Annotated in this window: 54 protein-coding genes and 1 riboswitch (2 of these 55 only partly in view); of the genes, 23 read left to right on the top strand and 31 right to left on the bottom strand. The window is 73.3% G+C overall.

From position 1 onward, the window contains the following. Positions 1-940: the 3' portion of a trans-sulfuration enzyme family protein gene (locus V4Y03_RS03675; protein ID WP_332433975.1), read on the top strand. 320 nt of this gene lie to the left of the window's left edge; only the last 940 of its 1,260 coding nucleotides appear in the window; its start codon lies off the left edge, out of view; it ends in the stop codon at positions 938-940. Here the strand turns inward: V4Y03_RS03675 and V4Y03_RS03670 are convergent. The 6 genes from V4Y03_RS03670 to V4Y03_RS03645 form a co-directional block, all read right to left on the bottom strand. Then, complete coding sequence (locus V4Y03_RS03670; protein ID WP_317876165.1) at positions 873-2,333, bottom strand: GNAT family N-acetyltransferase; 1,461 nt, start codon at positions 2,331-2,333, stop codon at positions 873-875. The genes V4Y03_RS03675 and V4Y03_RS03670 overlap by 68 nt on opposite strands. Positions 2,334-2,421: 88 nt before the next feature. Next, positions 2,422-5,103: a DUF7824 domain-containing protein gene (locus V4Y03_RS03665; RefSeq protein ID WP_332433974.1), complete on the bottom strand. Its 2,682-nt coding sequence runs from the start codon at positions 5,101-5,103 to the stop codon at positions 2,422-2,424. A gap of 86 nt (positions 5,104-5,189) precedes the next feature. Further along, entirely contained in the window at positions 5,190-6,611 is a 1,422-nt protein-coding gene (locus V4Y03_RS03660; RefSeq protein ID WP_332433973.1) for an SWIM zinc finger family protein, read from the bottom strand. A 69-nt stretch (positions 6,612-6,680) separates the two neighbouring features. Beyond that, positions 6,681-8,315, bottom strand: coding sequence for an alkaline phosphatase D family protein (locus V4Y03_RS03655; protein ID WP_332433972.1), 1,635 nt, complete (start codon positions 8,313-8,315; stop codon positions 6,681-6,683). Between the two features lie 233 nt (positions 8,316-8,548). Then, positions 8,549-10,051, bottom strand: a complete 1,503-nt coding sequence (gene pdxR / locus V4Y03_RS03650; RefSeq protein ID WP_332433971.1) for a MocR-like pyridoxine biosynthesis transcription factor PdxR — start codon at positions 10,049-10,051, stop codon at positions 8,549-8,551. A gap of 198 nt (positions 10,052-10,249) precedes the next feature. After that, positions 10,250-11,281: a saccharopine dehydrogenase family protein gene (locus tag V4Y03_RS03645; protein WP_317874413.1), complete on the bottom strand. Its 1,032-nt coding sequence runs from the start codon at positions 11,279-11,281 to the stop codon at positions 10,250-10,252. Positions 11,282-11,392: 111 nt separating this feature from the next. Here V4Y03_RS03645 and V4Y03_RS03640 point away from each other — a divergent pair, with 111 nt between their 5' ends. Further along, positions 11,393-12,397 (top strand): helix-turn-helix domain-containing protein, encoded by a 1,005-nt coding sequence (locus V4Y03_RS03640; RefSeq protein WP_332433970.1) that lies wholly within the window; start codon positions 11,393-11,395, stop codon positions 12,395-12,397. Between the two features lie 927 nt (positions 12,398-13,324). Here the strand turns inward: V4Y03_RS03640 and V4Y03_RS03630 are convergent. Then, positions 13,325-14,158: an alpha/beta fold hydrolase gene (locus V4Y03_RS03630; protein ID WP_332433969.1), complete on the bottom strand. Its 834-nt coding sequence runs from the start codon at positions 14,156-14,158 to the stop codon at positions 13,325-13,327. 148 nt (positions 14,159-14,306) lie between these two features. Between V4Y03_RS03630 and V4Y03_RS03625 the strand changes: the two genes are divergently transcribed. After that, positions 14,307-15,218 (top strand): RNA polymerase sigma-70 factor, encoded by a 912-nt coding sequence (locus V4Y03_RS03625; RefSeq protein ID WP_317874429.1) that lies wholly within the window; start codon positions 14,307-14,309, stop codon positions 15,216-15,218. Positions 15,219-15,506: 288 nt separating this feature from the next. Then, positions 15,507-16,247, top strand: coding sequence for a GntR family transcriptional regulator (locus tag V4Y03_RS03620; protein ID WP_317874416.1), 741 nt, complete (start codon positions 15,507-15,509; stop codon positions 16,245-16,247). A gap of 256 nt (positions 16,248-16,503) precedes the next feature. Here V4Y03_RS03620 and V4Y03_RS03615 read toward each other — a convergent pair whose 3' ends face one another. Next, on the bottom strand, positions 16,504-17,661 hold the full coding sequence (locus V4Y03_RS03615) for an ROK family transcriptional regulator (RefSeq protein ID WP_317874417.1): 1,158 nt from the start codon (positions 17,659-17,661) through the stop codon (positions 16,504-16,506). 152 nt (positions 17,662-17,813) lie between these two features. Between V4Y03_RS03615 and V4Y03_RS03610 the strand changes: the two genes are divergently transcribed. Continuing rightward, a complete protein-coding gene (locus tag V4Y03_RS03610; RefSeq protein WP_332433968.1) occupies positions 17,814-18,221 on the top strand; it encodes a hypothetical protein in 408 nt (135 codons plus the stop codon). Positions 18,222-18,294: 73 nt separating this feature from the next. Here the strand turns inward: V4Y03_RS03610 and mug are convergent, their stop codons facing one another. The 3 genes from mug to V4Y03_RS03595 form a co-directional block, all read right to left on the bottom strand. Then, positions 18,295-18,786 (bottom strand): G/U mismatch-specific DNA glycosylase, encoded by a 492-nt coding sequence (gene mug, locus V4Y03_RS03605; RefSeq protein ID WP_332433967.1) that lies wholly within the window; start codon positions 18,784-18,786, stop codon positions 18,295-18,297. 62 nt (positions 18,787-18,848) lie between these two features. Next, positions 18,849-20,291: an adenylosuccinate lyase gene (gene purB, locus V4Y03_RS03600; RefSeq protein ID WP_317876784.1), complete on the bottom strand. Its 1,443-nt coding sequence runs from the start codon at positions 20,289-20,291 to the stop codon at positions 18,849-18,851. Between the two features lie 96 nt (positions 20,292-20,387). Further along, complete coding sequence (locus V4Y03_RS03595) at positions 20,388-21,170, bottom strand: SGNH/GDSL hydrolase family protein (protein ID WP_332433966.1); 783 nt, start codon at positions 21,168-21,170, stop codon at positions 20,388-20,390. A 64-nt stretch (positions 21,171-21,234) separates the two neighbouring features. On the opposite strand from V4Y03_RS03595, the gene V4Y03_RS03590 reads away from it, so the two are divergent. Then, on the top strand, positions 21,235-22,359 hold the full coding sequence (locus V4Y03_RS03590; RefSeq protein ID WP_332433965.1) for a maleylpyruvate isomerase N-terminal domain-containing protein: 1,125 nt from the start codon (positions 21,235-21,237) through the stop codon (positions 22,357-22,359). Positions 22,360-22,421: 62 nt separating this feature from the next. On the opposite strand, the gene V4Y03_RS03585 is transcribed toward V4Y03_RS03590, so the two are convergent. The 8 genes from V4Y03_RS03585 to bioB all read right to left on the bottom strand — a co-directional run bounded on the left by V4Y03_RS03585 (position 22,422) and on the right by bioB (position 29,979). Then, positions 22,422-23,441, bottom strand: coding sequence for a hemolysin family protein (locus tag V4Y03_RS03585; RefSeq protein ID WP_332433964.1), 1,020 nt, complete (start codon positions 23,439-23,441; stop codon positions 22,422-22,424). Then, positions 23,438-24,784: a hemolysin family protein gene (locus V4Y03_RS03580; protein ID WP_317876780.1), complete on the bottom strand. Its 1,347-nt coding sequence runs from the start codon at positions 24,782-24,784 to the stop codon at positions 23,438-23,440. Before V4Y03_RS03580 ends, V4Y03_RS03585 begins: the two co-directional genes overlap by 4 nt. A gap of 270 nt (positions 24,785-25,054) precedes the next feature. Continuing rightward, a complete protein-coding gene (locus V4Y03_RS03575) occupies positions 25,055-25,480 on the bottom strand; it encodes a GNAT family N-acetyltransferase (protein ID WP_332433963.1) in 426 nt (141 codons plus the stop codon). Between the two features lie 87 nt (positions 25,481-25,567). Then, complete coding sequence (locus V4Y03_RS03570; protein ID WP_332433962.1) at positions 25,568-26,245, bottom strand: class I SAM-dependent methyltransferase; 678 nt, start codon at positions 26,243-26,245, stop codon at positions 25,568-25,570. 10 nt (positions 26,246-26,255) lie between these two features. Further along, positions 26,256-26,600, bottom strand: coding sequence for a VOC family protein (locus V4Y03_RS03565; RefSeq protein ID WP_332433961.1), 345 nt, complete (start codon positions 26,598-26,600; stop codon positions 26,256-26,258). Between the two features lie 67 nt (positions 26,601-26,667). Further along, positions 26,668-27,387 carry a dethiobiotin synthase gene (gene bioD / locus V4Y03_RS03560; RefSeq protein ID WP_332433960.1) on the bottom strand — a complete coding sequence of 240 codons (720 nt, stop codon included), beginning with the start codon at positions 27,385-27,387 and terminating at the stop codon, positions 26,668-26,670. A gap of 20 nt (positions 27,388-27,407) precedes the next feature. Further along, on the bottom strand, positions 27,408-28,628 hold the full coding sequence (locus V4Y03_RS03555; RefSeq protein WP_332437099.1) for an adenosylmethionine--8-amino-7-oxononanoate transaminase: 1,221 nt from the start codon (positions 28,626-28,628) through the stop codon (positions 27,408-27,410). 64 nt (positions 28,629-28,692) lie between these two features. Next, a complete protein-coding gene (gene bioB / locus V4Y03_RS03550) occupies positions 28,693-29,979 on the bottom strand; it encodes a biotin synthase BioB (RefSeq protein ID WP_332433959.1) in 1,287 nt (428 codons plus the stop codon). Positions 29,980-30,122: 143 nt separating this feature from the next. Here bioB and V4Y03_RS03545 point away from each other — a divergent pair, with 143 nt between their 5' ends. Both V4Y03_RS03545 and V4Y03_RS03540 read left to right on the top strand, forming a co-directional pair. Continuing rightward, complete coding sequence (locus tag V4Y03_RS03545; RefSeq protein WP_332433958.1) at positions 30,123-31,310, top strand: 8-amino-7-oxononanoate synthase; 1,188 nt, start codon at positions 30,123-30,125, stop codon at positions 31,308-31,310. 164 nt (positions 31,311-31,474) lie between these two features. Continuing rightward, the gene (locus V4Y03_RS03540) at positions 31,475-31,912 is read left to right on the top strand and encodes an ATP-binding protein (RefSeq protein ID WP_317877965.1); all 438 of its coding nucleotides are present in this window, start codon (positions 31,475-31,477) and stop codon (positions 31,910-31,912) included. A gap of 309 nt (positions 31,913-32,221) precedes the next feature. On the opposite strand, the gene V4Y03_RS03535 is transcribed toward V4Y03_RS03540, so the two are convergent. The 3 genes from V4Y03_RS03535 to V4Y03_RS03525 all read right to left on the bottom strand — a co-directional run bounded on the left by V4Y03_RS03535 (position 32,222) and on the right by V4Y03_RS03525 (position 34,168). After that, positions 32,222-32,698, bottom strand: a complete 477-nt coding sequence (locus V4Y03_RS03535; RefSeq protein WP_317877966.1) for a C40 family peptidase — start codon at positions 32,696-32,698, stop codon at positions 32,222-32,224. Between the two features lie 3 nt (positions 32,699-32,701). Then, a riboswitch (cyclic di-AMP (ydaO/yuaA leader) is annotated at positions 32,702-32,823 on the bottom strand. A 399-nt stretch (positions 32,824-33,222) separates the two neighbouring features. Then, positions 33,223-33,528 (bottom strand): hypothetical protein, encoded by a 306-nt coding sequence (locus V4Y03_RS03530; protein WP_317877967.1) that lies wholly within the window; start codon positions 33,526-33,528, stop codon positions 33,223-33,225. 7 nt (positions 33,529-33,535) lie between these two features. Continuing rightward, a complete protein-coding gene (locus V4Y03_RS03525; RefSeq protein ID WP_443079859.1) occupies positions 33,536-34,168 on the bottom strand; it encodes an ATP-dependent Clp protease proteolytic subunit in 633 nt (210 codons plus the stop codon). Positions 34,169-34,217: 49 nt separating this feature from the next. Here V4Y03_RS03525 and V4Y03_RS03520 point away from each other — a divergent pair, with 49 nt between their 5' ends. The 8 genes from V4Y03_RS03520 to V4Y03_RS03485 all read left to right on the top strand — a co-directional run bounded on the left by V4Y03_RS03520 (position 34,218) and on the right by V4Y03_RS03485 (position 41,017). Continuing rightward, a complete protein-coding gene (locus V4Y03_RS03520; protein WP_317877969.1) occupies positions 34,218-34,496 on the top strand; it encodes a type II toxin-antitoxin system Phd/YefM family antitoxin in 279 nt (92 codons plus the stop codon). 183 nt (positions 34,497-34,679) lie between these two features. Further along, entirely contained in the window at positions 34,680-34,982 is a 303-nt protein-coding gene (locus V4Y03_RS03515; RefSeq protein WP_332433956.1) for an urease subunit gamma, read from the top strand. A 13-nt stretch (positions 34,983-34,995) separates the two neighbouring features. After that, positions 34,996-35,337, top strand: coding sequence for an urease subunit beta (locus V4Y03_RS03510; protein ID WP_317877971.1), 342 nt, complete (start codon positions 34,996-34,998; stop codon positions 35,335-35,337). Then, positions 35,330-37,051, top strand: a complete 1,722-nt coding sequence (locus V4Y03_RS03505; protein WP_332433955.1) for an urease subunit alpha — start codon at positions 35,330-35,332, stop codon at positions 37,049-37,051. The genes V4Y03_RS03510 and V4Y03_RS03505 overlap by 8 nt, the downstream gene beginning before the upstream one ends. After that, positions 37,051-37,716 (top strand): urease accessory protein UreF, encoded by a 666-nt coding sequence (locus V4Y03_RS03500; RefSeq protein ID WP_332433954.1) that lies wholly within the window; start codon positions 37,051-37,053, stop codon positions 37,714-37,716. Before V4Y03_RS03505 ends, V4Y03_RS03500 begins: the two co-directional genes overlap by 1 nt. 85 nt (positions 37,717-37,801) lie before the next feature. Further along, positions 37,802-38,479 carry an urease accessory protein UreG gene (ureG, locus tag V4Y03_RS03495; RefSeq protein WP_317879142.1) on the top strand — a complete coding sequence of 226 codons (678 nt, stop codon included), beginning with the start codon at positions 37,802-37,804 and terminating at the stop codon, positions 38,477-38,479. Continuing rightward, on the top strand, positions 38,476-39,261 hold the full coding sequence (locus V4Y03_RS03490; RefSeq protein ID WP_332433953.1) for an urease accessory protein UreD: 786 nt from the start codon (positions 38,476-38,478) through the stop codon (positions 39,259-39,261). The genes ureG and V4Y03_RS03490 overlap by 4 nt, the downstream gene beginning before the upstream one ends. Positions 39,262-39,436: 175 nt before the next feature. Next, on the top strand, positions 39,437-41,017 hold the full coding sequence (locus V4Y03_RS03485; RefSeq protein WP_317873501.1) for an alpha/beta hydrolase: 1,581 nt from the start codon (positions 39,437-39,439) through the stop codon (positions 41,015-41,017). A 65-nt stretch (positions 41,018-41,082) separates the two neighbouring features. On the opposite strand, the gene V4Y03_RS03480 is transcribed toward V4Y03_RS03485, so the two are convergent. Both V4Y03_RS03480 and V4Y03_RS03475 read right to left on the bottom strand, forming a co-directional pair. Beyond that, complete coding sequence (locus tag V4Y03_RS03480; protein WP_317873500.1) at positions 41,083-42,117, bottom strand: NAD-dependent epimerase/dehydratase family protein; 1,035 nt, start codon at positions 42,115-42,117, stop codon at positions 41,083-41,085. A gap of 64 nt (positions 42,118-42,181) precedes the next feature. Then, positions 42,182-42,901, bottom strand: a complete 720-nt coding sequence (locus V4Y03_RS03475; RefSeq protein WP_332433952.1) for a lysophospholipid acyltransferase family protein — start codon at positions 42,899-42,901, stop codon at positions 42,182-42,184. Between the two features lie 78 nt (positions 42,902-42,979). On the opposite strand from V4Y03_RS03475, the gene V4Y03_RS03470 reads away from it, so the two are divergent. Beyond that, positions 42,980-44,002, top strand: a complete 1,023-nt coding sequence (locus V4Y03_RS03470; RefSeq protein WP_332433951.1) for a DUF3048 domain-containing protein — start codon at positions 42,980-42,982, stop codon at positions 44,000-44,002. 54 nt (positions 44,003-44,056) lie between these two features. Here the strand turns inward: V4Y03_RS03470 and V4Y03_RS03465 are convergent, their stop codons facing one another. Both V4Y03_RS03465 and V4Y03_RS03460 read right to left on the bottom strand, forming a co-directional pair. Beyond that, complete coding sequence (locus tag V4Y03_RS03465) at positions 44,057-44,839, bottom strand: zf-HC2 domain-containing protein (protein ID WP_332433950.1); 783 nt, start codon at positions 44,837-44,839, stop codon at positions 44,057-44,059. After that, positions 44,836-45,405, bottom strand: coding sequence for an RNA polymerase sigma factor (locus V4Y03_RS03460; RefSeq protein ID WP_442809512.1), 570 nt, complete (start codon positions 45,403-45,405; stop codon positions 44,836-44,838). Before V4Y03_RS03460 ends, V4Y03_RS03465 begins: the two co-directional genes overlap by 4 nt. A 267-nt stretch (positions 45,406-45,672) precedes the next feature. On the opposite strand from V4Y03_RS03460, the gene V4Y03_RS03455 reads away from it, so the two are divergent. Further along, positions 45,673-46,122 (top strand): cupredoxin domain-containing protein, encoded by a 450-nt coding sequence (locus V4Y03_RS03455; RefSeq protein WP_317873495.1) that lies wholly within the window; start codon positions 45,673-45,675, stop codon positions 46,120-46,122. Continuing rightward, on the top strand, positions 46,112-46,915 hold the full coding sequence (locus tag V4Y03_RS03450) for a hypothetical protein (RefSeq protein ID WP_332437303.1): 804 nt from the start codon (positions 46,112-46,114) through the stop codon (positions 46,913-46,915). The genes V4Y03_RS03455 and V4Y03_RS03450 overlap by 11 nt, the downstream gene beginning before the upstream one ends. Here V4Y03_RS03450 and V4Y03_RS03445 read toward each other — a convergent pair. The 4 genes from V4Y03_RS03445 to V4Y03_RS03430 form a co-directional block, all read right to left on the bottom strand. Then, on the bottom strand, positions 46,882-47,832 hold the full coding sequence (locus tag V4Y03_RS03445) for a cytochrome c oxidase assembly protein (protein ID WP_332433949.1): 951 nt from the start codon (positions 47,830-47,832) through the stop codon (positions 46,882-46,884). The genes V4Y03_RS03450 and V4Y03_RS03445 overlap by 34 nt on opposite strands. 104 nt (positions 47,833-47,936) lie before the next feature. Continuing rightward, positions 47,937-48,962, bottom strand: coding sequence for a 6-phosphofructokinase (locus V4Y03_RS03440; RefSeq protein ID WP_332433948.1), 1,026 nt, complete (start codon positions 48,960-48,962; stop codon positions 47,937-47,939). A 157-nt stretch (positions 48,963-49,119) separates the two neighbouring features. Next, entirely contained in the window at positions 49,120-49,848 is a 729-nt protein-coding gene (locus tag V4Y03_RS03435; protein ID WP_317873491.1) for a type 1 glutamine amidotransferase, read from the bottom strand. A 19-nt stretch (positions 49,849-49,867) separates the two neighbouring features. Next, positions 49,868-51,115 carry a Mur ligase family protein gene (locus V4Y03_RS03430; RefSeq protein WP_317873490.1) on the bottom strand — a complete coding sequence of 416 codons (1,248 nt, stop codon included), beginning with the start codon at positions 51,113-51,115 and terminating at the stop codon, positions 49,868-49,870. Between the two features lie 126 nt (positions 51,116-51,241). Here V4Y03_RS03430 and def point away from each other — a divergent pair, with 126 nt between their 5' ends. Continuing rightward, a complete protein-coding gene (def, locus tag V4Y03_RS03425; RefSeq protein ID WP_332433947.1) occupies positions 51,242-51,802 on the top strand; it encodes a peptide deformylase in 561 nt (186 codons plus the stop codon). 70 nt (positions 51,803-51,872) lie between these two features. Here the strand turns inward: def and V4Y03_RS03420 are convergent, their stop codons facing one another. Further along, positions 51,873-52,523, bottom strand: coding sequence for a TetR family transcriptional regulator (locus V4Y03_RS03420; protein WP_317873488.1), 651 nt, complete (start codon positions 52,521-52,523; stop codon positions 51,873-51,875). 163 nt (positions 52,524-52,686) lie between these two features. Here V4Y03_RS03420 and V4Y03_RS03415 point away from each other — a divergent pair, with 163 nt between their 5' ends. From V4Y03_RS03415 to V4Y03_RS03405, 3 genes are all read left to right on the top strand, one after another. Further along, entirely contained in the window at positions 52,687-53,904 is a 1,218-nt protein-coding gene (locus V4Y03_RS03415; RefSeq protein WP_332433946.1) for an acyl-CoA dehydrogenase family protein, read from the top strand. Between the two features lie 171 nt (positions 53,905-54,075). Beyond that, positions 54,076-55,266, top strand: coding sequence for an NAD(P)/FAD-dependent oxidoreductase (locus V4Y03_RS03410; RefSeq protein ID WP_332433945.1), 1,191 nt, complete (start codon positions 54,076-54,078; stop codon positions 55,264-55,266). A gap of 10 nt (positions 55,267-55,276) precedes the next feature. Next, positions 55,277-55,463, top strand: partial view of a sigma-70 family RNA polymerase sigma factor gene (locus tag V4Y03_RS03405; RefSeq protein WP_332433944.1) — the start only. Its footprint extends 752 nt past the window's final position; 187 of the gene's 939 nt are visible here — the first part of the coding sequence; its start codon is at positions 55,277-55,279; its stop codon lies beyond the right edge, outside the window.

The following is a 55,463-nucleotide window of genomic DNA, read 5'->3' as shown; positions in this document are numbered from 1 at the left end:
CGTCCTGCTCGCACGGGCGAGCCAGGGCCTGCGCCATGTCGTCGCGGTACGCCCCCTGTACGGGTGCAGCGACCACCTGCTCGACGCCGGGCTGCTCGGCACCGAGGTGACCTGGACCGACCCGGCGGGCATCGCGGACGCGATCCGGCCCGACACCGGCCTGGTGATGGTCGAGTCGCCCGCCAACCCGACCCTCGCCGAGGCGGACATCCGCGCCCTGGCGCACTCCTGCGGCTCCGTGCCGCTCCTGGTCGACAACACCTTCGCCACCCCGGTGCTCCAGCGGCCGGTCGAGCAGGGTGCCCGGATCGTGCTGCACAGCGCGACCAAGTACCTCGGCGGGCACGGGGACGTCATGGGCGGGATCGTCGCCTGCGACGAGGAGTTCGCCCGCACCCTCCGGCAGGTCCGCTTCGCCACCGGCGGGGTGCTGCACCCGCTCGCCGGCTATCTGCTGCTGCGCGGTCTCTCGACCCTGCCGGTACGGGTCAGGGCGGCGTCGGCCACGGCGGCGGAGCTCGTACGGCGGCTCGCCACCGATCCACGGATCGCGCGGGTCCACTACCCGCGGATCGGCGGCGCGATGATCGCCTTCGAGGTGTACGGCGATCCGCACGACGTCATCGCCGGAGTCCGGCTGATCACCCCGGCGGTCAGCCTCGGCAGCGTCGACACCCTCATCCAGCACCCGGCCTCCATCAGCCACCGGATCGTGGCCGAGGGGGACCGGCGCTCGGCGGGCGTCAGCGACCGGCTGCTGCGGATGTCGGTCGGCCTGGAGGACGTCGAGGACCTGTGGCGGGACCTCACGCAGGCGCTCAGCCCTTCGCCTTCCGAGCAGCCGCTCGCCGTGGCCGCCGCTTCCGCCGCCGTTACCGGTTCCGCTGTTCCTGCCGGGGCCGGCCGGTCGGCCGAGGTGCCGGAGTCAGCCGGGCGGTGATCACCAGCGTGCCTTCCTCGATCTGGTAGTCGAGGGGCAGGCTGAGGGCGCGCATCGCGGCCACCATCCCGGTGTTGGACGACTGGGTGACGGCGTACACGCTCGCGCAGCCGGCCTCCTCGGCCATGGCCACGAGCCGGCCGAGGAGTTCGGCGCCGATGCCGCGCCGCTGCCAGTCGTCCTCCACCATCAGCGCGACCTCCGTCTCGTCGCCGTCCCACAGCAGGTGACCGAGGGCGACCAGACGGCCGGAGGTCGTCTGGACGGCGAGGGTGCGGCCGAAGCGGGGGCTGAGCAGATGGTCGAGGTACCGGTCCGCGTCGCCGACCGGGCCGTGGTAGCGCAGCCCGAGGGTGCGGGCCGAGCAGCGGTCGTGCATCGCGCGCGCGGCGCGCAGATCGCGCTGGTCGGCGCGGCGGACGGTGATCTCGTTGCCCTCGGGCAGGGTCAGCACGTCCTGGCTGCGCGGGACGCGCGGGCCGAGCCGCGCGTCGAGCTCCACGAGGGCGCGGGCGCGGGCGAACTCGGTCGGGGTGAAGGGAAGGTAGGGCCGCTCCACGATGAGCGTGCCGCCGTCGGGGTCGCGCAGCCGCATCACCGTCTCCTCCAGGACCCCTTCGACCGGGGCGGGCTCGCCGGTGGGGCGGCCCGTGAGCGAGAGGGCCGGCACCGAGTGGAGCGTGCAGCGGCCGAGGAGCTGGCGCAGCGCGAGCGGCAGTTCGGCTGCGTCGAGGGCGGTACGGGTGGCCAGGCCGAGGACCCGGGTGGGCGTGTCCACCAGGTCGTGGGCGTCGGCCCGTTCGGTCCAGGTGTTCCGCCCGCCGGCCGCCGCCGTCTCGCGGGCCAGGTCCTGGGCGGAGAGGTCGGCGGGGGCGCGCAGCAGGAACTCGTCGACCGTGCCGTCGGCGAGCGGATGCGTCTGGAGGGTGAGGATGTCCACGCGCAGTCCGGCGAGGGTCGTGCACAGCGCGGCGAGGCTGCCCGGGGTGTCCGCGACGGTGGTCCGCATCCGCCACAGCGTGGTCTCTACGGGTCCCTCGGTCTCCGCTCCTTCCCCCTCCGCCGACCCCTCCGCGGCGGGAGCGGACCCGGCGGAAGGGGACATGGCGGACGGGGAGACGGCGGAGGTGGGGGAGTGCCCGCCGGTGTGAGCGGCGGGCGGGGCATGGTCGGCATGACCGCGCCTCCGTGCCCACCAGGTGTGGAAGGCGGCGGTGGCGGCCAGCGCGATCGCCGAGAAGACCAGGAGGTAGGGGCCGTCGGGACCCTTGGCGATGGTCTTGGCGATCGTGTCGGCCACCACCACGGCGGTGAACAGGGCGGCGAGCTCGATCAGGTCGTGCCGCCAGTGGTGGGGGCGTCGGGTGCTCTTCGAAGACGTCACATCGGTCATGACCTCACTGTGACCCAGTGGTGTTGCGTGATCACGAACGCTTTGTGACTGACGGGTTAAGCGCCCATCTAGTGGCTTAAAGAGCGATTCAGACCGTTTCTGTCAGAGGGTGATCGGACCCCTGACGGAGTGCGCTCAGCAGTCGTCTGGCCTGCACCACCAGCTGCGTCGAAGCCCTTCCCGAGGCGAGCGCGTCGAGCCCGGCGACCTCGCCGCCCGCCCCGCACCGCTCCACGCAGTCGGCCGCGACCGCGAGGACCTCGCCGAGCCCCCGTACCGGCTTCGGCGCCGAGAGCAGCTCCGGAAGCATCGCCGCGAGTATCGCCCAGACCGTCCCGTAGGCCCCGGTCGCTGCCGCCGTCCGGGCCGCGTCCGCCAGCCGGTTCGGCTTGACCGACGCCTCCCCGACCAACCGGGCCAGTTCCGTGCCGAGCTGCCGGGCGTCGAGATCGCCCCGCGCCGCCAGCACGAGCACCGCGTCCACGGCGCGCAGCCGGTCGTCCGCGCCCCCGAAACCGAGGCCGAACGCCAGGAGCACATGGGCCGCTTGGCCCACCGGACCGTCGGCCTCGGCCAGCGCCGTCAGGGGTTCGGTCGCGCCCCGCGGGTCCCCGTCGACGCCGTGCGCGAGGGTCGGCAGGAGACAGGCCGCGAGCACCTCACGGTCGGCCGGCAGCACCGGGGGCCACTGGGCGCGGCCCTCCACCCAGTGGCGGCAGGGGCGGGGCGTCGCCTCCAGGGCGCCGCCCAGCCACTGGAAGGCGGGCGGGAACTCCGCCCGCACCACGGGGCTCTCGCGGAGTTCCACCACGATCCGGTCCATCAGCCAGAACCTGTGCAGGGTCTTGTCCTCGTCCCGGCTCACGAACCGTACGGTCGCCCCGACGGTCTCCCGGCACAGCCAGGCGGAGAGCCGCCGGCCGGCCGGTGTTTCGAGCGCCGCCGCCTCCTCGGCGGCCCGGACCGCCGTCGGGTGGGCCCGCAGCACCCGGACCAGGGCCTGTGCGAGATCGGCCGGAGCGGGCTCGACGCCCGCGTCCCGGTACTCCCGCAGCCGCTCCACCAGCACCAGCGGGTCGATCGCCCCGGTGTGCCCGGTCGGCGTGGCCAGCAGGAACGGCAGCGCGTCCGTGCCGACGAGGTCGGCGGCCTCCCACAGCCGGGCGTCGAGGACCCCCGAAAGGGCCTGGTGGAGACAGGGGTCCGCGCCGTGTCCCGCGGTCCGGCGGAATTCGACCAGAGCCGGGTTCAGCAGACCGAGCAGTCCGGCGAGGACGACATGGATCCCATGGGTCCCGTGCGTGAAGTAGTGGGTCTGCTGCTCCCACTGAGGCTGCGGGAATGCCTCCCGTACCGCCTCCGCCACGGCTTCCCGGTCCCGGTGCGCGAGCCGCACCAGCCCGTCGAGTGCCCGCTCGAACGCCACGGGATCATCCGAGAGCCTCTTCACCACCAGCTCGGCCGTCAGCTCCTCGACCGTCGTCGCCGGGGGCGCGAGCGGCTGCGGCTCGGGCAGGGGCGGCAGGATCTCCTCGTACGGACCCAGGTCCGGCGCCCCCAGGGCGTCCCCGAACAGCTGGGCGGCCTCCGCCCGGTGCGTGGGGCTCAGCTCACCGGCCCGCTCGGCCAGTTCACGCCGTACGGAGGGGTCGGCGGCCGGCAGATGGCGGCCCACCAGCTTCAGCGCCCGCCCCTGGAGATCGGTGTCCTCCTGCCCGAAGGCCTCCGCCACGGCGGGCAGCAGCGCGTCCGCCGCACCGGGCTCCCGGGCCAGCACCTTGCCCACCAGGGCCAACTGGGCCCGCACCAGCTTCTTCTCGGTACGGAAGAGCACCGCACTCGTCATCTCGGCCAGGGCGGAGGCGGGCAGCGCCCCGTCGGCCGCAAGCCCCGCCAGGGCCTCCTGCGCGTACCCGGCGACCGTCGACGGCGCGTCCGCCGCCATCCCCACGAGGTCCGGGACCCGCTCCAGGAACTCCGCCGGGGTCGGCGCGACCAGCCGCAGCACCTCCATGGGGAACCTCAGGTCACGGGGCCGGCCGCCCCGCAGCAGCCGGGAGACGGCGGCGTCCAGGACCGCGGCGCGGTCGAGCACTCCCTCACCGGCCAGGGCCACCACCGCCGTGGGCCAGTGCTCAGGGGAGTCGTCCGGGACCGCCCAGGTCAGCTGCTCGGGAGTCTCCAGCATCGAGAGGGCATGGACCAGGAGGACCGGCGACTGCGGGTCCCGCCTCAGCCGCTCCAGGAGCGTGGGCCCCTCGGGCCTCTCCCCGTGACGGCGAGCGGTACCGATCTCCCACGTCCAGGCGAGGACGTAGCCGTCGGTCGCGGGCGTCGGGCAGCCCGACCGCTCGACCAGGCCCCGGATCATTCCGTAGCTCTGCTCCGCCACGGCGGGGCGGGCGGCGAGCCGGCCCGCCACCTCCGCCAGCCACTCCGGAGTCCGGTCACCGACCGCCCGGAGCGCCATCGCGCTGCCCTCCGAGTGCCACGGCATCAGATCGCGGGCGCCGAGCCAGGACGCCGCCGCTGCGGCCCCCGTGTGACAGCCCGCCCCCGCCACGTACAGCGCGTGCCGGACCCGGACCGCGTCGTTGGGGCGGATCCCTTCCAGGGAACGCACACCGGTACGCAGCTCCTTCAGCCGCGCGAGGGCCACCTTGCGCTCGGCCGCGCTCAGCGGCTTCAGCAGCTCGGGCACCTCGAAGGCCTTTCCTTCACGCACGGCCTCGATCAGCTTCTCGATCCCCATGACGTCCTCCGCCCCCATGACTCTCCCTGCCCCCATGACCTCGTCCGTCCCCGGCACGTCTGCCGTGCCTGTCGTGCTTCCTGTGCCTCGCGCCCCGCGCTCCGTCATCGCGCCGCGCCCGGTATCGCTTCCGGCGTCGCTTCCCCAGCCGTGTCCGGCACCGGCCCCGCGGCCGCCGCACCCCGCCGGGCCATCCGGACCGCGAGCGCATGCTTGCACGGGCCCCGCCGCCCCTGGTGGTCCGCCCACCACTGACAGGTGCAGGCGATCACCCCGTCCGCCACCCGCACCCGGTAGCGCCGGTCACCCGAGGCCACCGTCGCCAGGTCCCCGTCCAGCTCCACCGCACCCTCCGTGACCAGCCGGCGGGCGCTCACCAGGCGCGGGTTGTGCCGCTCCGCCCGGTCCGCGTCGTACGGCAGCTCCCGGTGGAAGTACGCCGCGTCCGCCACGTCGTACCCCACCCGGCCCGCCGTACCGAGCCGGGTCAGCGCCCCGCGCACCCGGTCGACGGTGAGCCCCGCCTGCGCCGCCAGATCGGCCGTGTCGATCCTCGGCTCCCAGGCCAGGAGGACCGAGACCAGCTCGGCGTCCTGCGCCGCCTCGTCCGTCGCGAGGGCCTCCAGGACCCCGCCCTCGCCGGAGAACCCCCGCGCGGGGTCGGGTGACAGCGTGAGCGTCAGCCGCATCCCGGGCAGGGTCACCTCCCACGCGCTCGCCGTCGCGAAGGCGCCGTCCGGCACCGGGCCGTACACCCGGAGGCCCGTCGCGTGCCGCAGCACCCGCTCCAGGGCGACCAGCCGGTCCGGCCCCGGCAGACACACCGCACCCGCTCCCGGCCGGGTCGTCGGACGCAGGGTCCGGCCGGACTGCGCGATCCACAGCGGGGCGCGCCCCCGGGACCGGCCACGCGGCAGGGACCGCAGGAACCGGACGGCCTCCGCCCCGGTCAGCTCCGCCCGCAGGTCGAACCGGGCCGAGGCGACCTGCGCCTCGGCGAAGCCCCGCAGCCAGCGGTCCGGCAGCGGGACCTTCTTCTCCACGACAGAGCCGGCGAGGGTTGTCACCGCCATCTCCTCGGGGCCCACCCGCAGATGCAGCGGGTCGTCCCCGGTCATCCGCGACAGCGCGTCGCGCAGCGGGTCGTTGACGTCGACGTTGGTCGTGCCGTGCCCCGTCTCCGTACCGCCGAGTCCCTCGTCGAGCACGTCCAGGCGCGCGTACACCCCGCCGCAGCCGGAGAACGACTCGAACCGCAGCCGGTCGCCGTTCCCCGTCACCACCGGGTCCAGCGAACCCGGCCGCATCCGCTGGTCGTAGCGGGCCGCCGCCACGTCGGCCACCGCGAGCAGCCCGCGCGCGGCGATCTGCGGTGCGGCCAGGAAGCCGGAGAAGAAACGGGGGTGGGCCTCGGCCCCCCGGGGCGTGAGACCCCCCGCCGTCTCCAGACCGAGCAGCCGGCCGGAGCCTGTGGACTCCAGGGCCGACGGGCGGACGTAGGCGAGTGCCTGTACGGATCGCGTCATGGGAATCACGTTAGGCCCCGGCACTGACAATCACCCGAGCGGCATCTCCGTACCGGCTCTGACCAGGTGTTACTGCCCGACGCGGCCCGGCTGGAGCACCTTGCTGAACAGCACCGTCCCGCCCTCGGCCCGCAGACGCACGGTCAGTTCCCCGCTGTGGCCGTCGATGTCGACCTCGCCGAAGTACTGCGGGCTCTCCATCGGCGACACGTTCGCCCGCTCCGGCGCCCGGACGAACACCCGCTCCGGGCCGAAGGTCGCGTCGAGCGCGTTCGCCGGGAAGCCGCCGGCCGCCAGCGGCCCCGACACGAACTCCCAGAAGGGCGCGAAGTCCTGGAACGCCGCCCGCTCCGGCGCGTAGTGCTGCGCCGAGGTGTAGTGGACGTCGGCCGTCAGCCACAGCGTGCCGGTGATCCGCCGGTGCTTGACGAACCGCAGCAGCTCCGCGATCTGGAGTTCCCGGCCGAGCGGGGCACCGGGGTCGCCCTGCGCGACGGCCTCGAAGTTCGCCGCGCCGTCCGTCACGACCAGACCGAGCGGCATGTCCGCGGCGAGCACCTTCCACACCGCGGTGGACGCGGCCAGTTCCCGCTTCAGCCAGGCCAGCTGCTCGGCGCCGAGGATGCCGGTGGTGTCGTCGGTCTGCCGGCCGGGCGAGTTGGCGTTCCGGTACGAGCGCATGTCGAGGACGAACACGTCGAGCAGCGGCCCGTACCGCACCACCCGGTGCATCCGGCCCCCGCGCCCGTTGCCGTGCCCATCGCCGTGCCCGTCACCGCGCGCGTGGAGCGTGGAGACCGGCGTGTACTCGCCGAAGGCGCGCAGGGCACGCGAGGCGAGCACGTCCACGTCCTTCTCCGTGTAGCGCGCGTCGTCCAGGATCTGGCCCGGGTACCAGTTGTTGCGCACCTCGTGGTCGTCCCACTGCACCACCGACGGCACCTGCGCGTTGAACGCCCGGACGTTGTGGTCGAGCAGGTTGTACCGGAAGTTGCCCCGGTACTCGTCGAGCGTCTCCGCGACCTTCGACTTCTCCGGCGTCGTCACGTTCCGCCAGATCCGCCCGTCGGGCAGGGTCACGCTCGGCGGGATGACCCCGTCGGCGTAGATCGAGTCGCCGCTGCACAGGAAGAAGTCCGGGTCGAGACGGCGCATCTCCTCGTACGCGCGGAAGCCGCCGATGTCCGGGTTGATGCCCCAGCCCTGCCCCGCGATGTCCCCCGACCACAGGAAGCGGACGCCGCCCCTGCGCCGCTCGGGAGCCGTCCGGAAGGTGCCGAGGACCGGTTCGCCCGTCCGGCGCGGGTCGTCGGGGTCGACGAGCGTCACACGGTAGTGGACCTGTTCCCCGGCCGGCAGGCCACGCAGCGCGGTGGTGCCGGTGAAGTCCGTGCCCGCACCGATCAGCGGCCCGCGGTGACGGCGCACCCGCCGGAACGAGTCGGTCGCCGAGGTCTCGACGAGCATGCGCGCCGGCCGGTCCGAACGCACCCACACCAGACCCGAGGACGTCGTGACGTCGCCCGTCTGCACGCCCCACTCGGCGCGGGGCCGCCCCGACAGAGCGAACGCCGGGGCGGCGGGAAGGGCTCCGCCGAGAGCGAGCGCGGCGGAGGCGGCCAGCGAGCCGCGCAGCACGTTGCGGCGGGCGGGGGAGGGGGAGGAGAGGGGAGCGGGGGAACTGCCGGGTACGGAAAGGGACATGAAGGGGCCTCCGAGGCGGGTCCGGGCGGGGGCGGTGCGTGGCCCCATGCCTAACGCCCGGGGACGGCGCGCACACGAACCCCGCGTGAACAGATCGGCCGCGCCGGACCCCGCACGAGGGGATCAACCGCGCCGGACCGGTAGAGGGGAATGCCCGCCGCCGGACCCCGTTCCGGGGGATCGCCGACCCGGACCCGTACGGGGATCACCCGCGCCCACCCCCTGTGAGCGCCTCACCCGCCCCCGACCGCCTCCGCCACCAGCCGGATGCCCGTCTCCACCGCCGCCGGCGCCAGGTGCGCGTACCCGATGACCAGACGTACGTCCCCGTCCGTGGGCCGTGCCGTGCCGTACTCCGCCAGGGGCCGCAGCGCCACCCCGGCCTCCGCCGCCCGCGCCAGGAACCGTTCCGGAGGGCCGAAACACCCCGGTACGCGCGCGATGACGTGCAGTCCGGCCGCGATGCCACTCACCCGCGTGCCCGGCAGGTGCTCCGCCAGCGCGGCGAGGAGGGCGTCCCGCCGCTCCCGGTAGGCGCGCTGACAGCGGCGCAGCTGCCGGTCGTACCCGCCGCCCGTCACGAGCTCGGCGAGCACCGCCTGGTCGAGCACCGGGTTGCCGAGGTCCATCGTCCGCTTGCGCTCGACGACCTCACCGAGCAGCGCCTCGGGGACGAGCATCCAGCCGAGCCGCAGACCGGGCGCGAGCGACTTGCTGACCGAGCCCGCGTAGACCACCCGCTCGGGATCGAGGCCCTGGAGCGCGCCGACCGGCGCCCGGTCGTACCGGAAGTCGCCGTCGTAGTCGTCCTCCAGGACGTACCCGTCGACCTCCCGCGCCCAGTCGAGCAGCGCCGCGCGGCGCCCCGCCGACCAGCTGATCCCGGACGGGAACTGGTGCGAGGGCGTCACGACCACCGCACGCACCCCCGAGGAGGAGAGCGCGTCGGGCCGCAGGCCCTCCTCGTCCAGCGGCAGCCACACCGTCTCCAGGCCGGTCGAGGCGAACAGCCGTCCGTGCTCCGGGCTGCCCGGGTCCTCCACACCGACCGCGTCGAGCCCTCGCGCGCGCAGCACGAACCCGAGCAGCGTCGACGCCTGCGCCACGCCCGAACAGACCACCAGCCGCTCCGGGTCGGCCACCACACCCCGCCGCCTGGTCAGCATCCCGGCCAACGCCTCCCGCAGCTCGGGCAGGCCCCGGGGGTCCGGGTACCCCAGCGACGGATGGGGGAGCCGCGCCAGGACGGCGCGCTGCGCCGCCGCCCAGGCGGCCCTGGGGAAGAGCGACAGGTCGGGCGTTCCCGGCCGGAAGTCGACCCGGATGTCCGGGTCCGCGTGGGCCGTTCCGAGGGTTCCACGCGTGCGCGTACCCGGGTCCGGAGCGCATCCGCCACGCGTGCGCGTGCCGTGGGCGTTTCCAGGGCCCCGGCCCGCCTCCCCGGTCCGGACGGCGATCCGGCCCCGCGCCGCGTCACCCACCCAGGTGCCCGCGCCCCGGCCGCTGCGGAGGTACCCCTCGGCGGTGAGCTGTTCGTACGCCTCCGTGACGAGCCCGCGCGAGACGCCCAGGTCGGCCGCGAGCTCGCGGGTGGACGGCAGCCGGGTCCCGGCCGCGAGCCGCCCGGAGCGCACCGCCTCGCGCAGCGCCTCCTGGAGGGCCCTGCCACGCCGCCGCGCCGGGGCTCCCACGGCCGGCAGAAGCAGCTCCCAGGCCACCTGCCCCTGGTTCGTCATCTCGCGTGCCCCTCCCGCCCGTACCGCTCCGGGGCCGCTCGTTCCTCCCGGCCGGGGACCATGATGCCGGGCCCGGGGCACAGGGGCGGACCGTACGGGCCGCCTCCGCCGACGGCGAGCCCCGCACCGCCCGCACACACGCGCGGAGGGCCCCGCGGCAGCTCCCACGCGCGCGTGGAGCCCCGCCCCCACCCGCCCCTACGGGTTCATCTCCACCGAGATGTGGGCCGACAGCGCCCGCAGGAAGTCCCGCGCGTCGAAGATCTCGCCCGCCGAGGCGACACCGGTCGTCCTCGTCCGCCCGGTGAGGATCCGGTCGACCGCCTCCACCGCGAGCGGCGCTGTGACGGCGTAGATGTCCTGCCCGGTGGCGACGGCCCGCCGTTCCGCGTCCCCGGAACGCACCACGACGTCCACGAGGAAGGTCTGCGCGGACCGGCCGCGTCCGTCGACCGCGTCCGGCGCCGGCGCGTCCGGTGCCGACAGGTCCTGGGCCGCGTCGACGGCCATGTAGGTGCGCACCTCGGGGATCGCCAGGTGGCTGGGGACGGTCACGACGTCGGCCATGGTGAACTCCCCGATGACCGGCCGCGCGCCCATCGGCGCGGGGAAGGGCCACTCCAGGACCGAGAGCGCGTCGTCGTGGTACTCGAGCCGCCCGCCGGTGTAGCGGACGTGGCGGCCGTCGCGCCGCTCCCGGGAGACCCTGCCCGCGGCGAGGGTTCCGGCCGTGGGGTGCCAACTGCTCAGCCCGTACGCGACGTGCGCCTCGTCGGCCGACGTCCAGTCGCCCATCGCCGCGGTGGCGAGCAGGTCGCCGAGGCCGCCGTAGAAGGCCATCGCGGGGACGACCGCCGTCCCCGCCGCGCGGGCCCGTTCCCCGAACGTCGCGAACGTGTCGGCGTTGGCCTCGATCTCGGCCGCCACGTCCACGTACGGGATCCCGGCGCGCAGCGCGGCCTCGATCACGGGAGCGCCGGTCGCGGCGAAGGGCCCCGCGCAGTTGATCACGGCCGCCGCACCGGCCAGCGCGCGGTCCAGCGAGGCCGGGTCGTCGACCGAGGCCGGTCGCACGTCGAGCCCCGGACGGGCCGCCGCCAGGGTCCGGAGCCGGTCCGCGTCCCGGCCGGAGAGGACCGGGACGAACCCCCGGTCGAGCAGCTCCGCGACCACGAACCGTCCGGTGTGTCCATAGGCGCCGAACACCGTCACCGTGCGTCCCGATTCCATGACTTCTCCCTGTACTCGCGCTGTTCCCGAAACGATCCGTCGTGACCATCCTGGCTCCGGTGGCCGTCCCGTACGAGTGTCCGGAACGACCTCGTGCGTACAATTCCGGACGTGAACACCGTCGCGCTGGCCGTCACCGAGGGAATGCGTCACTTCGAACTGTCCGTGGCGTACGAGGTCTTCGGCACCGCCCCGGCCGGGGTACCCGACCCCTGGTACGACGTCGCCCTCTGCGGGGCGGACGCGGTGCGCGTCGGACGGTTCCGGCTCGACCCCGACGGCGGCTTCGAACGGCTGGCGCGCGCCGGCACGGTCATCGTCCCCGCGCTGGCCGACGCCGACGAGGATCCGCCCGGCGAACTGGTCGACGCGGTGCGCGCGGCCCACGAGGCGGGCGCGCGGGTGGCGTCCCTCTGCACGGGCGCGTTCGTACTGGCCGCCGCCGGGCTCCTGGACGGCCGGCGGGCGACGACGCACTGGGCACACACCGAGGCGCTGGCGGCCCGTCATCCCCGGGTGGAGGTCGACCCGGACGTGCTCTACGTCGACGACGGCAGCGTCCTCACCTCCGCCGGCAAGGCCGCCGCGATGGACCTGTGCCTGCACCTGGTCCGCCTCGACCACGGTTCCGCGGTCGCCAACACGATCGCGCGCAGCCTGGTCGTACCGCCGCACCGCGCGGGCGGCCAGGCCCAGTTCGTCACCGCACCGGTGCCCGTCCAGGACGATCATCCGCTCGCCGCTCTCCTCCCCTGGGCGATCGAACGGCTGGACCGCCCGCTGACCGTGGAGGACCTGGCCCGCCAGGCGCGGATGAGCTCGCGCCACCTGGGCCGCCACTTCCGGGCGGTCACCGGCACCACGCCGCTGCAGTGGCTCCTGATCCAGCGCATCCGGCACGCGCAGGAGCTGCTGGAGTCCACCGACGACAGCGTGGAGTCCGTCGCCGCCGCCACCGGCATGGGCACCGCCGCGACACTACGACGCCACTTCAACCGCACCGTGGGCGTGCCCCCCGACACGTACCGCCGCACCTTCCGCACCCGCACCCGCCCGCCCGCCACCCACCCCGGAACCTCCGGCGGGCCCGGCCCGAAGTGGTCCCCGATGGCGTGACGGAAGTGGACCTTCACCGGGGCCGCCGCGCTTCCTAGCGTCGGAGTCATGAACGCCAACGCCCTGCGCGGGGTCCTCCTCGTGACCCTCGCCTACGCCCTCGTCGGCGCCTCCTTCACCGCGAACAGCCTGCTCGGCGCGTACCCGTACGCCGGCGGCCAGGCGCTGCGCTACGGAGCCGCCTGCCTGCTCCTGATCCCCCTGCTCGGACGTGGCGGGCTCGCCCCGCTGCGGACCCTGACCGCCCGGCACGGGGTGCGTCTCGCGGCACTCGCGGCGGTCGGCATGGTCGGCTTCAACCTGGCGGTCCTCGCCGCCGAGCGGACAGCCGAACCTGCGGTCCCCGGCGTCCTGGTCGGCTGCGCCCCGGTCGTCGTCGCGGTTCTGGTCCCGCTGGCCGAGGGACGCAGGCCCGTCCCCGCCGTGCTGTACGGCGCACTCCTCGTCGCCGCGGGTGCCTTCGCCGTACAGGGCTGGGGGCGCACGGACCCGGTGGGCATCGGATGGTCGGTGGCGGCGCTCGCGGGCGAGGTCGGGTTCACGGTCCTCGCCGTCCCGGTGCTCCGGCTGCTCGGGCCCAAGCTGCTCACGGCCGCCGTCTGCGGGGTCGGCGCCGTCGAGGCGGCGCTCGTGGGGCTGGTCGTCGACGGGGCCGGCTTCGTCCGGCTGCCGACGGCGGTGGAGACCGGCGCCCTGGTCTGGCAGGCGGCCCTGGCCACGGTGGTCGGCTTCGTCCTCTTCTACATGGGCGTCCAGCGCGTCGGCATGGAGCGGGCCACCCTCTTCACCGGGGCCATCCCGATCGCCGCCGCCCTGAGCGCCGTACTGGTCGGGGGCGGGTCCTTCGGCCTCCCGCAGGCGGCCGGCAGCCTGCTCGTGGGGGCCGGCGCCGCCGTCGGCACCGGCCTCTTCACACGACGCCGCCCCTCAGCGGGCGCTCCCGTCGAGGATCACCCGCGCGACGAGAGCCGGGTCGTCGTTCATCGGCACATGGCCGCAGCCGGGCAGCCTGACGAGCCGGGCGCCGGGGATGGTGTGCTTGGCGCGGACGCCCTGCCGGGGAAGGAGCAGCCGGTCGCGGCTGCCCCAGGCCACGGTGACCGGCACCGAGGCGACGTCCTCACGGAACCGCACGTTCCCGCCGGCGGCCAGGGTCTGCCGGAACCCGGTGGCTCCGCGCAGCGCGAGCGTCTCGGCACGGGCGGCCTCGGGTGAACGGCGCCCCGGGCGCGCGTAGATGGTGCTGGTGAGCACCGTGCGCCCGGCGGACGTACGGGAGAGCCGCTCGATCGCCGGTACGGGCAACGACCGGGCCGCGCCCCGCATCGCGCGCAGCGTCGCGAAGGCGTACCGCCGCTCGCCCTCCGACCAGAACCCGGCGGGGGAGAGGGCGGTGACCGAGCGCACCCGCTTCTCCCGGCCGAGCTGAAGGGCGAGCAGTCCGCCGAGCGAGTTCCCCGCCACGTGCGGGCGCTCGACGCCGACGGCCCCGCAGAAGGCGGCGAGCACGCCCCCGACCGTGGACAGGTCGTACGGACAGCCCGGCGGAAGCTCGTCCGAGGCGCCGAAGCCGGGCAGGTCCACGGCGATCACGTCCCGGTCGGCCGCCAGGATGTCCAGGACGGGTTCCCAGGCCTGCCAGTGGTGCCCGATGCCGTGCAGGAGCAGCAGCGGCTCGCCCGCGCCCCGGCGTTCGTACATGAGGGACGCCGTGCGGGGGCCCGCCGGGGTCTCGATCGGGAACGTGATCCGTTCGGGCATGCGGGCTCCCTGTCCTGAAGCTCATCAGACGTCCGGTCAACGAGAATTACCGATGAGTAGCCTGGAGTTCAAGCCCCCGCCCGCAACTGGAGGGACCGGCCTGGACACAACGCCCCCGGTGGGCTGGGATGGGCCGGTGCACACCGAGATCCCGACCGACACCCTGACCGAACTCTTCGAGGAGCACCGCCCGATGCTCCTCGGCGTCGCCTACCGGATGCTCGGCCGCGCCGCCGACGCGGAGGACGTCGTCCAGGAGGCGTGGCTGCGCTGGACCGCCGAGGACCGGGCCGAGGTCCGCGAGCCCCGCGCCTTCCTCGTACGGATCACCACACGGCTCGCCATCGACCGCCTCCGGCAGGCGCAGGTGCGCCGCGAGTCCTACGTCGGCCCGTGGCTGCCCGAGCCGGTCGTCACCGACTTCGGCCCCTCCGTCCCCGACACCGCCGAGCGGGCCCTGCTCGCCGACTCCGTCTCGCTGGCCGTCCTCGTCGTCCTCGAATCGCTCTCCCCGCTGGAGCGGGCCGTGTTCGTGCTGCGCGAGGCCTTCGGCTTCCCGTTCGCGGAGATCGCCACCGCCCTCGACCGCTCCGAGGCGGCCGTGCGCCAGCTCGCCGGGCGCGCCCGGCGCCATGTCGACGAGGGCAGGCCCCGCTACGACGTCGACCCGGCCGAGCGCCGTGACCTCACCGAACGCTTCCTCGCCGCCGCGGCGGGCGGGGACCTCGGCGGACTCCTCGCCCTGCTCGCCCCGGACGTGCGCCTGGTCGGCGACGCGGGCGGCAAGGCCAAGACGCCGCTGCGGATCGTGGAGAGCGCCGACAAGGTGGGCCGCTTCCTCGCCGCCACCTCGTTCAAGGCGGACGAGCGCTTCGAGCTGCGCTTCGTCGAGATCAACGGCGCCCCGGCCCTGCTCGCCCTCGACGGCGGACGGGTCGACACCCTCGTCCAGATCGAGGTGCGCGACGGCCGCATCCAGTGCGTCTACCTGATCCGCAACCCCGACAAGCTCCAGGGCCTGGCCGGTCCCGAGGATCCCGAAGGCGCCGCCGGACTCTGAGGCACCGCGCACCTCACCCCCTCCGAACGATCAGATCACGCCGATCGGCCGGAACTCGCCCCGTCTCCCAACCCGGGAGGCGGGGCCTTTTGCTGCGCGGGGCGCACGGGGGCGCGAACGTCCTGTGAACGATCTAGGTCAGAGGGTCACATTCGGGGGCGTTCGGCGGAGGATTGGTCTTGACCAAGGGGGTGGCTCGCCTTATGGTCGCAGAGTTAGTGCAGGAACCTTTAATAAACAAGGGCGCGGAAAAACGCCGCGGGACACGGCGAATTGCGGAGGATCAGGGTGGGGACCACGCAGCTGGCATCGGTACCGGAGCCGAAGTACCAGCACCTCAAGACAGTGATCGGCGAAGCGCTCGACTCGGACTTCGCCGTAGGGGAGATCCTGCCCAACGAGCGCGAGCTGGCGGCCCGCTTCGGCGTCGCCCGCGCCACGCTCAGGCAGGCCCTGGAGCAGCTGGAGCTGGAAGGCCGGCTGCAGCGCCGCCGCGGCGTCGGCACCACGGTCGCCCCGCCGCGCGTCGGCGTCGACGTCTCCACCACCCAGCACGCCTGGCCCGGTGTCGGCGACGAGGTCTGGGAGCCCCTGGACTCCGCCGCCGACGCGGCCCCGGCCGCCGTCGCGCGGGTCCTGGAGAGCGGCGCCGAGGAGCGGGTGCACATCGTCCGCCGCCTCCGCGTCAGCCAGGGCCAGCCCGTCGCCGCCGAGCTGCTGTACGTGCCCGCCGGCTCCGTGCCCGGCCTCAGCGCCATCGACGCGCCCGCCGGACCTGCCCGCGCCCGCGCCGTGCTGCGCGAACTCCAGCACCTCGCGCTCGACGGCCAGGACCGTTCCGTGGAACTGGGCTCCGCCCGCGCCGACGACGCCAAGGAACTCGACCGCCTGCCCGGCGCGCCCGTTCTCGTGGTGACGACCCGCTACCTCTCCGGAGGGCGTACCGCCGCCGTCTCCGTGGCGACCTACCGCGCCGACACCTGCCGCCTGACCTTCGGCGACTCGGTCGACCTGGTCATGGCCTCGTAACACCCCACGAACACGGGCCGACGGCCCGTCGCCGGGGAACCCCCAGCGACGGGCCGTCACCGTGCCGTCGCGAGGGGTTCCCTAGGGCCTGTCGTCACACTCCCGTCGTCGCCCGAAGGGCGGCCCCGCGGCGTCTGGTGCGTGCTCTCGGCGTGCCGGGCGGAAGCCCTCGTACTGGACGTACTCGGGCTTTCGCCCGGTGCGGCGAGAGCGCGTGCCAGGCGTCGCGGGGCAGGCGGGAGTTTGACGACAGGCCCTAGCGGCGGGCCGTCACCGTGCCGTCGACGGCGAAGAGCTGCTCCTCGACGTGGTCGAGGGCGAGCCGCAGCGCACCCGTGCCCACCGCGGCCTCGCCGAGCAGGGACAGCACCACCCGCGGCGGCCGCAGGCAGAACCGTGCCAGCTCCTCCCGGAGCGGCTGGAGCACGCCGTCGAGACCGGCCGCCCAGCCGCCGACGACCACCAGCTCGGGGTCGATCGCCAGGACCAGCGCCGCCACGTCGTGCACCAGACGCTGGATGAACCGCTCCACCGCCGCCTCGGCCCGCGCGTCGCCCTTCTTGGCCAGCGCGAAGACCTCCGCGACCGCCTGCTCGTCCAGCGGGTGCAGCGGCTCGTCGGTGGTCGAGAGCAGATGCTCGGGGGTGACGCCCCGGCCGAGCAGGTGCAGCGCGCCGATCTCACCGGCGGCGCCGCCGAAACCGCGGTGCAGCCGGCCGCCGATCAGCGAACCGGCCCCCGGGCTCAGCCCGGCGAGCACGAACACGATGTCGTCGGAGTCGGTCGCGGCACCCTTCCAGTGCTCGGCGACGGCCGCCGCGTTGGCGTCGTTCTCCACGATCACCGGGCACCGGAACGAGCGCCGCAGCCGCTCGCCCAGCGCGAGACCCGTCCAGCCCGGCAGCGCCGTGCCGAGCCGGACCGTGCCGTCGGCCTCCACGATGCCGGGGGTGCCGACGCCGACGGCCCGCAGATTGGACCGGGCGACCCCGGCCCTGCGCAGCACGTCGGCCACGACCGTACGCACCCGGTCCAGACGCTCTTCCTCGGGCGCCGACTCCGACACCTCGCGCGAACCGGCGCCGATGATCCGCCCGTCCAGACCGGACAGCAGCGCGGCCACGCGGTGCGGGCCGATCTCGATGCCCAGCAGATGACCGGCCTCCGCGCGGAAGCGGAACCTCCGTGCCGGGCGCCCCTGGCGCCGGACCTCGCCCTCCTCGGGCGCGGCCTCGACGACGAGACCGCCCTCCATGAGCCCCTCGACGACACCCTCGACCGTGGGCCGCGACAGACCGGTGATCCGGGTCAGGTCCGTGAGCGTGGGCGCGTCGGCGCCCCGCAGCGCATGGAGTACCACCGCGGAGTTGATCCGCCGCAGCAGAGACGGATCCCCGCCGGTCAGCCGCCCCACAGTGTGTCCTCCCAGCTCGTGCACCTCTCCGGCGGATGGTACTCAATGGGCCCGGTCGCGGCGAGTGCCGCCCCCGGCCCGCACCGGACCCGGGACCGCCCGCCGCACCTGACGCGGCGCCAACTGTCAGTGGTGGACGCTTTACTGGGTCCATGACCACGGCAGACCATCTCACGGCGATCGACTCGCTCCGGGCGCGCGGATTCGACGGCGGTCCGGGGTTCCACCTGGCGGAACTCGCGACCAGCGAGGACTTCTGGGAGGACGACGGCACGGGCCGGGAGATCGCCGAGGACCAGTACCAAGCGGAACGCGACGGCCTCGCCGTCCTCCTCGCCGCGCGTTGGGGAGAGCCCCGGGAACTCCTCCTCGGCCCGGTCCTGGAGCGGGGTATGGAGGGGGAGCGGATACCCGAACCCTGGTCCACGCTCAGCTGCCACACCCCGGACCTGGTCCTGTGGCGGGTCGACGGGGCCTGGATCGGCCTCGGCGTCTCCCAGTGGGACAAGGAACTGCCGTTCCAGCTCCTCGCCGTGGTGACCACCGTCGACCTGCCCTGAGACATCCCGGCGGGGGCCTGGCCGGCCGTCCGAGCCCGACGGCCCGGTCGGACAACCCGGTCAGGCGGCCCGGTCAGGCGCTCTGCGCGGCCTCCCGGAGGCGGGCGTACTCCTCGGCCATCGTCGCCGCCGTCCAGTGCGCGTTGAGACCGCTCGGATTGGGCAGCGCCCAGACCCGGGTGGTTCCGATCGTCCTCCGCTGCGGCCCGATGACGGCCTTCGGCTCGTCGAAGGCCGTGCGGTACGCCGTGACCCCGACGACCGCGAGCCAGCGCGGCGCCAGCCGCTCCACCTTCCCGGTCAGGATCCGCCCGCCCTCGCGGTACTCCTCGCGGGTCAGCTCGTCGGCCCGCGCGGTCGCCCGCGCCACCACGTTCGTGATCCCGAGGCCGTACGACAGGAGTTCCTCCTGCTCGTCGGGCCGCAGCCGCCTCGGGGTGAACCCGGACAGGTGGAGCACCGGCCAGAAGCGGTTGCCGGGGCGGGCGAAGTGCCGGCCCGTCGCCGCCGTCATCAGACCCGGGTTGATCCCGCAGAACAACACGGAAAGGCCGCCCGCGGCCACGTCGGGAACGACGCGGTCGCGGGCGGCCTCCAGCTGCTCCTTGGTGAACCGGGGGGTCCCGGTCAGAGGATCGCGCCGGGGGCGTACGCGGCGGCCTCCGGGTGCTGCTTGAGGATGTCCTCGACGCGCGCGACCACGGACGCGACCTGGTCGGCGGCGGCACCGGTGAAGGACAGCTTGTCCGCCATCAGCTCGTCGAGCTGCGCCCGGTCCAGCGGGATGCGCTCGTCGGCGGCCAGCTTGTCGAGCAGTTCGTTGCGCTCGGCACCCTGCTCGCGCATCGCGAGGGCGGAGGCGACAGCGTTCTCCTTGATCGCCTCGTGGGCGACCTCGCGGCCGACGCCCGCGCGCACCGCGCCCATGAGGACCTTGGTGGTCGCCAGGAAGGGCAGGTAGCGGTCGAGCTCGCGGGCGACGACGGCCGGGAAGGCGCCGAACTCGTCGAGCACGGTCAGGAAGGTCTCCAGGAGGCCGTCCAGCGCGAAGAACGCGTCGGGCAGCGCGACCCGGCGGACCACGGAGCAGGACACGTCGCCCTCGTTCCACTGGTCGCCGGCCAGCTCGCCGGTCATCGACGCGTAGCCGCGCAGGATGACCATCAGGCCGTTGACGCGCTCGCAGGAGCGGGTGTTCATCTTGTGCGGCATCGCCGAGGAACCGACCTGGCCGGGCTTGAAGCCCTCGGTGACCAGCTCGTGGCCCGCCATCAGGCGGATCGTCTTGGCGATCGACGACGGGGCGGCGGCCAGCTGCACCAGCGAGGTGACCACGTCGTAGTCGAGCGAGCGCGGGTAGACCTGGCCGACCGAGGTGAAGGCGTGTGCGAAGCCGAGGTGACCGGCGATCCGCTGCTCCAGGTCGGCGAGCTTGCCGGCGTCGCCGCCGAGCAGGTCCAGCATGTCCTGGGCGGTGCCGACCGGGCCCTTGATGCCGCGCAGCGGGTAACGGCCGAGCAGCTCCTCCAGGCGTGCGTACGCCACGAGCAGCTCGTCCGCCGCCGTCGCGAAACGCTTGCCGAGGGTGGTCGCCTGGGCGGCGACGTTGTGCGAGCGGCCCGCCATGACCAGCTCCGCGTACTCGGCGGAGAGCTTGCCGAGGCGGCCGAGGACGGCGACCGTACGGTCCCGCATCAGCTCCAGGGAGAGCCGGATCTGCAGCTGCTCGACGTTCTCGGTGAGGTCGCGCGAGGTCATGCCCTTGTGGACGTGCTCGTGGCCGGCGAGGGCGTTGAACTCCTCGATCCGGGCCTTCACGTCGTGCCGGGTGACCTTCTCGCGCTCGGCGATGGAACCGAGGTCGACCTGGTCGAGCACGCGCTCGTAGTCGGCGAGCGCGGCCTCCGGAACCTCGATCCCGAGGTCCTTCTGCGCACGCAGCACGGCGAGCCAGAGCTGACGCTCCAGCTTCACCTTCTGCTCGGGGGACCAGAGGACGGCGAGCTCCGCGGAGGCGTAGCGGCCGGCCAGAACGTTGGGGATGCGGGGCTTCGCAGTGGCAGCAGTCACGTGGAGAGATTCTACTGGCGGTTTCTGCAGGCCAGCGCCACGGTCCGATGTGGAGCTTGCTACGAGACGCAGGTCACGCACGGCCCCGGGCGGCACCTACGGGACGGCCGGAGGCTCGTACGGCAGCAGCTCGGGGCGCTTCGGCGCCCGGCCGTCCCCGGACGATCGGCCCGTCAGCCGCCGGCCGATCCACGGCCCCAGGTGCTCCCGGGCGAACCGGGCGTCGGCGACCCGCCGGCTCGCCCAGCCCGGCTGCGCCGACGGGGGCAGCGGCGTCCGCCAGTCCTCCTCGGGAGCGAGGCCGAGCGCCTGCCACACCGCCTCGGCGACCCGCCGGTGCCCGTCGGCGGTCAGATGGAGCCGGTCCACGTCCCACATCCGCGGGTCCCCGAGCGAAGGGGCCCCGTAGAGGTCCACGACCAGGGCCCCGTGCCGGGCGGCCAGCTCGTCGACATGGGTGAAGAGCTCCTCCATCCGGGGGCGGAAACGCTCCATGACGGGCCCGTTCCGGCCGGGGCTGCGCATCAGGACCAGCTGCCCGCAGGCCGGTGTGAGGCGTTCCACTGCCTCGGTGAGGAGGTCCCGCACCCGCACCATGTCGACCTTGGGGCGGAGGGTGTCGTTCAGGCCGCCGACCAGGGTCACCACATCGGCCTTCATGCCTGCGGCCAGGTCGACTTGCTCCTCGACGATCTGCCCGATGAGCTTGCCCCGCACCGCGAGGTTCGCGTACCGGAAGCCGGGCGCGCGGGTGGCGAGACGGCCCGCGAGGACGTCCGCCCAGCCGCGGTAGGAACCGTCGGGCTTCAGGTCCGACATACCCTCGGTGAAGCTGTCGCCGACGGCGACGAGACTGTTGTACGTGGCATTGATCTCCATGGCGGAGCGATCATACCGCGCGGTATGCGCGGGGCGCCGTGGAGGACCCGGGAGGGGAGACCCGATGAGCGACGCGCTGACCGGCGCACTGGCCGAGGCGCTGACCGAGGCACTGGCCGAGCTGGTGACGGCGGTGGCGACCTGCGACGACGAGGTCCTCGACCCCGACACCGCGGTGAAGTGGCTGAAAGGCACCGGCCACACGCTCGCCGGACTCCCGGCGGCCGAGCGGCGCGCCCTCGACGCACTGTTCCGCACGGTGGCGCTGCGACGGCCGGAGGGCCCGGGCCGGGACGAGCTGCTCGGACTCTCCGAGAGCTTCGGCCTCCTGGAGCCGGTCGACCCGGACGACGCCACCCGCGTCGCTCCCGGGACCGACCCCCGTGCCGCCGCCCCGGGCACGTCCGACCTCGCCCCCCTCGACCCCCACACCGCCGCCTGCGACGCCGTGGCCGCCCACGCCCTGCGCTTCGCCGCCGTCGTCCGGGGCGCCGACCCCGCCACCCCCGTGCCCACCTGCCCCGGCTGGACGCTCGCGGACCTCACCCGGCACCTCGGAGCCGGGCACCGCTGGGCCGAGCACCTGGTGTGGACCCGCGCCACCGTGCGCGTACGGCCCGAGGACGTGCCGCTCGACCTGCCGGCGGAGCCCACCGCGTACCCCGACTGGCTGATCGCCGGGGCCGGGTCCTTCGCCGCGACCCTGCGCGCCGCCGACCCGGACGGGCCGGTCTGGTCCCCCGGCGCCGACCCGCGCGTGCGCTCCTACCCCCGGCGGCTGCTCCGCGAGTCGCTCGTGCACCTCGCCGACGCCGAGATCGCGCTCGGCGGGGAGCCGGGCCCCCTCGACCCCCGTACGGCCGCCGACGCCGTCGACCTCCTCCTCGCCGACCTGCCGTACATCCCGTGGACCGCCGAGCCCCTCGCCCAGCTCGACCACGACGGCGCGGTCATCCGCCTCGCGGCCCGCGACGCGGACACGGTCTGGACGCTCACCCTCGGCGGGGGCGGCTTCACCTGGACGCGCGGCCGGCGGACCGACCCGGGCGTGCCCGCCGTACACGTCGAAGGCGGTACGGGGGACCTGCTGCTCCTCCTGCACCGCAGATACGCCGCCGACGACCCCCGCTTCGACCGCTCGGGGGACCTGGAGCTGCTCGACGCCTGGCTGGCCGCCACCGCGCTCTGAACGCACGGCCGAGGGGCCCCGGAAGACATTCCGGGGCCCCTCGTGTGTGTGACGCGGTGTGGTTACGGGGCCGCCGGGCGGCCCACCAGTTCCCGCAGCACGTCCTCCATCGTGACGAGCCCGGCCGGCTTGCCGTCCTCGTCGAGGACGGCCGCCAGATGGGTCCGGCTGCGGCGCATCGCCGTCAGGACGTCGTCGAGCGGGGTGACCGCCCGGACCCGGGCGATCGGCCGCAGCGCGGACACCGGGAACGGCAGATCGCGCGGCGAGACGTCCAGGGCGTCCTTGACGTGCAGATAGCCCAGGATGCGGTGGTCGGCGTCGACGACGGGGAAACGCGAGAAGCCCGTCCGCGCCGACAGCACCTCCAGCTCCTCGGGAGTCGTGCCGACCTCCGCGTACACCACCTTCTCCGCCGGCATCACGACGTCCTGGACCGGGCGCCGGCCCAGTTCCAGGGCGTCGTGCAGCCGCTCGGCGGCCCGGTCGTCGAGGAGTCCGGCGTCACCGGCGTCCGTGACCATCCGGGCCAGCTCGTCGTCCGAGAAGGTCGCCGCGACCTCGTCCTTGACCTCCACCCGCAACAGCCTGAGCAGCGCGTTCGCGCAGGCGTTGATCGCGAAGATCACCGGCCGCAGCGCCCGCGCGAGCGTCACCAGCGGCGGGCCGAGGAGCAGCGCGGTGCGCGAGGGCTCGGCCAGCGCGATGTTCTTCGGGACCATCTCGCCGAGCAGCATGTGCAGGTACGTGGCCACGCTCAGCGCGATCACGAACGAGATCGGGTGGACCAGGCCCTCCGGCACGCCGATCGCGTCGAAGACCGGTTCGAGCAGGTGCGCGATGGCCGGCTCGGCGACGATGCCGAGCACCAGGGTGCAGAGCGTGATGCCGAGCTGGGCCGCCGCGAGCAGCGCGGACACGTGCTCCAGGCCCCAGATGACGCTGCGTGCCCGCCGGTTCCCGGCCTCGGCCAGCGGTTCGATCTGGCTGCGGCGGACCGAGATCAGGGCGAACTCGGCGCCGACGAAGAAGGCGTTGACGACCAGGGTGAGGAAGCCGATCAACAGCTGGACGACGATCATCGGCCGGCCTCCCCGGTCTCGTTCTCGTTCTCGGTGTCGTGCGCGGGGGCGTGCAGCAGCACGCGCGCCGCGCGCCGGCCCGAGGAGTCGACGACGTCGAGCCGCCAGCCGGCGAGCTCCACGCTGTCGCCGACGGACGGGATGCGGCCCAGCTCATGGGCGAGGACACCGGCGAGCGTCTCGTACGGGCCGTCCGGGACGCGCAGCCCGATCGCGCCCAGCTGGTCGGTACGGGCGGCGCCGTCGGCGGACCACAGCTCACGGCCGTCCGCGTCCTCGCCCGCCCGCGCCAGATCCGGCGTCTCGTGCGGGTCGTGCTCGTCGCGGACCTCGCCCACGACCTCCTCGACGATGTCCTCCAGGGTCGCGACCCCGGCCGTGCCGCCGTACTCGTCGATGACCACGGCCATCGTCTGCTTCCCGGACAGCCGGTCCAGGAGGCGGTCCACGGTGAGGGTCTCGGGGACGAGCAGCGGCTCGCGCAGCAGCTCCCCGATCCGGCGGTGCGGGCGCTCCGCGGCCGGTATGGCGAGCACGTCCTTGATGTGCGCGATGCCCACGACCGAGTCGAGGCTGCCGCGGTAGACGGGGAAGCGGGACAGGCCGGTCGCCCGGGTCGCGTTGGCGACGTCCTCGGCGGTGGCCTGCACCTCGAGGGCGGTGACCTGGACGCGGGGCGTCATCACGTTCTCGGCGGTCAGCGCGGCCAGGTTGAGGGTACGGACGAACAGCTCGGCCGTGTCCGCCTCGAGGGCGCCCTCCTTGGCGGAGTGCCGGGCGAGCGCCACCAGCTCCTGCGGGGAGCGGGCGGAGGCCAGCTCCTCGGTCGGCTCCATGCCGAGGCGGCGCAGGATCCGGTTGGCGGTGTTGTTGAGATGGCTGATCAGCGGCTTGAAAGCGGCGGTGAACACCCGCTGCGGGGTGGCGACGACCTTCGCGACCGCGAGGGGCGAGGAGATCGCCCAGTTCTTCGGGACCAGCTCGCCGACGACCATCAGGACGACGGTCGACAGGGCGGTGCCCAGGACCAGCGCCACCGAGGAGGCCACGGATTCGGAGAACCCGAGGTCTTCGAGCGGGCCGCGGATCAGCTTGGAGATCGACGGCTCGGAGAGCATGCCGACCACCAGGTTGGTGACGGTGATGCCCAACTGGGCGCCGGAGAGCTGGAAGGTGAGCGACCTGACGGCCTTGAGGGCCCCGGCCGCGCCGCGCTCGCCGCGCTCGGCGGCGGCTTCGAGCTCGCCGCGCTCGACCGTGGTCAGCGAGAACTCGGCCGCGACGAAGGCGCCGCACGCCACGGAGAGCAGGAGCGCCAGGAGGAGCAGAAGCACTTCGGTCATCGGTTCACCTCCGTCCCATGATCAGTCAGGGGGAGGCGGAACGCGCGGTGTCGGCTGTCGGAGCCGGTGCTTCCGGATCCGGTACGGGGATCCGTACTACTGGGAGGCTCGCCCATGGGCGGACGCTCACACCTTTCGGTCGTCGGGGCGTGTGGAGAGACCATGGTAAAGGATCGGCAAAAGGGGAGCGTGATCACCCCCTGCGGTGGTTACGCTCCCGGGCCGGCGGCCTCGCGGTGGTGATCACCCACGGGCCGCAGGTGTCGCGGCTCAGCCGGTGAGCGGCTTCACCCAGCGGCGCCAGCGGTCCTCGCGGCCGTAGCCGGCGGCCGTCCACACGCGGTGCCCGGTCTCGTTGGCCTCCAGGACCATGGCATCGGCCCGTCGTCCGCCGAGGGCGAGGAACCGTTCCTCCGCCGTCTTCAGGAGCGCGGTCGAGATGCCGCGCCGACGGTGCGAGGGCAGCACGGCCAGCCGGTAGAGGGAGGCGCGCCAGCCGTCCCAGCCCGCGATGACGGAGCCCACGATCAGGCCGTCGTCCACCGCGAGCAGGAGCGCCTCGGGGTCGCGCTCGATCAGCCGGGTCACCCCGTGCACGTCGTCCGAGATCGACGTCCCCTTCGCGGACTCCCGCCAGAAGGTGAGGACGGCCTCGGCGTCGTCGGGGGTGGCAGCACGTATCCGTAGATCGATCATGGCCGGATCCCATCAGGCGGGGAACGGCCCGCGCCACGGAGTTTCGAGGGGAGAGACACACCCCCGCCGAGGGACAGGAACACCCCACTACCGGCGCGCGACGCCCAGCACGCACGGGGAGGACGGCAGCCGGGGCCCCTTCTCCGGGATGTCGAAGGAGCGGTACGGGCCCAGCGTGAACCCGGCCGCCTCGATCGCCACCAGCGGCGCGCGGGCGGTGTGGCAGCCGCCGAAGAGCAGCGGCCAGACCGTCCGGTCCAGACCCCGCTGTACGCGCGCGAGGCCGGGCGTGTCGGCCATCCCGTGCTCGAAGAAGCGCAGTTCCCCGCCGGGGCGCAGCACCCGGTGCAGCTCCGCGAGGGACCTCGGGAGGTCCCGTACCGTGCACAGGACGAGGGAGGCCACCGCCGCGTCGAAGGAGGCGTCCTCCAGGGGCAGGGCCTCCGCCGTGTCCGGCAGTACGGTCACCGGGACCGGGGCCGTGCGCGCGGCCTCCTGGGCGAGCCGGCGCAGCCGGGCCTCCGGCTCGACGGCCACCACCTCGGTGACGCCTTCGGGGTAGTGCGCGAAGTTGAGCCCGTTCCCGGCGCCGATCTCCAGCACCCGGCCCGAGAGCCCCGCGAGCAGCTCCGCCCGGAGCTCGCCGAGACCGCCCTTCGTGTCGGCGGACACGCTGAACCGGGCGTAGAAACGGGCGAACAGCGGATGGTGCACATGGGGCGCGGCGGACGGCGGGGGCGGCGGCGCGGAGTGCGGCGGTGTCATTGGAGCCTCCTCAGCCCGTCACGAAGCAGAACTCGTTTCCCTCCGGGTCCCGCATGACCTGGAAGGTGCCCTGCTCGTCGGTCACCGGGTCCCCGACCCGGACGGCGCCCGACCGCAGCGCCTCCTCGGCCGCCACGTCCGGGTCCTCCACCTCCAGGTCGAGATGGACGCGGTTCTTCACCGCCTTGCCCTCCGGCACCCGCTGGAAGGCGAGACGTACGAACCCCGGCGGGTCCACGTACGACCAGTCGTCACCACGGTCCACCGGGGAACCGCCGAGGAGCCCGGCCCAGAAGCGGACGAGCGCCGGGGGACCCGCACAGTCGAAGACGATCTCCTGAACGTGAGCGCGCATGGCCCCAGCCTACGGAGTCACCCTCCGGCCGGGGCTCATTTCGACGACAGGCCCCAGGCAGCCCGGGTCACTCGGCGGCGAACCGCTCCCGGAACGCCTCCGCGTCCCAGTCGCCCCCGAGCGCGGGCGCCAGCCAGCCGCCCGCCGCCGCCCGGAACCCGGTCGGGTCGAGCGCGCCCGACCCCTCCGGTACGGCCCCGAGCAGCGGAGCGCCCGCCGCCTCGGGCAGGTCCGCCAGATTGCAGCGCGCGGCCAGGTCCGGCGCGTCCGGCCAGCTGCCGACGACCACGCCCAGCTGCTCGATCCCGCGCGCCCTCAGCGCCTCAGCAGTCAGGGCCGTCGAGTTGAGCGTCCCCAGCCCGGCCGGGACGACCACCAGGACCGGTGCGCCGAGCAGCGCCGCCGCGTCCGCGAGCGTGCCGCCCTCCTCGTCGAAGCGGACGAGCAGCCCGCCCGCCCCCTCCACGAGCACCAGGTCGTGTTCGGCGGCCAGCTTCCGGGCCGCCTCGGCGACCTCCCGGGGGCCCACCGGAGCGAGCCCGGCCCGCCGGGCCGCCGTACCGGGGGCCAGCGGCTCCGGGAAGCGGCCCAGCTCGGCGTGGCCCACGGCGCCCGAGAGCCGGACGACCTCGGCCGCGTCACCGGCCTCGTCCGGCCCGACCCCGGTCTGCGCGGGCTTGAGGACGGCGACCGACCGGCCTGCGGCGGTGGCCACGGCGGCCACCGCCGCCGTCACCACCGTCTTGCCGATCTCCGTGCCCGTACCGCTGACGACGACGATTCCCACTGCTGTCCCAGTCCTTCCGTTCAGCCCGCCGAGGCAGCCGCGCGCACCGCGGCGCAGATCAGGGCCAGGTCCTCGTCGCCCGTCACATACGGCGGCATCGTGTAGATCAGGTCGCGGAACGGGCGCAGCCACACGCCCTCCCGGACCGCCGCGCGCGTCGCCGCGGCCATGTCGACCTCGTGGTCCAGCTGGACGACGCCGATCGCGCCGAGCACCCGTACCTCCCGGACCCCGGGGAGTCCGGCGGCCGGGGCCAGACCCTCCCGCAGCCCGGTCTCGATCCGCTTGACCTCGGCCTCCCAGTCCTGGGAGAGCAGCAGGTCGATCGAGGCGCAGGCCACGGCGGACGCCAGCGGGTTCCCCATGAACGTCGGGCCGTGCGCGAGCACCGGCACCTCGCCCCGCGAGATCCCGTCGGCGACCCGGCTCGTGCAGAGCGTCGCCGCCATCGAGAGATAACCGCCGGTCAGCGCCTTGCCCAGACACATCACATCGGGGGAGATCCCCACCTGGTCGGCGGCGAACAGCTTGCCCGTACGGCCGAACCCGGTGGCGATCTCGTCGAGGACGAGCAGCACGTCGTGCTCGTCGCAGGCCTCGCGCAGCACCCGCAGGTACTCCGGATCGTGGAAACGCATCCCGCCCGCGCCCTGCACCACCGGCTCCACGATCACCGCGGCCAGTTCGTGCGCGTGCTTCCCGATCTCGGTCCGCAGTAGCTCGGCGTACGACTCCTCGTACGCGGCCGGCGGGGCGTCCACGAACACCTGCCGCTGGAGCACCCCCGACCACAGCTCGTGCATCCCGCCCTCCGGGTCGCACACGGACATCGGCTGCCAGGTGTCGCCGTGGTAGCCGCCGCGCCAGGTGAGCAGCCGCCGCTTCTCGGGGCGCCCGAGCGAACGCCAGTACTGGAGGCACATCTTGACGGCGACCTCGACCGAGACGGAGCCCGAGTCGCTGAGGAAGACGTGCCGCAGCGGCTCGGGGGTGATCTCGACGAGCCGGGCGGCGAGCCGGACGGCGGGTTCGTGGGTGAGCCCGCCGAACATGACATGGCTCATCCGGTCCAGCTGGCCGCGCACCGCGTCGTTGAGCACCGGGTGGTTGTAGCCGTGGACCGCCGACCACCAGGAGGACATGCCGTCGATCAACTCGGCCTGTCCCTCGGCGGGTTCGGCGAGCCGGAGGCGTACGCCGGACGCGGACGCGACGACCAGCGGGTCCGTGCGGCCGGGCATGGGGCCGTACGGATGCCAGACGTGCGCCCGGTCCAGGGTGAGGAGTTCTTCGTTGCGCACGGCGTTACGCGTTCGGGGCGAGGTCCGTACCGGCGCCGCGGCGGCGCACGGCGACCAGGTCCGGCCGGGGCTCGTTGGCCGCGGGAGCCGCCGGAGCCGCAGACACCGGCGGAGCCTCGGACGCCTCGGCCGCCTCCGGCGCCGCGTGGCCGCCGCAGGGGCCGCAGCCGCCGCCCGCCTCCGCGTGCGAGCCGCAGCCCGCGCCGTCCGCGGAGGCCTCCGAGCCGCAGCCCGCCGAGGCCTTCGAGCCGCAGCCGCCCGTCGCGCCCGCCGCCGCGAGCGCGTCCGCGCGGTGCTGGGGCAGCGTGGTGGTACCCGCGCCCTCCACCTCGAAGCCCGCGTCCGCGATCATGTCCAGGTCGGCCTGGCCGGCCTGGCCCTCGCTGGTCAGGTAGTCGCCGAGGAAGATCGAGTTGGCGATGTTCAGGGCCAGCGGCTGCATCGAGCGCAGATGCACCTCACGGCCACCGGCGATCCGGACCTCGACGTCGGGGCAGACGAACCGCACCATCGCGAGGATCCGCAGACAGCGCTGCGGGGTGAGGTTCCACTCCTTGGCGAGCGGCGTCCCCTCGAAGGGGATGAGGAAGTTGACCGGCACCGAGTCCGAGTCGAGCGCGCGCAGCGCGTACACGACGTCGACGAGGTCCTCGTCGGACTCGCCCATGCCCGCGATCAGACCCGAGCAGGCCGACAGACCGGCGGCGTGCGCCTTCTGCACGGTGTCCACCCGGTCCGCGTACGTGTGGGTCTTGGTGATCCCCTCGTACGTCGCCTCGGAGGTGTTCAGGTTGTGGTTGTACGCGTCGGCGCCGGCGTCCCGCAGCCGCTCCGCCTGGCCGTCCGAGAGCAGCCCGAGGCAGGCGCAGACCTCGATGCCCTCGTTCTGCTCCTTGATGGCCTCGATGGTCCTGCCGACCCGCTCGACGTCCCGGTCCGTCGGACCACGGCCGCTCGCCACCAGGCAGACCCGCTTGGCGCCGCCCGCGACACCGGCCGCCGCCGCCTGGGACGCCTCGTCCGGCTTGAGCCAGGTGTACTTGAGGATCTCGGCCTTCGAGCCGAGCCGCTGCGAGCAGTACGAGCAGTCCTCGGGGCACAGCCCCGACTTCAGGTTCACCAGGTAGTTGAGCTTCACCCGCCGCCCGAACCACTGGCGGCGCACCTTGCCGGCCGCCGCCACCACATCGAGCAGTTCGTCGTCGGAGGTCGCCAGGACGGCGAGCGCTTCTTCACGGGTCGGCAGCTCGCGCCGCAGCCCCTTCTCCACCAGCGTGTTCAGCAGGTCCATAACCGCTGATCCTGGCCTACCGCCCGCCCCTCGGCCAAGGAGGATCCGAACAAACGACTCCGATCGGGGTGTGTGGATGACCACATCCCGACCTCGGCATGCTCCGGCTAGGGTCTGTGCGCTGCCTACAAAAGGATCGCCGTATGTCTCAGGCCGAGGAGGCACGGGCCGCGGGCCCGCGCCGTACCGCGTTCGACTGGACCGACGCCGAGGCGCGCCGCCGGGCCGACGCCGGTCTGGTCCGTACGCTGCGGCCCCGGAGTGCCGAGTCGGAGCTGCTCGACCTGGCGAGCAACGACTACCTCGGGCTGACCCGCCGCCCGGAGGTCACCGGGGCCGCGGCCGAGGCGGCCGTGCGCTGGGGCGCGGGCTCGACGGGCTCCCGGCTCGTCACCGGCACCACCCGGCTGCACAGCCGGCTCGAACGCGAACTCGCCGAGTTCTGCGGCTTCGAGTCCGCCCTCGTCTTCTCCTCCGGCTACACCGCCAACCTGGCCGCGCTGACCGCGCTCGGCGGCCGGGACTCCCTGATCGTCTCCGACGCGTCCAACCACGCCTCGATCGTCGACGGCTGCCGCCTCGCGCGCGCGGAAACGGCCGTCGTCCCGCACACCGACCCCGAGGCCGTCGCCAAGACGCTCGACGCGCACCCGGGGCGGCGGGCCCTGGTCGTCAGCGACTCCGTCTTCTCCGTCGACGGCGACAAGGCCCCGCTGCCGAGGCTGGCCGGGGCCTGCCGCGCGCACGGCGCGGGACTCGTCGTGGACGACGCCCACGGCCTCGGCGTCCTCGGCGACGGGGGCCGGGGTGCCCTCCACGAAGCGGGGCTCGCGGGCGACGAGGACGTGGTGGCCACGCTGACCCTCTCCAAGTCCCTCGGCAGCCAGGGCGGCGCCGTCCTCGGGCCGGCCCGGGTGATCGAGCACCTGGTGAACGCGGCCCGCACCTTCATCTTCGACACCGGGCTCGCCCCCGCCGCCGCGGGCGGCGCGCTCGCGAGCCTGCGGCTGCTGGTCGCCGAACCGGGCCTCGCCGAACGGGCCCGTACCGTCGCCACCACCGTGTACGGGCTGCTCACCGAGGCCGGCCTCACGGCGGCCCGGCCCGACGCGGCCGTCGTCTCGGTGCGGGCACCCTCCCCGGAGGCGGCGCTGCGCTGGGCGGCGGACTGCCGCGCACAGGGTCTGGCGGTCGGCTGCTTCCGGCCGCCGTCGGTGCCCGACGGCATCTCGCGGCTGCGGCTCACCGCGCGGGCCGATCTGACGGACGTGCAGATCGAGCGCGCGGTGGCGACGATCCTGCGGACGGCGCCGGCCGCCAGGCAGGGGTGAAGGGCGGCCCAAGAGGGCTCCCGGGCCGCAGAGTTCACCGCATCGGGCGACAGATGGGGACATATCTTGGTGGAACGCCGCCCGGCGCGGTCCGATCGGTGCCACTCTGACGCCCCAAGCGCAATCCGGGGCAGCGACCCCGGCGGGAAAGGGACAGCGTCGCCATGGCAGATCAGCAGGAAGCATCCGTCACTCTGCCGAGCGAGCCCGCCTCGGTCCCCACGGCCCGGCGGTTCGTCGCGGAGGTGCTCGGCGGGTGGGGCCTCGACGACGCGGCCGAGACGGCGGACGCGATCCGGATCATCGTCTCCGAACTGGCCACCAACGCCGTGCTGCACACCCTCGGCCAGTCGCCCACGTTCACGGTGGACGTCCGCCTGGAGCGCGAGGAACGGCTCCTCATCGGTGTGACGGACAGCCATCCGAGACTGCCGCGCCGCCTTCCGGCCGCGGTCCAGCAGGACAACGGCCGGGGCATGGTCATCATCCGCTCCCTGGCGGCGGAGGCGGGCGGCCGTCTCTCCTTCACCCCGACCGAGGAGGGCGGGAAGACGGTGTGGATCACCCTCCCCTGGACCCCGGCCCCACTGGCGAGCCGCTAGGGCCTGTCGTCACACTCCCGCCTGCCCCACGACGCCTGGCACGCGCTCTCGCCGCACCGGGCGAAAGCCCGAGTACGTCCAGTACGAGGGCTTCCGCCCGGCACGCCGAGAGCACGCACCAGACGCCGCAGGGCCGCCCTTCGGGCGACGACGGGAGTGTGACGACAGGCCCTAGGGCCGTGTCGGGCGGGCCCTGACCGTACGCGCCCGGGGCCCTGACCGTACGCCCGGCGCCCTGACCGTACGGCCCGTGCAGGGGTGCGGTGGCGCCGCCGCACCCCTCGGGGTCGTACCGCTACCGTCGCCGGATCAGCGGACGCGGCCGTAGTAGACCTTCGACGACCAGATCCTGTCGAGCTTCACCCAGGAGCCCGTCTTGGGCGAGTGCCAGATCTTGCCGCTGCCCGCGTAGATGCCCACGTGGTACACCCTTCCGCCGGAGTGGAAGAAGACCAGGTCCCCCTTCTGTCTGCTGCCGGCGGAGATGTGCCGGGTCCTGTTGTACTGCTGCTGCGCGGTGCGGGGCAGCGACTTGCCCGCCTTCTTGTACGCGTAGAGCGTCAGACCGGAGCAGTCGAACCTCGTGGGCCCGGTGCTCCCGTACCGGTACGGGGCTCCCTTCTTGGACGCGGCGACGCTCAGTGCCTTGTTCGCGTAGTTCGTCGCTGCCTGGGCCTCCGCTGCCGCACCCGGTGCGAACAGCGTGCCGCCGACGGCGGCGAGGGTGAGAGCCGAGACGGCTCCGGCCCGGGACAGCAGGGACGGGACGTGCATCTGCGCGGTCATGCGCAACCCTTCGTCAGCCGCCTGCGAAGGATGACCTGTCGGGTTCGGGCTGGCGAAGATGCCCGGCCGCGGCTGCGGCTTCACCCCAAGGGACGGCCTCGCTGCCGAAACAGCGCGTACGTCCCGTCTAAATCGGGTCCTCCACTCCTGCCGATCCACTCCTGTCGACCAGACATCCGGGACAGCGGCAGGACTCGGCGTCCGCCCGGACCGCCCCGCCGTGGTGGCGGGGGCTTGTCGTCGACAGGGATCTTGACCCACGGACAGGGCGAAATCCGAGCTGAAACGGCGATATGTGAGGCTCCTCACGACTGATCCATTCAGGTGGACAGGATGCTTTCGTGATCGTCGGAGGTTTGGCCGACGAGCCCCGCACCAGCGACGGAACGCCCGATTCGGCCAGATGTGTACACCTGTTGTGCAACTCACCCGGCATATATGTCGACTCGTCGACTACGCCGAACGGGGGATCGGATCTGCGGTTCGTGTCGGCCGTCCGGACCTGGACACGACGCGCCGGAATGTCAACTCGCGCGTGCTTCCGGGACGGTGACGCGACCTGTCCTGCGCTCCCCGTCCAGCACCCGCAGGGCGCGCGCCAAGGTGTCCGCGTGCACCTCGCTCTCGCCCCGCGCGTGCATCAGGGTCACGGCCTCGCGCAGCGCCTCGGCCCGCTTCACCAGGGCCTGGGCCGCGCGCAGCGCCCCGTAGGTGTGGGTGCCCCTGGAGGGGTTGATCCTCCCCAGGAGGTCGACGACTTCGAGGTACGCGTCGACGAACTCGCCCTCGGCCCGCGTCAGGGCGGGCAGCGGCGGCAGCTCGGGGACCACGGCGGGCTCACCGCTCCGTGGGGCCGACGGCGTCCCGCCGGCTGGTGATCACGTGGTCCACCAGGCCGTACGCGACGGCCGCCGGCGCGTCCAGGACGGTGAGGCGGTCGAGGTCGGCGTCGATCCGCTCCCGCGTCCGTCCCGTGTGCTCGGTGAGCATTCCCGCCATCAGGGCGCGCAGGCGGAGGAGTTCGCCGGCGTGCAGGTCGAGGTCGCTGAGCTGCCCCTGGAGCGGCTCGTCCACGGCGGGCTGCCGGAGGGTGATCCGGGCGCCGGGCAGCATCGCGCGCTTGCCCGGCGTGCCCGCGGCCAGCAGGACCGCGGCGGTGGACTCCGCCTGGCCGAGGCAGGTGGTCTCCACGTCGCAGTGGAGCGAGCGGAGGGTGTCGTAGACCGCGGTCATGGCGGTGACGGAGCCGCCGGGGGAGTTGATGTAGAGCGAGAGGTCCTGGCCCGGCGCCGCGTGGTCGAGGTAGAGGAGCTGGGCGATCACGTCGTTGGCGGAGACCTCGTCGATCGGCGTGCCGAGGAAGACGATCCGGGATTCGAGGAGCTTGGAGTAGGGGTCGAGGGTGCGGGTTCCGTAGCTGGTCCGCTCCGTGAACTCGGGCAGGACATGGCGAGCATCCATGGCGGGCACCTCCATCTGTAAAAAATGTACAGGACGTACAGCCCGTAAGATGGGGAGCATGACCTACGAGATCCCGGTGACGCAAGCGCGGGCTGAGCTCGCCGACCTCATCAACCGCGTCGTGTACGGCGGTGAGCGCGTCGTCGTCACCCGGCACGGCAAGCCCCTCGTCGCCCTGGTCTCCGCCGCTGACCTGGCAGAACTGGAGGCGGCCGAGAAGCCCGCCGACGAGCAGGTGGTCAGTACGGTCTCCCGCCTGCGCACGCTCGACTCCGCTCCGGGCGAACAGGGCCGCTTCGGCATCGCCGCCCACCACCGCGAGCCCGGCGTCTCCTGAGCGCGCGCCCGGTCCGACGATCATGAGATCGCAAAGACGTAGTTAACGAGCCGGAAAAACTTCCGCCCTAACGTGCAATGTCTGCTCGCGTACCGCATCTCCGCAGTTCAACAAGGTGTTGACGGTCGGTAGGGTCCGCAGCTGTCCGGGGTTCCTCCCGGCAGACGACTGTGAGGTGGAAGAGTGCAGTTGAGTCCGCACGAACAGGAACGCCTGCTGATCCATGTGGCGGCTGACGTGGCGGAGAAGCGCAGGGCCCGCGGGGTGCTGCTCAACCACCCCGAGGCCGTCGCCCTGCTCACCGCCCATGTCCTCGAAGGCGCCAGGGACGGCCGCACGGTCGCCGAGCTGATGGCCTCCGGACGCAAGGTGCTCACCCGCGAGGAGGTCATGGACGGCATCCCCGGGATGATCCACGACGTCCAGGTCGAGGCCACCTTCCCGGACGGCACCAAGCTCGTCACCGTCCACGACCCCATCGTCTGAACGGGGCGCCGCGATGATCCCCGGAGAGATCCTGTACGCGGACGGCCCCGTCGCCCTCAACGAGGGACGCCCCGTCACCCGCCTGACCGTGCTCAACGCCGCCGACCGGCCCGTCCAGGTCGGCTCCCACTACCACTTCGCCGAGGTCAACCCCGGTCTGGAGTTCGACCGGGGCGCCGCGCGCGGGCAGCGGCTGCACATCGCCGCCGGCACCGCCGTCCGCTTCGAGCCCGGCATCCCCGTCGAGGTCGAGCTCGTCCCCCTCGCCGGCCGCCGGATCGTGCCCGGCCTGCGCGGCGAGACCGCCGGACCCCTCGACACCACCGCCCAGGACAAGGACGGCGACCGTGCCTGACCTCCACCGTGCCGTCTACGCCGACCTGTTCGGCCCCACCACCGGCGACCGCGTCCGGCTCGCCGACACCGACCTCCTCGTGGAGATCGAGGAGGACCGCAGCGGAGGCCCCGGCCGCGCCGGCGACGAAGCCGTCTTCGGCGGCGGCAAGGTCATCCGCGAGTCCATGGGCCAGGCCCGCACCACCCGCGCCGAGGGCGCCCCCGACACGGTGATCACCGGCGTCGTGGTCATCGACCACTGGGGCATCGTCAAGGCCGACATCGGTATCAGGGACGGCCGGATCACCGCCCTCGGCAAGGCCGGCAACCCCGACACCATGGACGGCGTCCACCCCGACCTGGTGATCGGCCCCGAGACCGAGATCATCGTCGGCAACGGCCGGATCGTCACCGCCGGAGCCGTCGACACCCACGTCCACTTCATCTCGCCGACCGTCGTCGAACAGGCCCTCGCCACCGGCGTCACCACCCTCGTCGGCGGCGGCACGGGACCCGCCGAGGGCACCAAGGCCACCACCGTCACCCCCGGCCCCTGGCACACGGCCCGGATGTTCGAGGCCCTGGACACCTTCCCCGTCAACATCGGCCTGCTCGGCAAGGGCAACACGATGTCCCGCGAGGCCATGCACTCCCAGCTGCGCGGCGGAGCCCTCGGATTCAAGATCCACGAGGACTGGGGCGCCACCCCCGCCGTCATCGACACCTGTCTGGACGTGTGCGAGGAGACGGGCGCCCAGCTCGCCATCCACACCGACACCCTGAACGAGGCGGGCTTCGTCGGCGACACCCTCGCCGCCATCGCGGGCCGCACCGTCCACGCGTACCACACCGAGGGCGCCGGCGGCGGGCACGCCCCCGACATCATCACGGTGGTCTCCGAGCCGAACATCCTGCCCAGCTCCACCAACCCGACCCGGCCGCACACCCTCAACACCATCGAGGAACACCTCGACATGCTGATGGTCTGCCACCACCTCAACCCGGCCGTCCCCGAGGACTTCGCCTTCGCGGAGTCCCGCATCCGGCCCTCCACGATCGCCGCCGAGGACGTCCTCCACGATCTCGGCGCCATCTCGATCATCTCCTCCGACGCCCAGGCCATGGGCCGGATCGGCGAGGTGATCATGCGCACCTGGCAGACCGCCCACGTCATGAAGAAGCGGCGCGGCGCCCTGCCCGGCGACGGCCGTGCCGACAACCACCGGGCGCGTCGCTACGTCGCCAAGTACACGATCAACCCGGCCGTCGCCCAGGGCATGGGCCACCTCATCGGCTCCGTCGAGCCCGGCAAGCTCGCCGACCTGGTCCTGTGGGAGCCCGCCTTCTTCGGGGTCAAGCCGCTCGTCGTCCTCAAGGGCGGACAGATCGCGTACGCGCAGATGGGCGATGCCAACGCCTCCATCCCCACCCCCCAGCCGGTGCTGCCCCGCCCCATGTTCGGCGCGCTCGGCAAGGCCGCGGCGGCCGGTTCGGTCAACTTCGTCGCCCAGGCGGCGATCGAGGACGACATCGCCCAACGACTCGCCGTGAACAAGGAGTTCACGGCGATCGGCAACACCCGACGGGTGTCCAAGGCGGACATGCGGGAGAACGACGCGCTGCCCCGGGTCGAGGTCGACGCCGACACCTTCACGGTGACCATCGACGGCGAGGCGGTCGAACCGGCGCCCGCCGCCGAACTGCCCATGGCCCAGCGCTACTTCCTCTTCTGATGACGAGTCGCGCCGCCCTCCTCGTGCTCGCCGACGGGCGTTTCCCCGCCGGCGGGCACGCCCACTCCGGCGGGGCCGAGGCCGCCGTCAAGGCGGGCCGGATCACGGACGCCGCGAGCCTCGCCGCCTTCTGCCGCGGCAGGCTGCACACCAGCGGTCTCACCGCGGCGGCCCTCGCCGCCGCCGCGGCGCTCGGCCACGACCCGTACGCGCTCGACGCCGCCGCCGACGCCCGCACCCCCTCACCCGCCCTGCGCGCCGCCGCCCGCAGGCTGGGCCGGCAGATGATGCGGGCGGCCCGCGCCACCTGGCCGGGACCCGAACTCGACGCGCTCGCCGCCGCGTTCCCGCGCGGCGCCCACCAGCCCGTCGTCCTCGGGCTCGCCGCCCGCTCCGCCGGGCTCGGCCCCGAGGACGCCGCACACTGTGTCGCGTACGAGACGGTCAGCGGCCCCGCCACCGCCACGGTCCGGCTGCTGGGCCTGGACCCCTTCCAGGCCACCGCCGTGCTCGCCCGGCTCGCCCCCGCCATGGACCTGGTCGCGGAGGAGGCGGCCGCCGCCGCCCGGCAGGGCATCGACGCCCTGCCCGCCGCCTCGGCGCCCCTTCTCGACATCACCGCCGAGCAGCACGCGGCCTGGCCCGTCCGCCTCTTCGCGACCTGAGCACCACTGGTGAGCCTCGCTCCTGAGCACCCGCTCCTGAGTACGACTTCCGAGCATCACTCCTGAGAACCGCTGGAGCCGCCCCATGCACCTCGACCACTCCCACGACCACCACGGCGCCGTCTCCGCCGACGCCCACCGTCCCGACGGCACCCGCCGCGCCCTGCGCATCGGGCTCGGCGGGCCGGTCGGCTCGGGCAAGACGGCCACCGTCGCCGCCCTCTGCCGGGTCCTGCGCGACACCCTCTCGCTCGCCGTCGTCACCAACGACATCTACACCCGGGAGGACGCCGAGTTCCTGCTCCGCAACGCCGTCCTGCCGCCCGAGCGCATCCAGGCCGTCGAGACCGGCGCCTGCCCCCACACCGCCATCCGCGACGACATCTCCGCCAACCTCGAAGCCGTCGAGGAACTGGAGGAGGCGGTCGGGCCGCTCGACCTCATCCTTGTCGAGTCCGGCGGCGACAACCTCACCGCCACCTTCTCCAAGGGGCTCGTCGACGCCCAGATCTTCGTCATCGACGTGGCCGGCGGCGACGACATCCCGCGCAAGGGCGGCCCCGGCGTCACCACCGCCGACCTCCTCGTCGTCAACAAGACCGACCTCGCCCCCTATGTGGGCTCCGACCTGGAGCGGATGGCGCGCGACGCCGAGGCGCAGCGCGGCGAACTGCCCGTCGCCTTCACCTCGCTGCGCGCCGAGAACGGCGTCGCGCCCGTCGCCGACTGGGTCCGCGCCCGGCTCGTGGCCTGGACCGCGTGAGCCTGCGCGCCACGGCCCGGATCGCCGCCGACGCGGACGGAGGGCTGCCGCTCCTGGTCAGCGACGGCCCGCTCGCCCTGCGCCGCACCCGGGCGGCCGGCCCGCACACGGGTGCCGCCGGGCCGCACGCGGAGGCCTCCGGTCCGTACACCCGGGTCACCGTCGTCGGGGCGATGAGCGCCCCGCTCGGCGGTGACCGGCTCGCGATCGAGACCGAGGTAAGGGACGGGGCCCGGCTCCTGGTCGACTCCGCCGCCGCCACCCTCGCCCTGCCGGGCCGGAGCGCCGAGCCCGCCGCGTACGACCTGCGGATCACCGTCGGCGACGGGGCCGTGCTCCGCTGGCTGCCGGAACAGCTGGTCTCGGTCCGGGGGTCGGACCTGCGGATGCGGACCGTCGTCGAGCTCGCGCCCACCGCGCGGCTGGTCCTCCGTGAGGAGCAGATCCTCGGCCGCCACGGCGAACCGCCCGGCACCCTCGTCACCCGGCTCACCGTGCGCAGGGCCGGACGGCCCCTGCTCGACCAGGAACTGGCCTTCGGCCCCGGCGCCCCCGGCGGCTGGGACGGCGGCGCGGTGCTCGGAGGCCACCGGGCCACCGGTCAGCTCCTGGTCGTCGACCCGGCGTTCGCCGAGAAGCCGGTACGGGCCGCGCTGTTCGGGGAGAACGCCGCCGTCACCCCGCTGGCCGGGCCCGCCGCCCTCGCCACCGCGGTCGCGCCGGACGCGCTCACGCTGCGGCGCCTGCTCGACAGGATTCTGTCCGAACTCGCCCCGTTCTGACCGTTCCTGAGAGGTCTCTGCGAGGTCACCGCTCAGCGGTACACCGTTCACCGGTTATTGGTTCGGCAAAGAAACACGTGTTCGCTCTTTCATCGGGAGCCCCCGGGACGAAAGGATCCCCCGACAACCAACACGCGGCGCTGCCACGGGGGCGGCGCCCACTGGGGGAGGACATGTGAGACGCACAGCGGTGCTCGGCTCGGCCGGCACTCTGATAGCGGGCACGCTCGTCGTGGGCGCACTCGCCGCCCCGGCGGCGAACGCCGACAGCAACCGCCACCTGCGCGACGCGGAGTCGATCGGCGTCGCCGTCGCCGCCGCCCGCGCCGCCCAGACGGGCATCGACTGGCAGGACTGCCCGGCCGACTGGGGCCTCGAGAAGCCGATCCAGTGCGGCTGGGTCAGCGTTCCCGTCGACTACGCGAAGCCCAACGGCAAGAAGATCAAGATCGCCGTCGACCGCATCAAGGCCACCGGCACCCCCGCCGAGCGCCAGGGCGCGCTCCTCTACAACCCGGGCGGCCCCGGCGGCTCCGGCCTCCGCTTCCCCCGCCGGGTCACCACCAAGAACGCGATCTGGGCGAACGCCGCCAAGGCCTACGACTTCGTGGGCTTCGACCCGCGCGGCGTCGGCAAGTCGGCCCCCATCTCCTGCGTCGACCCGACCGACTTCGTCAAGGGCCCCAAGCTCGACCCGGTCCCCGACAGCGAGGCCGACAAGCTCGCGCAGCGCAAGCTCGCCGCCGACTACGCCAAGGGCTGTGCCGAGAAGAGCGGCGACCTGCTGCCCTTCATGAACACCCCCAACACCGCCCGTGACCTCGACGTCGTCCGCGCCGCCCTCGGCGAGCGGAAGCTCAACTTCGTCGGCGTCTCCTACGGCACCTACCTCGGCGCGGTCTACGGCACGCTCTTCCCGAGCCACGTCCGCCGCATGGTCCTCGACAGCGTCGTCAACCCGTCGACGCGGAAGATCTGGTACGAGGTCAACCTCGACCAGGACATCGCCTTCGAGGGCCGGCTCAAGGACTGGATGACCTGGGTCGCCCAGAACGACGCCACCTACCACCTCGGGGACACCCTGGCGGAGGTCCAGCAGCAGTGGGTGACCCTGCGCGCCGCGGCCAAGAAGGCCCCCCTCGGAGGGAAGGTCGGCCCGGCGGAGCTCATCGGCTTCTTCCAGAACGCCCCGTACTACGACTCCACCTGGGCCCTGGTGGCCGAGGCCTGGAGCGCGTACGCCGCCGGTGACCCGCAGCCGCTGATCGACAACGCCGCGGCCGACCTCACCGACACGGCCGGCAACATCGCCTCGGAGAACGGCAACGCCGTCTACACCGCGGTCGAGTGCAACGACGCCGCCTGGCCGACCAGCTGGAAGAAGTGGGACCGGGACAACACCCGCCTCCACGAGCAGTACCCCTTCATGACCTGGGCCAACGCGTGGATGAACCTCCCCTGCGCCACCTGGTCCGCCCCGCGCCAGCGCCCGACGGAGGTGAAGACCGGCAAGGGCCTGCCGCCGGTGCTCATCGCCCAGTCCGAGCGTGACGCCGCCACCCCGTACGCCGGCGCCGTCGAGCTGCACAAGCGTTTCAAGGGCTCGCGACTGATCACGGAGAAGGACGCCGGCTCGCACGGCATCACCAACCTGGTCAACCCCTGCCTCAACGCCAAGGTCGAGACCTACCTGCTGACCGGCAAGGTCGACGCCACGGACCAGACGTGCGCCCCGCACGCCACTCCGCAGCCGTAACACCGCCCGGAACCGGGTGAGGAGAGGGGCGGGGCCGTCCGACGGCCCCGCCCCTCTCCGCCGTCTCACCGCGAGGCCAGCCAGGCGTCCTCGGCCGCGTAGTCGAACCAGTCCTGCCCGTACTTGGCCAGGTTCGGGAACGCCTCCAGCCACTCCCGGCCCGCCAGCCGCTCCGCCAGCCACTCCACCGTCGCCGGCAACGACTCCGCGTACCCCACCACCGGCCGGTAGCCCAACTCCCGCTCCGCCGCGGTCATGTCGTACACGATCGGCGCGTCCAGGCCCCACGGCGTCTGACCCACGATGCCCACCGGCGGCGGCCCGTCCACGAGCACCGTCTCGCTCTCCACCCCCACGACCGCGTCCACCGCCGCCGCGATCTCCGCGACCGTGGGCGCCTCCGGGTCGGCGGCGTTCAGCACCCGCGTGCCCGGCTTCGCAGCCGCCAGCCGGATCAGCTCGGCCAGATTCTCCACGTGCGCCGGATGGAACCGCGACAGACCGCCGTAGGCCAGCACCCGCACCGGGCGCCGGTCGAGCGACCGCTTCACGAAGAACAGCTCGCGCGGCGACCGGCAGTGCGGACCGTGGATCGCGCCCGCCCGCAGCAGCGTCGTCGGCAGCAGCTCCCCGGCCGCCGTCAGCGCCCGCTCCAAGGCGACCTTCCGGGTGCCGTACGTGCTCCCGCCCGGTGCCACCGTCGCCAGGGACTCCGGGATCGGCACCGGATAGCGCGGGAAGCCGTCCGGCCGGTCCTGGGTGTCGAAACTGCGCCCCCGCTCGTCCTCGTACACCGCCCCGCTGGAGATCACCACCGCCGAACCGATCCGGTCCGCGAGCCCGGTCAACTGGGCGGCGTGCCCGGCGTCGTACGCCACCATGTCCACCAGGACGTCGGTGCCCCCGCCGAGCGCCGAGGCCAACGCGCCCTCCTCGTCCCGGTCGAGCCGGACCGACCGGACCTCGTCCGGCCAGCCGCCGTCCCTGCCGCCGCCCCGCGAGGCGGCCGTCACCTCCCAGCCGTCCGCGACGAGCGCCCGCACGGCCGCCCGCCCCACCTGTCCCGATCCGCCCAGCACGAACGCGTTTCCCTTGGTCATGGACGCGAGGCTAAGGGCGGCGGGGACGGCGGCCCAGGGCATTGCGCCAAGCGCGGATCCGCCCTCAGCGTTCCCCGCGGGGGAACTTTCGCGCCGGGCCCTCGTTCTCCTCCGCCGCGGCCTTCACCACCGCCGCGTACTCGTCCACGTACTCCTGCCCGGACAACCGCAGGATCTCGTACATGATCTCGTCCGTCACCGCGCGGACCACCGCCCTCTCACCGGCCGAACCCCTGAACCGGGAGAAGTCCAGTGGCTCCCCGAACCGGATGGTGACCCGGCGGATCCTCGGCACGACCTTCCCCGGCGGCTGGATCTCGAAGGTCCCCACCATCGCGCAGGGCACCACCGGCACCCCCGCCGTCAGCGCCATCACCGCCACCCCCACCTTGCCCTTGTACAGCCGTCCGTCGTGCGAACGCGTCCCCTCCGGGTAGATGCCGAGCAGCTCCCCCCGGTCCAGCACCCCGAGCCCCTCGCGGATCGCGGCCCGCCCGGCCTCCTTCCCCGACCGGTCCACCGGGATCTGGCCGGCGGCCCGGAAGAACGCGGCCGTCAGCCGCCCCTTGATCCCCGGCCCCGTGAAGTACTCCTGCTTCGCCAGGAAGGTGATCCGCCGTTCGAGCACCACCGGCATCAGGAAGTGGTCCGAGAAGGAGAGGTGGTTGCCCGCGACGATCGCCGCACCCTCCTCCGGGATGTGTTCGAGCCCCTCGATCCGGGGCCGGAAGAGCAGTCTCAGGAGCGGTCCGAGCAGTACGTACTTCATCAGGTGGTAGAACACCCGCGACCCCCGTTCGTCGTCCTTCCACCCGTTGTATCGGCGCGGGGGCTCGTGGTCCACTGGTGGGGGAGCGTCACCATGACGGACGACCAGCGTGGTACCAGGCGCCCCGGCCGTGTCCTCACCGCGCTTCTGTGCGCGCTGACGGCGGCCGGGCTGTACGGCTGCTCCCACCCGGGCACGCCGGAACCGTCCCCCACACCCACGCCCGCCACCACGAGCCCCGCACCCACCACCCCGGCCCCCACCGGACGCTCGCCCTTCACCGGGCTCCCGGCGAAACCCGCCCCCGTCCTCGCCGTCAAGATCGACAACGTGGCCGCGGCCCGCCCCCACACCGGCCTCGGCTCGGCCGACCTCGTCTATGTCGAACAGGTCGAGGGAGGGGTGACCAGGCTCCTCGCCGTCTACTCCTCCCGTCTCCCCGACCGGACCGGCCCCGTCCGCAGCGCCCGCGAGTCCGACATCGAACTCCTCGCCCAGTTCGGCACCCCGGCGCTCGCCTACTCCGGCTCCCAGACCGCACTGAAACCCCTGCTCAAGGCCGCCCCGCTGTACCCGCTGCCACAGGAGGACGCCCCCCGGGCGTTCGTCCGCAGCGCCGCGCGTCCGGCCCCCCACAACCTGTACCTGCTGCCCGGCCGCGCCCTGGCCGCGGCCCCGGACGCAGGCCTCTCCCAGGACATCGGCTTCCGCTTCGGGCCCGCCGCCGAGGGCGGCACCCCGGTCCGCGAGCGCACCGTGCGCTACCCCGCCGCCCGCTACACCTTCACCTGGAACGCGGCGGAGAAGGACTGGCGGGTCGCGATGGACGGGCGGGCGGCCCGCACCACCGACGCGGGACCGCTCAAGCCGACGACCGTCGTCGTCCAGCACGTGAAGATCCACCCCTCGCGCTTCCACGACTTCCTCGGCAACGTCTCCCCGTACACCGAGAGCGTCGGCAGCGGTACGGCGCAGGTGCTGCGGGACGGGCGGTCGTACGAGGCCCACTGGTCCCGGCCCACGGCGGCGTCCGGCACCACGTTCACCACCCCGGCCAACAAGCCGCTCGCCTTCGCACCGGGACAGATCTGGGTGGTACTCGCCCCCAAGGGCTAGGCCATGTCCGGGAAACCCGCCCGGGTTGGGCGAGGTGCGCGGCGGGACCGCCCGTCACGAGGCGACCACGGCCGACGGGAAGTGCGCGGTGGCCAGCACCGAGCCGTCGGGAGCGAGCAGCTGGGCGCCGGACAGCGCCGAGGGATCCACGTTCGCCGGTGCGCCCCAGTAGCCGTACCCGCCCTTGAGGGCGAACGAGCCGAGGGGAACCGCGCTGCCGTCGGTACGTTCGAGGCGGCAGCGGACCGGTCCGTCCCGTCCGCTCAGCTCGACGGACATGTAGACCCAGCCCGGCGTGCCGGGGTGGGCGTAGATCCGGCCGACCTCGTGGCCGTCGGCGACCAGGGCCGCCTCCATCAGACCGCTGTGCGCCGGATGCGCGGGGGCGGAGGCCACCAGCGGCTCGTTCACGGCGGTGCCGACGGCCCAGCCGCCGAAGCCGCAGGCGATGGCGAGGGCGGCGCCGGCCGCCGCGAGCCGAGGACGCAGGAGGCGGCGCCGCGCCGACGTCCGGGACCGCTCGGGCCGGTCGGACTTCTTGTGGTGCTCGGGCCGCCCGGAGTTCTCCACGCGCTCGGGCCGCTCGCCGGACCGCTCGGTGAACAGCTCCCCGAAGCGTGCGGTGACGCGGGTCTCGAAGCCCACCGGCGGCTCCGAGCCGGGCAGCAGCCCCAGCAGGCCGTCACCGAGGGGGGTCAGCCGCGCGATGTGCTCCCGGCACCCGGGGCAGTGGTCCAGATGCGCGACCGCGAGGGCACGCTCCCGCGCCGGGAGCACACCCAGCGCCAGTTCGGCGTCGAGCTCCCTCAGTCCCTCACAGGTCAGGTCGTCGCTCATCGCCGGTTCACCTCGGCTCCCCATGCCGTCCGCAGCCTGCGCAGCGCCGTCCTGATCCGCGTCTTCGCCGTACCCAGCGGTATGTGCTCGAAGTCGGCGACCTCCCGCGCGGTCATCCCGTAGATCGCGGCCATCGCCAGCGCGCGGGCCTGTTCCCTCGGCAGGCGGGCCAGGGCCGCCCCGATCCCGGCCGCCGTCTCGGCGGCGAGGGCCCGTTCCTCGGGGGTGTCGGTCATGACGCCGAGGAGGGCGTCCAGATCCTCCGGGGCCACGGGATCGGCCCGGTGCGCCCGCACCGCGTCGACCGCGAGGTTGTGCGCGATGGTCGTCAGCCAGGTCTTCACCGAACCGCGCCGCGCGTCGTAGACCGAGGCGTGCCGCCAGGCCCGCTCGAACGTCTGCTGGGCGATGTCCTCGGCGAGCTGGGGGTCGCCGACGACGGCGACCGCGACACCGAACACCGTGCGCTGGAAACGGCGCACGAACGCGACGGCGATCTCGGGATCTCCCGTGGTCAGGCCGGACAGCAGCGCCTCGTCCGGCGCGTGCCCGAGTGACATACCCATGCTCCGCATACCCCTGGATACGTTTCGCCGCCCCCAGGGGATTGCGCCGGATCCGGATCCGTGCGGGAACACCCCCTCATTCTCCTCCTCCGGCCCCGCGCAATCCCTCCGCGCCGCTCGTCCGTATCCCCTGCGGAACGGAAATCCCGAAGAACGAATCCCCCGAAGAACGAATCCCCCGAAGAACGAATACCCCGAGAACGAATCCCCGGAGAACGAGAACAGGCGGAGGGCGGAGTGATGACAGGGACACGCACGCGGAGCCGCGTGGCGCTCGGGCTGGCGGCCGGAGGGCTCACCGGGCTGCTGGCAGCCTGCGGGAGCGGCGGTGGGTCGGCGAGCACCGCACCACCGGCGCAGAGCACCGCACCACCCGCACAGAGCAGCACGGCGGGCACCACCCAGGTGACCGCCGACCTCTCCGACTTCCACATCGCGTTGTCGCAGCAGACGTACAAGGCCGGCGGCTACACCTTCGTCGTCAACAACATCGGCCACCACGTCCACGCCCTGGCGGTGGAGGGCCCCGGCGGCGAGAACCGCTCGCAGAACCTGGATCCCGGCAAGAGCACGAAGCTGACCGTGACGCTGAAGTCCGGCAAGTACGAGATCTACTGCCCCGTCGACGGACACAAGGACCTGGGCATGAAGACGGAGATCACCGTGGGCGGTGCCGGGGGAGCGGTGAACGAGAGCCCGACGGGCAATGGCTACTGAGCGGGCCTGGAGCGTCATCGCTCTGCGCCTGGCCGGTGCCGGTCTGACAGCGGCGATGGCGGCGATCCACCTCCGTCTCTGGGACACCGGCTACCGGGACCTGGCGACGATCGGCGCGCTCTTCCTGCTGAACGGCATCGGCGGCGTGCTGCTGACCCTCGCGCTGCTGGCCGCGCCGACCCGGTTCCTCGCCGTCCCGGCCGCCCTTGGCGCGCTCTTCACGGCCGGCACGCTGGCCGGTCTGGTCGTCAGCCTCACCACCGGACTCTTCGGATTCCAGGAGTCCATCGACGCGGAACTGGTCGTGCCCACGATCGTCGTCGAGTCGGCGGGAATCATCGTCCTGGCGGTCCTGGCCGCCGTCACCGCGCGCGGCTTCCCCGCCGTACGACCGGAGAAAGGGCGGGTGGGTAACCCGGCGGTCGGTCGACCACCGAAACGATCAGGGATGCGCGGGCCCGGCCCCCGCCGGTGGGCGGGGGCGCGGCGTGGGCGGGGACGCGCTGTCCGACGCGGCCATCCCGATCGTCACCACGCCGAGCACCACCCAGCCGAACCAGAGCCAGCCGCTGCTGCCGAGCGCCACCGTGTACGCCGTGGTCAGCACCAGCGCGGCGAAGGTGAGCACCGCCATCGTCTTCGTGGGACCGGACATGTGTCCGTCCTCCTCCCGACCGAGGTCGCGGAAGCCGTCCAGCCCATCGTCACCCCGGGAGAGGGGCGCGCGCTACTCCCCGGACGCTCCGGCGTGCGCCGGAGTCAGCGGCCGCGGGTCTGGAGCGAGGCGAGGTAGGCGTTGTACGCCTCCAGCTCCTTGTCGCCGTTCCGGTCGGCGGCCCGGTCCTGGCGGACCGCCTGCCGCTGCTCGGAGTGGTACCACTGGTAGACCAGCGCGATCAGCACCAGCACGGACGGGATCTCGCTGAACGCCCAGGCGATGCCGCCCGCCGCGTTCTGGTCGGTGAGCACGTCGATCCCCAGCGAGGCCGGCGGGTTCTCGTACGCCTTGACCATCGGCTCGGTGGCCATCATCAGCGCGATGCCGAAGAAGGCGTGGAACGGCATGCCCGCGAACAGCTCCAGCATCCGCATCACGAACCCCGGCCGGTGCGGACCCGGGTCGACGCCCATGATCGGCCAGAAGAAGACCACGCCCACCATCAGGAAGTGCACCATCATCCCGATGTGACCCGCCTTCGAGCCCATCAGGAAGTCGAAGAGCGGAGTGAAGTACAGCGCGTACAGGCTCGCGATGAACATCGGGATCGTGAAGCCGGGGTGCGTGATCACCTTCATGTACCGGCTGTGCAGCAGCTTCAGCAGCAGTTCGCGCGGACCCGTGGAGCCGCGCCCCGCCACCGGGAGCGCCCGCAGCGCCAGCGTGATGGGCGCGCCGAGCAGCAGCAGGATCGGCGACAGCATGGAGATCACCATGTGCTGCACCATGTGCACGCTGAACATGACCATGCCGTAGTCGTTGAGCTTGGTGCACATCACGAGCGCGATCGTCAGCACGCCGACCGTGAAGAACACCGTCCGGCTCACCGGCCAGGCGTCCCCGCGCCGCCGTAGCCTCACCACGCCCCACCCGTACAGCCCGAGCCCCGCGAGGCAGCCGATCAGGAAGAAGAGGTCGGGCGAGAACTCCAGGCCCCGACCCAGCGTGAACGGCGGCAGATCCGTGGTCATGCCGTGCCCGCTGTGATCCATCGTGTGCACTCCTGGAGCCCGATTCGCGCTTGTTGTCCGCACCAGACTAGAACCGCCCCCGGCCGTGGCCGCGACCGGGGGCGGATGTCACGCGAAGACGACCCTCAGAGCACGCACTCGGCCTCGGCGTAGCGGTCGGCCGGGACCGTCTTGAGGGTCTCCACGGCCTGGGCCAGCGGAACCATCGTGATCTCGGTGCCGCGCAGCGCGGTCAGCATGCCGAACTCGCCCCGGTGCGCCGCCTCGACCGCGTGCCAGCCGAAGCGGGTGGCGAGGACGCGGTCGTACGCGGTGGGGGTGCCGCCGCGCTGGACGTGGCCCAGGATCACCGGGCGGGCCTCCTTGCCGAGCCGCCGCTCCAGCTCGGCGGAGAGCTGGTTGGCGATCCCGGTGAAGCGCTCGTGACCGTAGATGTCGGTGCCGGCGGTCTTGAAGTCCATCGAACCCTCGGCCGGCTTCGCGCCCTCGGCCACGACGACGATCGCGAACCGCTTGCCGGCCTCGAAGCGCTCGCCGACCCGGGCGGTCAGCTCGTCGATGTCGAAGGGCCGCTCGGGGACGACGACGGCGTGGGCGCCGGCGGCCATGCCGGAGTGCAGCGCTATCCAGCCGGTGTGACGGCCCATGACCTCGACGACCAGGACGCGCTGGTGGGACTCGGCGGTGGTCTTCAGCCGGTCCAGGGCCTCGGTGGCGACGGTCACGGCGGTGTCGAAGCCGAAGGTGACGTCGGTGGAGGCGATGTCGTTGTCGATGGTCTTCGGGACGCCGACGATCGGCAGGCCCGCCTCGGAGAGGAGGTTCGCCGCCTTGAGGGTGCCCTCGCCGCCGATCGGGATGATGGCGTCGAGACCGAGGTCGGCCAGGTGGCCGCGGGCGCGCTCGACGCCGCCGACCAGATGCGCGGGCTGGACCCGCGAGGAGCCGAGGATGGTGCCGCCCCGGGCGAGGATGCCGCCCACCGCGTCCAGATCGAGCTTGCGGTAGTCGCATTCCAGGAGGCCACGCCACCCGTCGTGGAAGCCGATGACCTCGTCGCCGTGGTCGACGACCGCGCGGTGCACGACGGATCGGATGACAGCGTTCAGACCGGGGCAGTCTCCGCCGGAGGTGAGCACGCCAATGCGCATAGCCCAAAAACCTTTGCAACGTGGGCCGACTCCCGGACCACGTCGTCCGGCTGGATCCCCGCCACCCTATCGCCGCAGGGTGGCGGGGCCGAACCGGATGTCCGCACAGTGGACAACGTACGTTCGTACGAGGGACCGGCGGTGGTGCGGGGCTGACTCAGGCGGGCTGCGAGGCGGCCGCGATGCGCTCGGCGCGCAGCGCCTCGTACCAGCGGTCGTCGGTCGGCGGCAGCGCGTTCACGTCGAGGGCCAGCTTCAGGAGCAGGTCCGCGATCTGCGGGTTGCGGGCCATGACCGGGCCGTGCATGTACGTACCGAAGACGGTGTCGTTGTACGCGCCCTCGGTGCCGTCGCCGGTGCCGTTGCCGTTGCCGTAGACGGTCCGGGCGAACGGCCGGGCCGTCGGGCCGAGATGGGTGATGCCCTGGTGGTTCTCGAAGCCCGTCAGCTGGGGGAGGCCCAGCCGCGGGTCGATGTCCGCGAGGACGTCGCCGACGCAGCGCTCGCCCTCGCCACGGGTGGAGATCACGTCGATGAGGCCGAGGCCGGCCTCGCGCTCGCCGAGGTCGTTGATGAACTCGTGGCCCAGGATCTGGTAGCCGGCGCAGACCGAGAAGATGATCGCACCGTTGGAGGCGGCCCGGCTGAGGCCGCCGTCCCGCCGCAGCCGCTCGGCCGCGAGCCGCTGCGGGCGGTCCTCGCCGCCGCCGATCAGATAGATGTCGCCGGAGGTCGGGATCGGCTGGTCGCTGCGGACGTCGACGCGCTCGACGCTGAGGCGGCGCTGCTCGGCGCGGCGCTGCACGACCAGGACGTTGCCCTGGTCGCCGTAGGTGCTGAGCAGGTCCGGGTAGACCCAGACCAGGCGCAGGCTGCTGTCACTCATGCTGCATGTCCTCTACGGGTCAGTTGCCGACGCGGCGGCGGACGTCCTGGAAGGCGGTGTAGTTGGCGATCAGCTCGATCTGGCCGGGCGGGGCCATCGAGACGGCCTCGTCCAGCGTCTCGCAGACGCGGAAGTCCACACCCGCGACCTCCAGGCGGACCGCGAGGTCGAGCCGGCGGTCGCCGATCACCATGATCGGGTGGCCGGCGAGCCGGGCGTAGTCCACGTCCCACAGCCAGGAGGTGTCCGTGCCGTCGGCGCCGCGCGCGTTCACGGAGAGGATCACCGGGGCGGGCGGCCCGTCGATGAGGGAGAACGTCTCGAGCCAGCCGGCCGGGTTCTTCGCCAGCAGCAGACGCAGCTCGCGGCCCTGGAAGGAGACCACGTCGTAGCGGCCCGCGACGGCCTGCACCTGGTACATGCGCTCCAGGGCCACCTGCGGCGGCACCCCGAAGACGGCGGCGACGGCGGCCGAGGTGGCGGCGTTCGCCTTGTTGGCGCGGCCGGGCAGCTGGAGCCGGATCGGCCAGGCCGAACCGTGCGGGTCGAGCACGTGGTCGCCGCTGAGCGCCCAGCTCGGGGCGGGACGGCGGAAGCCGCACTCGCCGCAGAACCAGTCGTCGCCCGGACGCTGCATCACACCGCCGCAGGAGGGGCAGGACCAGGCGTCGTCCTTCCACTCCTGGCCGGCGGCGACCCACACCACGTTGGGGGAGGAGGAGGCGGCCCACACGATGAGCGGGTCGTCGGCGTTGGCCACGACCACGGCCTTGGTGCCGTTGAGGCCCTCGCGCCACTTCTCGGCGAGCATCCGGGTCTCGGCGGCGCGGTCGAGCTGGTCGCGGGAGAGGTTGAGCAGCGCGATGACCTTGGGCGTGGTGTCACGGGCGACGCCGGCGAGGTACTTCTCGTCGACCTCGATCACGCCGTACTTGGAGTCCGTGCCGCCGGCCAGCGCCGAGGTGATCCCTGCGGGCATGTTGGCGCCGAGCGCGTTCGAGACGACGGGGCCGGCGGCGCGCAGGGCCTCCGCGATCAGCCGGGTCGTCGTCGTCTTGCCGTTGGTCGCCGACACCAGGACGACGTCCAGATGCTGTGCGAGCCGGCCGAGGAGGTCGGGGTCGAGCTTCAGCGCCACCTTGCCGCCGATCACGGATCCGCTGCCGCGTCCCGCCGCACGCGACACCGCGGCCGCGGCCTTGCCAGCCGTCACGGCCAGCTTGGCGCGCGGCGACAGCGGCTCTGGATTACCGGGGTGTCCTGACATCTCTCTTGTTCCTCCTTGCGTCGGTCCGGGCTCAGCCTATCGAGATCCGGCCAGCAGCCCGAACAGCGGCACCGCCGAGCGGCCGCGGGAAACAGCCAGGTCACGGCGGACCGTACCCTTACGGCCATGCGAAACCGCCCCATCCCCGGCAGTTCCGGCCTCGTCCGAGCGATGTCCCTGCTCGGCGACCCCGTGCTGCACAGCCCCTGCGAGCCCGTCACCGACTTCGGTCCCGAACTGGTCCGGCTCGTCGAGGACATGTTCGCCACGATGTACGCGGCGAACGGCGTGGGCCTGGCGGCGAACCAGGTCGGCGTCGGCCTGCGGGTCTTCGTGTACGACTGCCCGGACGACGAGGAGACCCGCCACCTGGGCCATGTGGTGAACCCGCGCCTGGTGGCGGCGGACGGCGACGTGGTCCGCGGCCCCGAGGGCTGTCTGTCCCTGCCGGGCCTGGAGGCCCCGACGCCCCGTCACGACCGGGCGGTGGTGGAGGGCGTCCGCGTGGACGGCACACCGATACGGATCGAGGGCACCGGCTTCTTCGCCCGCTGCCTCCAGCACGAGACCGACCACCTGGACGGCGGGGTCTACGCGGACCATGTCGCGGGGTGGCGGAAGTCACGTCTGCTCCGGGCGATTCGCAAGGAGCCGTGGGGGGCGAAGGCCTCGGTACTGGAGCGCTGAGGTTCCGCTCGGGCCTGTCGTCGGACTCCCGCCCGCCCCACGGGCGACGACGGGAGTTCGACGACAGGTCCTAGAAGCCCGGTCCGCCCGGGAGGTCGTCCGCCGCGGCCAGCCGGCCCCAGAGGACGTCCGCCAGGCTCCGGACGAGTTCCGCGCGGGAGCAGGGGCGCTCGCCGAGCCACCAGTCGCCGGCCGCGTGCATCATGCCGACGATCCCGTGCCCCCAGATCCGGGCCTGGACCTCGGCGCCGGGTCCCAGGTCGACGCGCTCGGCGATGACCTGGCCGAGCTCCTCGCCCATGCGGCGGAGCAGCGGGGCGGAGTGGCGGCCGATGTCGAAGCCCTGCTCGGTCTGGTGCGGCTCCTCCGCCGGATGCATGAGGAAGCGGTAGACCTGGGGCATCGCCTCGATCGAGCCGAGGTAGGTGTCGAGGGTGGACTCGACGCGGCGGCGGCGGTCGGGGGCGGGCGCGTCCAGGGCGGACCGCAGCGCCGCGAGGAGCGCGTCCGTGTGCCGGATGGCGAGGGCGCGGTACAGGCCGCCCTTGTCGCCGAAGTGGCGGTAGAGGATCGGCTTGGTGATGCCCGCCTCGGCCGCGATCGCGTTCATGGAAGCCTGGGGGCCGTCCCGGAGCACCACCCGGTCCGCCGCCTCCAGCAGTTCGCGCCGCCGCTGCTCGGCGGGCGTCTGCCGGTCGGTGGTCCGGTGTGCGATGTCCATCAGCGTGTCTCCCCGCCCGTGCGTTTCCCTGAGGCTTCGCAACGTAACACCCGGCCGCCTTCCGGTGCCGGTCGGGCCGAACAGCCCTACCGCAGGTTGACAGCCTCTACCCACCGGTAACAGACTGCTGTTACCGGAAGTAACGTACTGCTGGGAGGGAAATATGGGCGAGTTCACGCTCGAACTCAACGAAGACCAGAAGCAGGTCCGCGACTGGCTGCACGGCTTCGCCGCCGATGTCATGCGGCCCGCGGCCGCCGAATGGGACGAGCGTGAGGAGACCCCCTGGCCGATCATCCAGGAAGCGGCCAAGCTCGGCATCTATTCCCTCGACTTCTACGCCCAGCAGTTCTTCGACCCGACCGGCCTCGGCATCCCGATGGCGATGGAGGAGCTGTTCTGGGGCGACGCGGGCATCGCGCTCTCCATCGTCGGCACCGGCCTCGCCGCCGTCGGCGTCCTCGCCAACGGCACCGAGGAGCAGATAGGCACCTGGATCCCGCAGATGTACGGCGACACCGACGACGTCAAGGTCGCCGCCTTCTGCTCGTCCGAGCCCGACGCCGGCTCCGACGTCGCCTCCATGCGCACCCGCGCCGTGTACGACGAGGCCAAGGACGAGTGGGTGCTCAACGGCACCAAGACCTGGGCGACCAACGGCGGCATCGCCAACGTCCACGTCGTCGTCGCCGTCGTCGACCCCGCACTCGGCTCCAAGGGGCACGCCTCCTTCATCGTCCCGCCGGGCACCCCGGGCCTCTCCCAGGGCCAGAAGTTCCAGAAGCACGGCATCCGGGCCTCCCACACCGCCGAGGTCGTCCTCGAGGACGCCCGCGTCCCCAGCGGCTGCCTCCTCGGCGGCAAGGAGAAGCTCGACGAGCGCCTCGCCCGCGCCCGGGAGAAGGCGAAGGCCGGCGGTGGCGAGCGCGTGAAGAACGCCGCCATGGCTACCTTCGAGGCCTCCCGCCCCGCGGTCGGCGCGATGGCCGTCGGCACCGCCCGCGCCGCGTACGAGGTCGCCCTCGACTATGCCAAGACCCGCGTCCAGTTCGGCCGCCCGATCATCGAGAACCAGGGCGTCGCCTTCCAGCTCGCCGACATGGCCACCCAGATCGACGCGGCCCGGCTCCTCGTCTGGCGCGCCTCCTGGATGGCGACGGCGGGCAAGCCCTTCACGCAGGCCGAGGGCTCGATGTCCAAGCTGTACGCGAGCGAGGTCGCCAAGAAGGTCACGGCCCAGGCCATCCAGATCCTCGGCGGCAACGGCTACACCCGCGAGTACCCGGTGGAGCGGATGCACCGCGACGCGGCCATCTACACCATCTTCGAGGGCACCAGCGAGATCCAGCGGATGGTCATCAGCCGCGCCCTCGCCAAGTGACCCGAGGCGTGTGACGTCGCCGGATCGCCCGCGCGATCCGGCGCACGGAGCACACGCCGGTCCCGAGCCCCCGCCCGTCCCGGCGCGGTGACCGGGGTCACACCCGGACCCTGTCAGGAATCCGGGGGCCGTCTCGTTCAAGGCGCACGCGAACGAGACAGGAGCAACGCCATGAAGCACCGCATCGTCGTCCTCGGCGCCGGCTACGCCGGGGCCTTCGCCGCCGGGAACCTCGCCCGCCGGCTCTCGCCCGCCGACGCCGAGATCACCGTCGTCAACGCCGTGCCCGAGTTCGTCGAGCGGATGCGGCTCCACCAGCTCGCGATCGGCCAGGACCTCGCGGTGCGCAGGCTCGACGAGATCTTCGCCGGCACCGGGGTGCGGCTGCGCCTCGGGCGCGTCACGGGCATCGACCCCGAGCGCCGGACCGTCGCCGTGGCAGGCGGGGAGGGCGCCGGCGAGCTGCCGTACGACACCCTGCTCTACGCCCTCGGCAGCTCCGTCGCCCACCACGGCGTCCCCGGCGCGGCCGAGCACGCCTTCGACGTGACCGGCCGGGACTCGGCGCTGCGGCTGCGCGAGCGCCTGGCGGGCCCGGCCGCCGGCGGCACCGTCCTCGTCGTCGGCGAGGGGCTGACCGGCATCGAGACCGCCACCGAGTTCGCCGAGTCCCGGCCCGACCTCACAGTGGCGCTCGCCGCCCGCGGCGAGCTGGGCGCCTGGCTCTCCCCGAAGGCCCGCCGCCATCTCCGCGAGGCCTTCGACCGGCTCGGCGTCACCGTCCACGAGCACACCGACATCACCGCCGTCGAACCGACGCGGGCGGTCACCGCCGACGGCACCTTCCTCCCGGCCGATGTGACCGTGTGGTCGGCCGGCTTCGCCGTGCACTCCCTCGCCGCCGCCGCGGGCCTGGAGGTCGCAGGGACCGGGCAGATCCTCGTCGACGGCACCATGCGCTCGGTCTCGCACCCGGACGTCTACGCCGCCGGTGACTGCGCCTACGCGATCGACGGCAACGGCCGGCCGCTGCCGATGTCCTGCGCCTCGGCCGGGCTCACCAACATGCGGGCCACCGCCGCGATCATCGCGCGCCTGACGGGCGGTGAGGTCCCGACCGACGCGCTCACGTACCACGGCAACCACATCAGCCTCGGACGGCGGGACGCGATCTTCCAGATGGTCGACGGGGACGCCCGCTCCAAGTCCTGGTACCTGGGCGGCAAGCCCGCCGCTCGGCTCAAGTCGGCCGTGCTCAAGGGGGCCTGGTGGGGCATCGCCCACCCGACCTTCGGCCTGCCGAAGCGCAAGCGCGCCCTGGCCACCACAGCGGACCGCACCGCCGCGCGGGTCGCCGCCTAACCTGAGCACCATGGACAGCGACGCCATCGAACGGTTCGAGGCCGGCCGGGGACGGCTGGCCTCGCTCGCGTACCGGCTGCTCGGCTCGGCGGCCGACGCCGAGGACGCCGTGCAGGACACCTTCCTGCGCTGGCAGGCGGCGGACCGCGCGCGGATCGAGGTGCCGGAGGCCTGGCTGACCAAGGTCCTCACCCGTC

This window comes from Streptomyces sp. P9-A4, from assembly GCF_036634195.1.
Lineage (GTDB): Bacteria > Actinomycetota > Actinomycetes > Streptomycetales > Streptomycetaceae > Streptomyces.
This window is presented reverse-complemented; position numbering and strand designations above follow the sequence as displayed.

Coding starts and splice junctions, on each gene's coding strand:
- V4Y03_RS03670 (WP_317876165.1), bottom strand. CDS start 2,333: ATGACCGATGTGACGTCTTCGAAGAGCACCCGACGCCCCCACCACTGG.
- V4Y03_RS03665 (WP_332433974.1), bottom strand. CDS start 5,103: ATGGGGGCGGAGGACGTCATGGGGATCGAGAAGCTGATCGAGGCCGTG.
- V4Y03_RS03660 (WP_332433973.1), bottom strand. CDS start 6,611: ATGACGCGATCCGTACAGGCACTCGCCTACGTCCGCCCGTCGGCCCTG.
- V4Y03_RS03655 (WP_332433972.1), bottom strand. CDS start 8,315: ATGTCCCTTTCCGTACCCGGCAGTTCCCCCGCTCCCCTCTCCTCCCCC.
- pdxR (WP_332433971.1), bottom strand. CDS start 10,051: ATGACGAACCAGGGGCAGGTGGCCTGGGAGCTGCTTCTGCCGGCCGTG.
- V4Y03_RS03645 (WP_317874413.1), bottom strand. CDS start 11,281: ATGGAATCGGGACGCACGGTGACGGTGTTCGGCGCCTATGGACACACC.
- V4Y03_RS03630 (WP_332433969.1), bottom strand. CDS start 14,158: ATGCCCGAACGGATCACGTTCCCGATCGAGACCCCGGCGGGCCCCCGC.
- V4Y03_RS03610 (WP_332433968.1), top strand. CDS start 17,814: ATGACCACGGCAGACCATCTCACGGCGATCGACTCGCTCCGGGCGCGC.
- V4Y03_RS03595 (WP_332433966.1), bottom strand. CDS start 21,170: ATGGAGATCAATGCCACGTACAACAGTCTCGTCGCCGTCGGCGACAGC.
- V4Y03_RS03590 (WP_332433965.1), top strand. CDS start 21,235: ATGAGCGACGCGCTGACCGGCGCACTGGCCGAGGCGCTGACCGAGGCA.
- V4Y03_RS03585 (WP_332433964.1), bottom strand. CDS start 23,441: ATGATCGTCGTCCAGCTGTTGATCGGCTTCCTCACCCTGGTCGTCAAC.
- V4Y03_RS03580 (WP_317876780.1), bottom strand. CDS start 24,784: ATGACCGAAGTGCTTCTGCTCCTCCTGGCGCTCCTGCTCTCCGTGGCG.
- V4Y03_RS03575 (WP_332433963.1), bottom strand. CDS start 25,480: ATGATCGATCTACGGATACGTGCTGCCACCCCCGACGACGCCGAGGCC.
- V4Y03_RS03570 (WP_332433962.1), bottom strand. CDS start 26,245: ATGACACCGCCGCACTCCGCGCCGCCGCCCCCGCCGTCCGCCGCGCCC.
- V4Y03_RS03565 (WP_332433961.1), bottom strand. CDS start 26,600: ATGCGCGCTCACGTTCAGGAGATCGTCTTCGACTGTGCGGGTCCCCCG.
- V4Y03_RS03555 (WP_332437099.1), bottom strand. CDS start 28,628: ATGCCCGGCCGCACGGACCCGCTGGTCGTCGCGTCCGCGTCCGGCGTA.
- bioB (WP_332433959.1), bottom strand. CDS start 29,979: ATGGACCTGCTGAACACGCTGGTGGAGAAGGGGCTGCGGCGCGAGCTG.
- V4Y03_RS03545 (WP_332433958.1), top strand. CDS start 30,123: ATGTCTCAGGCCGAGGAGGCACGGGCCGCGGGCCCGCGCCGTACCGCG.
- V4Y03_RS03540 (WP_317877965.1), top strand. CDS start 31,475: ATGGCAGATCAGCAGGAAGCATCCGTCACTCTGCCGAGCGAGCCCGCC.
- V4Y03_RS03535 (WP_317877966.1), bottom strand. CDS start 32,698: ATGACCGCGCAGATGCACGTCCCGTCCCTGCTGTCCCGGGCCGGAGCC.
- V4Y03_RS03520 (WP_317877969.1), top strand. CDS start 34,218: ATGACCTACGAGATCCCGGTGACGCAAGCGCGGGCTGAGCTCGCCGAC.
- V4Y03_RS03510 (WP_317877971.1), top strand. CDS start 34,996: ATGATCCCCGGAGAGATCCTGTACGCGGACGGCCCCGTCGCCCTCAAC.
- V4Y03_RS03500 (WP_332433954.1), top strand. CDS start 37,051: ATGACGAGTCGCGCCGCCCTCCTCGTGCTCGCCGACGGGCGTTTCCCC.
- ureG (WP_317879142.1), top strand. CDS start 37,802: ATGCACCTCGACCACTCCCACGACCACCACGGCGCCGTCTCCGCCGAC.
- V4Y03_RS03480 (WP_317873500.1), bottom strand. CDS start 42,117: ATGACCAAGGGAAACGCGTTCGTGCTGGGCGGATCGGGACAGGTGGGG.
- V4Y03_RS03470 (WP_332433951.1), top strand. CDS start 42,980: ATGACGGACGACCAGCGTGGTACCAGGCGCCCCGGCCGTGTCCTCACC.
- V4Y03_RS03465 (WP_332433950.1), bottom strand. CDS start 44,839: ATGAGCGACGACCTGACCTGTGAGGGACTGAGGGAGCTCGACGCCGAA.
- V4Y03_RS03460 (WP_442809512.1), bottom strand. CDS start 45,405: ATGGGTATGTCACTCGGGCACGCGCCGGACGAGGCGCTGCTGTCCGGC.
- V4Y03_RS03450 (WP_332437303.1), top strand. CDS start 46,112: ATGGCTACTGAGCGGGCCTGGAGCGTCATCGCTCTGCGCCTGGCCGGT.
- V4Y03_RS03445 (WP_332433949.1), bottom strand. CDS start 47,832: ATGGATCACAGCGGGCACGGCATGACCACGGATCTGCCGCCGTTCACG.
- V4Y03_RS03440 (WP_332433948.1), bottom strand. CDS start 48,962: ATGCGCATTGGCGTGCTCACCTCCGGCGGAGACTGCCCCGGTCTGAAC.
- V4Y03_RS03435 (WP_317873491.1), bottom strand. CDS start 49,848: ATGAGTGACAGCAGCCTGCGCCTGGTCTGGGTCTACCCGGACCTGCTC.
- V4Y03_RS03430 (WP_317873490.1), bottom strand. CDS start 51,115: ATGTCAGGACACCCCGGTAATCCAGAGCCGCTGTCGCCGCGCGCCAAG.
- def (WP_332433947.1), top strand. CDS start 51,242: ATGCGAAACCGCCCCATCCCCGGCAGTTCCGGCCTCGTCCGAGCGATG.
- V4Y03_RS03420 (WP_317873488.1), bottom strand. CDS start 52,523: ATGGACATCGCACACCGGACCACCGACCGGCAGACGCCCGCCGAGCAG.
- V4Y03_RS03415 (WP_332433946.1), top strand. CDS start 52,687: ATGGGCGAGTTCACGCTCGAACTCAACGAAGACCAGAAGCAGGTCCGC.
- V4Y03_RS03410 (WP_332433945.1), top strand. CDS start 54,076: ATGAAGCACCGCATCGTCGTCCTCGGCGCCGGCTACGCCGGGGCCTTC.